General features: G+C 47.0%; 49 protein-coding genes, 4 pseudogenes and 1 riboswitch. Of the genes and pseudogenes, 42 read left to right on the top strand and 11 right to left on the bottom strand.

Annotation, left to right across the window (positions count from 1 at the left end):
* Positions 1-493 precede the first annotated feature (493 nt).
* Positions 494-1,798 (top strand): alpha/beta hydrolase family protein, encoded by a 1,305-nt coding sequence (locus AC0YNV_RS39100; protein WP_475772854.1) that lies wholly within the window; start codon positions 494-496, stop codon positions 1,796-1,798.
* Between the two features lie 203 nt (positions 1,799-2,001).
* Here AC0YNV_RS39100 and AC0YNV_RS39095 read toward each other — a convergent pair.
* A pseudogene (locus tag AC0YNV_RS39095) lies at positions 2,002-2,136 on the bottom strand (IS110 family transposase); the annotation flags it as partial.
* A 406-nt stretch (positions 2,137-2,542) separates the two neighbouring features.
* Positions 2,543-2,620, top strand: a riboswitch (ZMP/ZTP riboswitch).
* 50 nt (positions 2,621-2,670) lie between these two features.
* On the opposite strand from AC0YNV_RS39095, the gene AC0YNV_RS39090 reads away from it, so the two are divergent.
* The 9 genes from AC0YNV_RS39090 (at position 2,671) to AC0YNV_RS39050 (ending at position 9,861) form a co-directional block, all read left to right on the top strand.
* Positions 2,671-3,390: an IMP cyclohydrolase gene (locus AC0YNV_RS39090; RefSeq protein WP_475772853.1), complete on the top strand. Its 720-nt coding sequence runs from the start codon at positions 2,671-2,673 to the stop codon at positions 3,388-3,390.
* 175 nt (positions 3,391-3,565) lie between these two features.
* A complete protein-coding gene (locus tag AC0YNV_RS39085) occupies positions 3,566-3,787 on the top strand; it encodes a helix-hairpin-helix domain-containing protein (RefSeq protein WP_475772852.1) in 222 nt (73 codons plus the stop codon).
* A 330-nt stretch (positions 3,788-4,117) separates the two neighbouring features.
* Positions 4,118-4,495 carry a BlaI/MecI/CopY family transcriptional regulator gene (locus AC0YNV_RS39080; protein WP_475772851.1) on the top strand — a complete coding sequence of 126 codons (378 nt, stop codon included), beginning with the start codon at positions 4,118-4,120 and terminating at the stop codon, positions 4,493-4,495.
* Positions 4,492-6,762, top strand: a complete 2,271-nt coding sequence (locus AC0YNV_RS39075; protein WP_475772850.1) for a M56 family metallopeptidase — start codon at positions 4,492-4,494, stop codon at positions 6,760-6,762. The genes AC0YNV_RS39080 and AC0YNV_RS39075 overlap by 4 nt, the downstream gene beginning before the upstream one ends.
* A gap of 545 nt (positions 6,763-7,307) precedes the next feature.
* Positions 7,308-7,616: a PadR family transcriptional regulator gene (locus AC0YNV_RS39070; protein ID WP_475772857.1), complete on the top strand. Its 309-nt coding sequence runs from the start codon at positions 7,308-7,310 to the stop codon at positions 7,614-7,616.
* Complete coding sequence (locus AC0YNV_RS39065; protein ID WP_475772849.1) at positions 7,613-7,960, top strand: DUF1048 domain-containing protein; 348 nt, start codon at positions 7,613-7,615, stop codon at positions 7,958-7,960. Before AC0YNV_RS39070 ends, AC0YNV_RS39065 begins: the two co-directional genes overlap by 4 nt.
* Before the next feature lie 12 nt (positions 7,961-7,972).
* Entirely contained in the window at positions 7,973-8,323 is a 351-nt protein-coding gene (locus AC0YNV_RS39060) for a DUF1048 domain-containing protein (protein ID WP_475772856.1), read from the top strand.
* 15 nt (positions 8,324-8,338) lie between these two features.
* Positions 8,339-9,097, top strand: a complete 759-nt coding sequence (locus tag AC0YNV_RS39055) for an ABC transporter ATP-binding protein (protein ID WP_475772848.1) — start codon at positions 8,339-8,341, stop codon at positions 9,095-9,097.
* 2 nt (positions 9,098-9,099) lie between these two features.
* Positions 9,100-9,861 carry an ABC transporter permease gene (locus AC0YNV_RS39050; protein ID WP_475772847.1) on the top strand — a complete coding sequence of 254 codons (762 nt, stop codon included), beginning with the start codon at positions 9,100-9,102 and terminating at the stop codon, positions 9,859-9,861.
* Positions 9,862-9,871: 10 nt separating this feature from the next.
* Here AC0YNV_RS39050 and AC0YNV_RS39045 read toward each other — a convergent pair.
* Positions 9,872-10,245 (bottom strand): annotated as a pseudogene (locus AC0YNV_RS39045) (class I SAM-dependent methyltransferase); the annotation flags it as partial.
* Positions 10,246-10,425: 180 nt separating this feature from the next.
* Here AC0YNV_RS39045 and AC0YNV_RS39040 point away from each other — a divergent pair.
* From AC0YNV_RS39040 to AC0YNV_RS39015, 6 genes and pseudogenes are all read left to right on the top strand, one after another.
* Positions 10,426-10,557, top strand: a complete 132-nt coding sequence (locus tag AC0YNV_RS39040; protein ID WP_475772846.1) for a hypothetical protein — start codon at positions 10,426-10,428, stop codon at positions 10,555-10,557.
* Positions 10,558-10,616: 59 nt separating this feature from the next.
* Complete coding sequence (locus AC0YNV_RS39035; RefSeq protein WP_475772845.1) at positions 10,617-10,775, top strand: YciI family protein; 159 nt, start codon at positions 10,617-10,619, stop codon at positions 10,773-10,775.
* Positions 10,772-12,004, top strand: coding sequence for an RNA polymerase sigma factor (locus AC0YNV_RS39030; RefSeq protein ID WP_475772844.1), 1,233 nt, complete (start codon positions 10,772-10,774; stop codon positions 12,002-12,004). The genes AC0YNV_RS39035 and AC0YNV_RS39030 overlap by 4 nt, the downstream gene beginning before the upstream one ends.
* 119 nt (positions 12,005-12,123) lie before the next feature.
* Positions 12,124-12,560, top strand: a pseudogene (locus AC0YNV_RS39025) (NUDIX hydrolase).
* Positions 12,561-12,668: 108 nt separating this feature from the next.
* Positions 12,669-12,989, top strand: a complete 321-nt coding sequence (locus AC0YNV_RS39020) for a helix-turn-helix domain-containing protein (protein WP_475772843.1) — start codon at positions 12,669-12,671, stop codon at positions 12,987-12,989.
* Between the two features lie 150 nt (positions 12,990-13,139).
* The gene (locus tag AC0YNV_RS39015; RefSeq protein ID WP_475772842.1) at positions 13,140-13,655 is read left to right on the top strand and encodes a DinB family protein; all 516 of its coding nucleotides are present in this window, start codon (positions 13,140-13,142) and stop codon (positions 13,653-13,655) included.
* Between the two features lie 79 nt (positions 13,656-13,734).
* Here AC0YNV_RS39015 and AC0YNV_RS39010 read toward each other — a convergent pair whose 3' ends face one another.
* The 7 genes from AC0YNV_RS39010 to AC0YNV_RS38980 all read right to left on the bottom strand — a co-directional run bounded on the left by AC0YNV_RS39010 (position 13,735) and on the right by AC0YNV_RS38980 (position 19,809).
* A complete protein-coding gene (locus AC0YNV_RS39010) occupies positions 13,735-14,796 on the bottom strand; it encodes a sensor histidine kinase (RefSeq protein WP_475772841.1) in 1,062 nt (353 codons plus the stop codon).
* Positions 14,793-15,494, bottom strand: a complete 702-nt coding sequence (locus AC0YNV_RS39005) for a response regulator transcription factor (RefSeq protein ID WP_475772840.1) — start codon at positions 15,492-15,494, stop codon at positions 14,793-14,795. Before AC0YNV_RS39005 ends, AC0YNV_RS39010 begins: the two co-directional genes overlap by 4 nt.
* A gap of 25 nt (positions 15,495-15,519) precedes the next feature.
* Positions 15,520-16,290, bottom strand: coding sequence for an ABC transporter permease (locus AC0YNV_RS39000; RefSeq protein ID WP_475772839.1), 771 nt, complete (start codon positions 16,288-16,290; stop codon positions 15,520-15,522).
* Positions 16,291-16,323: 33 nt separating this feature from the next.
* Complete coding sequence (locus AC0YNV_RS38995; RefSeq protein WP_475772838.1) at positions 16,324-17,094, bottom strand: ABC transporter permease; 771 nt, start codon at positions 17,092-17,094, stop codon at positions 16,324-16,326.
* A 13-nt stretch (positions 17,095-17,107) separates the two neighbouring features.
* Complete coding sequence (locus tag AC0YNV_RS38990; protein WP_475772837.1) at positions 17,108-17,833, bottom strand: ABC transporter ATP-binding protein; 726 nt, start codon at positions 17,831-17,833, stop codon at positions 17,108-17,110.
* A gap of 172 nt (positions 17,834-18,005) precedes the next feature.
* Entirely contained in the window at positions 18,006-18,509 is a 504-nt protein-coding gene (locus AC0YNV_RS38985; RefSeq protein ID WP_475772836.1) for a CBO0543 family protein, read from the bottom strand.
* 403 nt (positions 18,510-18,912) lie between these two features.
* Positions 18,913-19,809, bottom strand: coding sequence for a LysR family transcriptional regulator (locus AC0YNV_RS38980; protein ID WP_475772835.1), 897 nt, complete (start codon positions 19,807-19,809; stop codon positions 18,913-18,915).
* Between the two features lie 222 nt (positions 19,810-20,031).
* Between AC0YNV_RS38980 and AC0YNV_RS38975 the strand changes: the two genes are divergently transcribed.
* Positions 20,032-20,736: an SDR family NAD(P)-dependent oxidoreductase gene (locus AC0YNV_RS38975; protein ID WP_475772834.1), complete on the top strand. Its 705-nt coding sequence runs from the start codon at positions 20,032-20,034 to the stop codon at positions 20,734-20,736.
* Positions 20,737-21,461: 725 nt separating this feature from the next.
* On the opposite strand, the gene AC0YNV_RS38970 is transcribed toward AC0YNV_RS38975, so the two are convergent.
* Positions 21,462-22,001 carry a hypothetical protein gene (locus tag AC0YNV_RS38970; protein ID WP_475772833.1) on the bottom strand — a complete coding sequence of 180 codons (540 nt, stop codon included), beginning with the start codon at positions 21,999-22,001 and terminating at the stop codon, positions 21,462-21,464.
* A gap of 242 nt (positions 22,002-22,243) precedes the next feature.
* On the opposite strand from AC0YNV_RS38970, the gene AC0YNV_RS38965 reads away from it, so the two are divergent.
* The 3 genes from AC0YNV_RS38965 (at position 22,244) to AC0YNV_RS38955 (ending at position 23,057) form a co-directional block, all read left to right on the top strand.
* Positions 22,244-22,573 carry an amidohydrolase family protein gene (locus AC0YNV_RS38965; protein ID WP_475772832.1) on the top strand — a complete coding sequence of 110 codons (330 nt, stop codon included), beginning with the start codon at positions 22,244-22,246 and terminating at the stop codon, positions 22,571-22,573.
* 111 nt (positions 22,574-22,684) lie between these two features.
* Positions 22,685-22,822 carry a hypothetical protein gene (locus AC0YNV_RS38960; protein ID WP_475772831.1) on the top strand — a complete coding sequence of 46 codons (138 nt, stop codon included), beginning with the start codon at positions 22,685-22,687 and terminating at the stop codon, positions 22,820-22,822.
* The gene (locus AC0YNV_RS38955) at positions 22,812-23,057 is read left to right on the top strand and encodes a hypothetical protein (protein ID WP_475772830.1); all 246 of its coding nucleotides are present in this window, start codon (positions 22,812-22,814) and stop codon (positions 23,055-23,057) included. Before AC0YNV_RS38960 ends, AC0YNV_RS38955 begins: the two co-directional genes overlap by 11 nt.
* Positions 23,058-23,284: 227 nt before the next feature.
* On the opposite strand, the gene AC0YNV_RS38950 is transcribed toward AC0YNV_RS38955, so the two are convergent.
* Positions 23,285-24,322, bottom strand: coding sequence for a LacI family DNA-binding transcriptional regulator (locus AC0YNV_RS38950; protein WP_475772829.1), 1,038 nt, complete (start codon positions 24,320-24,322; stop codon positions 23,285-23,287).
* Positions 24,323-24,737: 415 nt separating this feature from the next.
* On the opposite strand from AC0YNV_RS38950, the gene AC0YNV_RS38945 reads away from it, so the two are divergent.
* The 22 genes and pseudogenes from AC0YNV_RS38945 (at position 24,738) to AC0YNV_RS38840 (ending at position 44,204) form a co-directional block, all read left to right on the top strand.
* Positions 24,738-25,736, top strand: a complete 999-nt coding sequence (locus AC0YNV_RS38945) for a Gfo/Idh/MocA family protein (RefSeq protein ID WP_475772828.1) — start codon at positions 24,738-24,740, stop codon at positions 25,734-25,736.
* A gap of 82 nt (positions 25,737-25,818) precedes the next feature.
* Positions 25,819-26,646 (top strand): sugar phosphate isomerase/epimerase family protein, encoded by an 828-nt coding sequence (locus AC0YNV_RS38940; RefSeq protein WP_475772827.1) that lies wholly within the window; start codon positions 25,819-25,821, stop codon positions 26,644-26,646.
* A gap of 75 nt (positions 26,647-26,721) precedes the next feature.
* A complete protein-coding gene (locus tag AC0YNV_RS38935; protein WP_475772826.1) occupies positions 26,722-28,332 on the top strand; it encodes a type 2 periplasmic-binding domain-containing protein in 1,611 nt (536 codons plus the stop codon).
* Between the two features lie 90 nt (positions 28,333-28,422).
* On the top strand, positions 28,423-29,379 hold the full coding sequence (locus AC0YNV_RS38930; protein ID WP_475772825.1) for an ABC transporter permease: 957 nt from the start codon (positions 28,423-28,425) through the stop codon (positions 29,377-29,379).
* Positions 29,380-29,390: 11 nt separating this feature from the next.
* Positions 29,391-30,269, top strand: a complete 879-nt coding sequence (locus AC0YNV_RS38925) for a carbohydrate ABC transporter permease (protein WP_379114360.1) — start codon at positions 29,391-29,393, stop codon at positions 30,267-30,269.
* A gap of 330 nt (positions 30,270-30,599) precedes the next feature.
* Positions 30,600-31,757, top strand: coding sequence for a glucose 1-dehydrogenase (locus tag AC0YNV_RS38920; RefSeq protein ID WP_475772855.1), 1,158 nt, complete (start codon positions 30,600-30,602; stop codon positions 31,755-31,757).
* 2 nt (positions 31,758-31,759) lie between these two features.
* A complete protein-coding gene (locus AC0YNV_RS38915) occupies positions 31,760-32,929 on the top strand; it encodes a Gfo/Idh/MocA family protein (protein ID WP_475772824.1) in 1,170 nt (389 codons plus the stop codon).
* Entirely contained in the window at positions 32,916-33,065 is a 150-nt protein-coding gene (locus AC0YNV_RS38910) for a hypothetical protein (RefSeq protein WP_475772823.1), read from the top strand. Before AC0YNV_RS38915 ends, AC0YNV_RS38910 begins: the two co-directional genes overlap by 14 nt.
* A 55-nt stretch (positions 33,066-33,120) precedes the next feature.
* Positions 33,121-33,891 (top strand): SDR family NAD(P)-dependent oxidoreductase, encoded by a 771-nt coding sequence (locus AC0YNV_RS38905; RefSeq protein WP_475772822.1) that lies wholly within the window; start codon positions 33,121-33,123, stop codon positions 33,889-33,891.
* Positions 33,888-34,730 carry an MBL fold metallo-hydrolase gene (locus tag AC0YNV_RS38900; protein WP_475772821.1) on the top strand — a complete coding sequence of 281 codons (843 nt, stop codon included), beginning with the start codon at positions 33,888-33,890 and terminating at the stop codon, positions 34,728-34,730. Before AC0YNV_RS38905 ends, AC0YNV_RS38900 begins: the two co-directional genes overlap by 4 nt.
* A gap of 235 nt (positions 34,731-34,965) precedes the next feature.
* Complete coding sequence (locus AC0YNV_RS38895; protein ID WP_475772820.1) at positions 34,966-35,727, top strand: SDR family NAD(P)-dependent oxidoreductase; 762 nt, start codon at positions 34,966-34,968, stop codon at positions 35,725-35,727.
* A gap of 25 nt (positions 35,728-35,752) precedes the next feature.
* Entirely contained in the window at positions 35,753-36,727 is a 975-nt protein-coding gene (locus tag AC0YNV_RS38890) for a sugar phosphate isomerase/epimerase family protein (protein WP_475772819.1), read from the top strand.
* 33 nt (positions 36,728-36,760) lie between these two features.
* Positions 36,761-37,546 (top strand): SDR family NAD(P)-dependent oxidoreductase, encoded by a 786-nt coding sequence (locus tag AC0YNV_RS38885; RefSeq protein ID WP_475772818.1) that lies wholly within the window; start codon positions 36,761-36,763, stop codon positions 37,544-37,546.
* Positions 37,547-38,063: 517 nt separating this feature from the next.
* Positions 38,064-38,228, top strand: a complete 165-nt coding sequence (locus AC0YNV_RS38880) for a hypothetical protein (RefSeq protein ID WP_475772858.1) — start codon at positions 38,064-38,066, stop codon at positions 38,226-38,228.
* Positions 38,185-38,424, top strand: coding sequence for an aldo-keto reductase family protein (locus AC0YNV_RS38875; RefSeq protein ID WP_379219603.1), 240 nt, complete (start codon positions 38,185-38,187; stop codon positions 38,422-38,424). Before AC0YNV_RS38880 ends, AC0YNV_RS38875 begins: the two co-directional genes overlap by 44 nt.
* A 223-nt stretch (positions 38,425-38,647) precedes the next feature.
* A complete protein-coding gene (locus AC0YNV_RS38870; RefSeq protein WP_475772817.1) occupies positions 38,648-38,857 on the top strand; it encodes an FAD-dependent oxidoreductase in 210 nt (69 codons plus the stop codon).
* A gap of 92 nt (positions 38,858-38,949) precedes the next feature.
* Positions 38,950-39,183, top strand: coding sequence for a DUF2691 family protein (locus AC0YNV_RS38865; RefSeq protein ID WP_475772816.1), 234 nt, complete (start codon positions 38,950-38,952; stop codon positions 39,181-39,183).
* A gap of 1,300 nt (positions 39,184-40,483) precedes the next feature.
* Positions 40,484-40,700 (top strand): annotated as a pseudogene (locus AC0YNV_RS38860) (transposase); the annotation flags it as partial.
* Between the two features lie 162 nt (positions 40,701-40,862).
* Positions 40,863-41,561 carry a response regulator transcription factor gene (locus AC0YNV_RS38855; protein ID WP_475772815.1) on the top strand — a complete coding sequence of 233 codons (699 nt, stop codon included), beginning with the start codon at positions 40,863-40,865 and terminating at the stop codon, positions 41,559-41,561.
* A 1-nt stretch (position 41,562) separates the two neighbouring features.
* Positions 41,563-42,522, top strand: a complete 960-nt coding sequence (locus AC0YNV_RS38850; RefSeq protein ID WP_475772814.1) for a sensor histidine kinase — start codon at positions 41,563-41,565, stop codon at positions 42,520-42,522.
* Positions 42,523-42,604: 82 nt separating this feature from the next.
* Positions 42,605-43,540 (top strand): ABC transporter ATP-binding protein, encoded by a 936-nt coding sequence (locus AC0YNV_RS38845; protein ID WP_475772813.1) that lies wholly within the window; start codon positions 42,605-42,607, stop codon positions 43,538-43,540.
* Positions 43,524-44,204: an ABC transporter permease gene (locus AC0YNV_RS38840; RefSeq protein ID WP_475772812.1), complete on the top strand. Its 681-nt coding sequence runs from the start codon at positions 43,524-43,526 to the stop codon at positions 44,202-44,204. Before AC0YNV_RS38845 ends, AC0YNV_RS38840 begins: the two co-directional genes overlap by 17 nt.
* Positions 44,205-44,754: the final 550 nt, after the last annotated feature.

The following is a 44,754-nucleotide window of genomic DNA, read 5'->3' as shown; positions in this document are numbered from 1 at the left end:
TTGTCCAGGTCTATGAAGTGGTCACCCGAGCGTCCTTCATACATGTCTAACAAGGGAGAAATCCTGCGAATAAGCGAGCATTCGTGAGAAAACTTAATCGTACCGAGGGAGCTCAATAAGGGGGGACCATTATGGTCCTCCCTATTTTCCATTCCAACCCGGAAAAGCATCTACTAGACTGGTATAAGGAGAACTAAAAAAGTCCCCTAGACAGGAGGGCGACTTTTTCAATACAAGCGCCGGACTACAAAGAACCTATATCAATTTCCGTAGCTGAGAAGACTTCTCAATGAGTGCCGGTAGCTACAGAAGTTCTCTGTTCATTTTGGTTATGGAATGAACATCAATGCGGGAACCTGTCCCGCGACCATCATCGTTACAAAAACGTAAGTTTGGGGAACCGCATTGTAAGTCAGAATTAGTATAGCCTCGTGTAGAATGAGAAAAGAGGACATTGAGTCATCCTCAATAGGCGAATGGAGGTTCCAAAAGCATGAAAACCAAATGGAAAATCATTCTAATCAGTGCGGCGATGGGCCGGAAGCTTCTGCTCCATCTAAGCATAGGCGCACTCCTGATTGGCGGAATGACCGAAGCCGTTCCGACCTTGCATGCTGAATCGTCAGTTTCCGTCCCGATTCAAGACACGAACGCATCGGTCACGTTCAGCTTGCCTGCGCCAACCGGGCCTTACTCGATCGGCACGACGGAGCTGCATCTGATTGACCGGGGCCGGCCTGATCCGTGGGTGGAAGACAAAAAGCGCGAACTCATGATCAGCATCTGGTATCCAGCCAAGCAGAAGCCCGGACGGCTCGCCCCATACATGCAGCCCGGAGCGGCCGCCCACTACGAGCAGACGACTCTTGCCTCCGTCGGCATAAAGCCCGGGACAATCAATTGGTCGCGAATTACGACGCACGGTCGGATAGCTGCCCCGGTCGCGAATGCCCGTGGCGGCTATCCCGTCGTACTGTACTCGCCAGGAAGCGGCGTACCGCGGACGGCCGGCACGATTGCAGCAGAGGAATTGGCCAGCCATGGTTATGTCGTAGTTACTATTGATCATACGTACGATGCGTCCGAAGTTGAATTTCCTGACGGGAGGGTCGAAATCCAGGCATTGCCAAAGCTGAGCAAGGAATCAGTGATAGGGTCGCTTGCCGTACGCGAGCTGGACATTCGATTCGTCCTTGACCAGCTTGCTGTACTCTCTACCGGTGGAAATCCCGACGCCGATCAGCGCCGGCTACCTTATGGGCTTGGCGAAGCGATGGATCTTGCGCATATCGGCATATTCGGTCATTCGGCCGGAGGTGCCGCCGCCTTGCAAACGATGCACGATGACAGTCGCATCGATGCCGGCATACTCATGGACGGCACGTTAGGCTATTTGCCGGATTCTCTGCTTCCGGTCGCGACGGAAGGTCTGGATCGGCCCTTCATGTTGTTGGGCTCAGGGTATTACAAGGAGGAAGGACCCGATTCCCACTTGACGAGGCCGGACTGGAAGTCGTTGTGGGAGCATTCAGCCGGCTGGAAGCTTGATCTGAACGCGCCTCAAGGCATGCATTTTACGTTTACTGATTACCCGGCGATTTTGCCACAATTGAAAGAAAAGCTGGGCTTACCCGATACGGTGATCCAAGAGTCGATCGGTACCATCGATCCGGCGCAGGCAATTGCAGTCCAACGCGATTATGTCATAGCTTTCTTCGACCGACACTTGCGATACATGTCCGGCGATTTACTCCAAGGTCCTTCACCGGAGCACCCGGAAATTGAATTTATTCGTTAATCAATCTAACAGGCCAATGTGGACAACCGTTTCAGAGGTACGGAAACGCCCAAACCGGAGACGATAGCTAGCTGCAGTGAACCAGTCCTTTAAGGGGGCTGGTTTTTTCGATACATAAGATATAAGGTATGTGTTGAAACTGTCGTTACGAACGGGCAGGATACCCTAATTACTACGCAGAATTACTTTATATCGTAAAACCCATAACGAAGGAAGGAGGCTAATCCCTCCAGATTGTGCTCAAATCGAAAGGTCTTTCCGTAAGGCGTTCCTCGATCTGAAAAAGCATGTGCATGACTTTCTCCTTTTGATACGTCCAATCCAATGACAGGGTTCATTCCACCACTCCTTAACTTATTTTCACCGGCAACCCTAACCTTCTTGTCGTCCACAGTATCGCTTGTTATTCGGGATCTTTGTCCCAACCAGCCTAATCATGGTTTAACAAGTAGGGGGATGAACGGAATAGCTCTCGGGATCCAAGTCCCACGGGTACGAACGTTCGATCACCGGCTACCGCTATCTTACGACCACATAAAAATGAGGTCCACCAGAAAGATCTGGTGACCTCATAATACGAACGGGTACGAGAGCTTAATAACAACACAGTAGGCTGTCGACTTTTTTATAGGCTGTAGCTATTACTACGCTAACGGACAGTAGAGCGTAGTTCCGTTGGTGCTAGTTAAGCCATTGTCATAATTGATTTTACTAGCAGTAATTTCTATTATTGGAAGTAATTTAGAACTTATATGTGACTGGCGAAGCATGGGGATCCATGAGGAAGCATATAGGTTATGGCCGTACGCCTGGGCAGAGGTAAGGGGAATTTCCCCTTACCTCTTTATGTTTACTCGAGAGGAGCAAGAGCAATGAAAACAGTTCAACACGATTTGTTTGAAAACCCATATCCCGGAAGAACGCTTATCGTAGGAATGACTCCTTCTAGGTCGCATTATGTACAGGTTTATTGGATTATGGGGAGAAGCGTGAATAGCCGCAACCGCGTCTTTGAACTGGACGGATGGGGCGTAAAGAACAAAGTATTTGATCCTGCCAAAATGGAAGATCCATCACTTATTATTTATTATCCTATCCGACATAGGGTGAACATGCACATTGTCTCGAATGGTGATCAAACTGATACTATCTATGATGGGTTGCAGCATAACCGGTCCTTTGAACAATCGTTAATGCTTCGAGAGTTTGAACCAGATGCTCCGCACTTTACACCGAGAATTTCAGCCGTGATAAACACAGAACTTAAACAGTATAGTTTGTCGATTTTAAAAACACACGACAACGACCCTTCAGTTTGCTTACGCAATAGTTATCAATACAGTAAATTTAAGAGTGGCATTGGTCACTGCATTCACACGTACAACTCAGAGCAGAATGCTGTACTAAAACCATTTGAAGGCGACCCTTTCGAAGTACCACTATTCGATTCAATTAATGATATAGCAGACTTTTACTGGGAACGCATCAATGCTGAAAACAAAATCGCATTGTTGGTAAAGTTTATTCATGTTTCAAATCAAGATATTCAATTCCAAATTCGAAATAAGCATTCAGCTAACGAAGCACGATAGATAGCTTTACGAAGGAGCTGCCACGGCAGCTCAAAAAACCTTCCCAAACGCGTTATTTCAAAAAGGAGCAGTCGATAAGAACTCATGACATATATTACCTGCTATGATAGAGAGAAACTTACAATCATCAATTCAAGATCGGAAATCACTACTTAAGGAGAAGGGAGAAATAGCGTTGACAAATATCAATGAACCAAAACCTGAAAACGACCTTCCGACCGGGATAGGCAAACCAGCACAACGAGCACTCGCCGGAGCTGGATACTTTCGGCTTGAACAGTTCACGATGATCAGCGAAGCCGAGGTTCTGAAGTTGCATGGTATGGGACCAAAAGCGTTAGATATTATCCGTCAAGAACTCGCCGCTAAGGGACTTTCGTTCGCTGACAGATCTTAAGCTACGGAATTATGCACATTCATTTTTCCGTTAAGGGTACGATAGTGGAGGAGCTTGCTTTCTGGCAGATAGAAGGATGATCAGCAGCTGGTTACATCGATCAGCTGCTTTTTCATTGCAGTAACGGTTAGTTAAAGATCATTTGCGGGGAACCCGGCTGTCCTTTATTGGGAATATGCAAGGTAATGTACCCGAAATAGAATATGTCTTTTGCTACAATTTCGGGTTATCCATATCTCTCCGGTTGACAATATTCTTTTATATGTGTAAATTTTAAATATCGTTTACAGGTGTAAACGAAAAGCTTGGGATTGAAAAGAGGTTAAGACTATGAATAATCCCCCTCACATTACCGATGCCGAACTTGAAGTCATGAAGCTTCTTTGGCAGAAAGAGCCTTTATCCGCTAATGAGATCATTCTCAAGCTGACGGAGCAGATGCAATGGTCGGATCAGACAATCAAAACCTTTCTGAACCGCTTGCACAAGAAGGATGCGATCCGTTTCGAAAAGTCCGGCAGGAATTATCTCTATTATCCGTTGGTTTCATATGAAGATTACTTAAAAACCGAGAACCGATCCTTTCTGGACAGAGTTTATAACGGTGCCGTAGGCATGCTTTTTGCGAAATTTCTTGAGGAAGAGACTCTTTCGGAGAAAGATATCGAAGAGCTTCAACAGCTGCTGGAAGAGAAGAAGAAATCATGATCGTCATGAAAACGATGTTCTCCGTTATCTTGCACGCATCGTTGGCATCGTCGGTAATCGTCTTGCTGCTGCTCGGCATTCGGAAGCTGTTCCTTGTGCGGCTGAAACCCAGATTCATTTACATCTTATGGTTCCTTGTATTAATTAGGCTTCTTATTCCTGTCGGTCCGTCGAGTTCCATCAGTTTGTTTAATCTGGTGCCGCAAGCTACAGCCGACAAATGGACAACCGTTCAAAGCCATCCGGCCGACCATTCCGAATCCGTAAATCAGAGCGGGAATGACGGGTCTTCCTCTCCTGCTGCTTTGGCATCCGGTAACGAAACGAAGGCGTCTTTGCCGCAACGAACAGAAGAAAACCTGCCTTCCAATTTATCGACAAAGCAGCCTGAAGAACCTGTTTCAGCAGGGGCAACTTCTCTTCCTTCTACCGTTGAGAAAAAACAGTTGTGGTCCAATATACTTAAAGTCGGTTTATGGATATGGCTTGGAGGTTTGACCGTACTTGGGATGTATTATTTGATTGTGACGCTCAGATTCAGAAAACAACTCAAGCACTCCCGTCCGATCGACGACGAAGAGGTGCTTTCCGTTCTTAAAGCGTGCAGTGAACAACTCGGAATCAAACAAATCATTCCGGTGTATGAGATAAGCGGTTTTCACAGCCCTTGCATCTACGGAGTGAGAAAGCCGAGAATTTATTTGCCGGAGGATTTTGCTGTAATCGCCGATTCCCGGCAGCTGGCGCATGTTCTTTTACACGAACTGGCCCATTATAAACGCAAGGATTTAGGGTTCAATTCCTTGTGGACGTTAGCGGTATGGCTGCATTGGTTTAATCCTTTCGTGTGGCTGGCCCGGGGCAAAATGGCCTCCGATCGGGAAATAGCCTGCGATGCGGCTGTGCTTGAGTTGCTGGGCGAGCGGGGATCTTCTTCCTACGGCATGACACTTCTTATGCTGTCGCATTTATTTTCCCGAAGCTCTTCGCCGCGGGTTCATCTTTCCTATTATTTCAACAACAAGAATGAAACGAAACGGAGAGTTGCCATGATCACGAAGTTCAAACAAGGTTCATACAAGCTGTCTGCCATGGCTGTTGTGTTGATCCTCCTCTTGGGCGCAGTTTTGCTCACCAACGCTAAAGTCGAATCAAACGCCTCCTCCCGGGCAGAGAGTCCGGAGGAAGAGAATCCGGTTGCCCAATTTGAGGTAAACAGACTGATTCCCTCGTACAAATGGTTTAATAACCTGAACCGGGCCATCACTTTTTCAAAGTTTGAATTTAAAGTACCTGATTATATGCCTGAACGGTATCAATTGGAAAATATAAATTTGGGCGAGAGTTTCGCGAAAGCACATAAAGCGGACTTGATTAATTCAGTCTCCATCACTTTCGTATCCAACTTTGGCCAGAAAGACGAACACTATTTCGAGATGGATGCTGCCAAAGGAAACGGCACGCTGCTGGAGCATAATTTGTTGTGGGGTGCCCCGTATGCCCAAGCGCTGGACCGCGCGCCTTCCGACAGGCAAGAAGACATGACAATCGGCAATATCAATGGTGTTATGTACACCACTACCAAGATCTGGTCCAAGCAAAAACCTGAAACGGCCAAAAGCTTTGTATGGCAGGATAACGGTGTCATGTATGCGATCAATTTCTATAGCAATGATCTTTCCCAGGATGAACTGGCGAAAGTCGTGCAATCCTTTGTTTCGCCGGGCCAAGTTCAGCATGTCAACTATAAAGGTGAGGGCAATTCATTCGCTTTATATGACGAGACGGACCTGCAGGAAGCGAAGCGTATTCTTGGCTTTCCAGTGAAGATTCCGGTTGATGTCTCAGACTATGGTCTTAAACTTTCCGATTCATCTCTGATGCAGGCTGACGATCAGAACACCAAGTTCCCTTTTAGACCGGACACGGATGTTTTGTGGAATTCATATCGAGTTCCTTTCAATTCTCCCCTGTATGAACTAAATGACAGTATTGAGTTTTATCAAAGCAAGGCACCTGTTGTGGACGTGAAAAGGCTGTCGTTCCTGCGCAAGTTGGAGATGAACGGGATCGGAATTACCGCCTATGCGGATAACGATAATATCTATACGAAGCCTGTCCATTCCGATAGCAATCAATTGAAGTTCAAAACTCAAACGTTTTACGTGTGGCAGCAAAACGGTGTTTATTATACGGCTCATTTCTATGGGGTGGACAAACATCAGGAAGAAAACCTTAACGCCCTAGTACCCGCTCCCGTTGAATGACCAGGAAAATAACAAAATGCTTGCTTGTTGGTCCTGATATATCCCTTCGTCATTCCTTGGCGTTTCTTGTTTGCAAACTATGTGAAGAAGCGCGGAGATCGGTTGGTTTGAGTCGTTCAGATCATCGTTCGATGTGAAAGCAAGGCTACCGAGAGGGAGCCTCCCAAATTCCCCTTTTAGAAGATACGGTGAACCGAATCATAAAAAAATCAAAGATCATTGCGCTAACGGATTACGTTAGTGAGGAGCTTGCCGCGCGGCAGCTCCTTTTTCGTTTATTGAAGTAACTGGCAGATTAACGCAACAACTTCTCCTCGCATTCGTCTAATATTGTGCTTGAATGGTCTCCAACTATTTGCTGAGAAAGGAAACACGAGAGGGCATGGGTGGCTAACGGGCAGATTAATGAAAATGTAAAATCCGTATCAGAGCAAACACTATTGACAAATAAACTACTGCGTGTTACTTTATAGCAGTAGTGAGTATCACTTCATACCAGTGGTACAGAATAGCAAGGGGTGATTGTGCTGGAAAATCTAACGGAAATGCTCAAAGGGGCGCTTGAGGGCTGTGTCCTTGAAATTATAAGCCGCAAAGAAACCTACGGCTACGAAATTACGCGGCGGCTGAACGCCCTCGGCTTTACAGATGTTGTGGAGGGAACGGTGTACACCATCCTGATCCGGCTTGAAAAAAACAAGCTGGTGGAGATCACCAAGAAGCCCTCCGACATGGGACCGCCGCGAAAGTTCTTCGCGATCAACGATGCAGGGCGCGAGGAGCTGCAGAGGTTCTGGGAAAAATGGGAGTTCGTATCATCAAAAATTAACGAGTTAAAGGAGAAAAAATCATGAATTTTTGGGAAAAGATCACTGGCAGCGACATGACTAAAGAATTGAAATCTTTTGAATCGCGAGTCAAAAAGCTGCCGGCTGATTATCAAGCGGCATGGGGAGAAGTTTGGGCCAACATTTGGCACTACTCCGATTTCTCCGGTCGCAACCTCATGCCAATTCTTGACGGTGTGCTTGGTCTGCTCGAAGAAACGGCGGCGGACGGTCAGAGTGTCCAAGAGGTTTTGGGTGACGATATCAAAGGCTTCTGTTCAGCGCTGGCCGGCGAAGAAGGGGCAAAGTCTTTTCGCGACAAGTGGCGCGAGCAACTCAACAATAATATCGCTAAAAAATTAGGTAAATAGGAGGGTAAAATGATGAGAATACAAGATATCATCGAAGGCAAAAAAGAGTGGCGAGCGCACATGGCGCGTGTCAAGGCGCTCCCGCAAGATTATCAAATTGTTTATAAAGAGATTCAGAAATATCTCTTTAAGGTCGGCCCTGTTGAGCTAACCGACGGGACGGGTTTGCTCTCGGGGATTATCGATCTTTTTGAAGAGGGCGCGGCCTTGGGGAAAGGCGTGCTCGAAGTGACGGGCAGTGACGTAGCGGCTTTCTGCGACGATTTAATCAAAGATTCAAAAACTTACGCTGACATCTATCAAGCATCTGTTGACCAAGAAGGTAACAAGGCCATGAAAAAGGTGATGGATAAAAAAAAGTAAAAGGGGGATATCGGGATGGAAAAAGCAATTGAAGTGAAAGGACTGCGAAAGTCTTTCAAGGACACAGAAGTCCTAAAGGGCGTGGATTTTGAAGTGAAGCGAGGTGAGATTTTCGCCCTGCTTGGCTCCAACGGCGCGGGCAAGACGACGATTGTCAGAATCCTCACCACGCTGCTCAAACCAGACAGAGGCACCGCCACCGTAAACGGATTTGACGTCGCGTCAAAACCCGACCATGTGCGGCATGCGATCAGTCTGACCGGGCAATTTGCCGCCGTGGACGAGATATTGACCGGGCGGGAAAATCTTATCATGATCGCCAAACTGCGACACCTTAAAAATCCGCGTCACGTCGCGGATGATTTACTGAATCGCTTCGGTTTGAACGACGCCGCCGACCGCAAGGTGTCCACCTATTCGGGCGGTATGCGCCGCAGGCTCGACATTGCCATGAGCCTGATCGGAAAACCGCAGCTCATTTTCCTCGACGAGCCGACCACAGGCCTTGACCCCGAGGCACGCATTGAGGCTTGGAAGATTGTCAAGGAGCTTGCCAACGGTGGCACAACGGTATTCCTGACCACTCAGTATTTGGATGAGGCTGAACAACTTGCCGATCGAATTTCCATTTTGCATGAGGGTAGGATTATTGCCAATGGAACGCTTGAGGAACTGAAAAAGCTGTTCCCGCCCGCAAAAGTGGAGTATGTGGAAAAACAACCTTCATTGGAGGAGATCTTCCTCGCAATCATCGGTAAAGAGGAGGGTAAGTAACCATGAATAAATACTTTTTCAGCGACATGAGCGTGATGCTTGGACGTTCCATGCGTCATATTTTCCGCAGCATGGACACCATCATCACGGTCTGCATCACGCCGATAGCGATGATGCTGCTGTTCGTCTATGTGTTTGGCGGCGCCATTCAAACCGGTACGGATAACTATGTGAACTACCTGTTGCCCGGTATCCTGCTGATTGCGATTGCAAGCGGTATATCCTATACGGCTTACCGCCTGTTTATGGATAAGCAGCGGGGCATCATTGAGCGGTTCCACTCTATGCCGATTGCGCGTTCCGCCGTGCTGTGGGGGCACGTGCTGACCTCGCTGGTATCCAACGTTATTTCTCTTGTCGTCATCATCCTCGTAGCGCTCATTATGGGCTTTCGCTCGTCGGCAGGAGTCCTGCCATGGCTCGCCGTAACCGGTATACTCGTGCTGTTTACGCTGGCTTTGACTTGGGTCGCGGCGATTGCCGGATTGTCCGGCAAATCGGTGGAGGGTGCAAGCGCCTTTTCCTATCCGCTTATCTTCCTGCCGTTTATAAGCTCGGCGTTTGTGCCGACCGATTCGATGCCGAAGGTCGTCCGCGCTTTTGCCGATAACCAGCCGGTGACCTCTATCGTAGAAACCATCCGTGCACTATTGTCAAGTCAACCGGTAGGCAATGATATCTGGGTCGCTTTAGCGTGGTGCTTAGGGATAATGATCGTCGCATATCTATTTGCGGTGCGCGCATATAAACAGAATGCAGCTTGATGTTGATATACGGAAGCATCTTTGCTTTTTTTGCAAAATCGCTGTTATCGTCCCGCAATTGCATGATTTCATCATCAGATTGCTCAATCATTTGCTCGATTACAAATCCCGCTTTTGCCAACGCATTCACATAGGTTGATAGTTTACGGTCCGATAATGTTAGCGCACATTCATCAAGAGATACCGAATACCAAGATTCATCGAAATAACATTTTTTAAAAGCAAGCCTATTATTTTCTGCAACAAGTGTATAGGGTGAGACTAACTGAAAATAAATACACCGTCTTTTTTAAGGTAAGAAGCGATCCGGCAAAAAGTACCCTCAAGGTCGGTGGTCCAGCCTATGGCATAAAGCGAATAAACAAAGTCAAAATAATCTACTGGTCAAGTTGCCGGCGGCTGCTATTACCTGGATAGTATGGGTTTTGAGATGGCTATGAGTTGCTTTACCCGTCGTCAAAAAATAATATTTTCACATGATGTAGAAATCCATACATCTGACTCGTCATTATTGTGAAGACGTCGTGAAACAACCCGCTATGAACGTTGAGAGGAGCAATAACCATGAATTACACATTGTTAATGTATGAAACGACAGAGGATTTCGCCAAACGAACCGATCCGGTTCACAAGGAGGCGTATGCCGCAAGCTGGGCTCATTATGTCACAGCGTTGTCGATTCCGGCATTGTTGTAAGCGGTGCAGGTCTCCATCCCCCTGAGACCGCGACCACGCTTAGCCTCAGGGGTGGTGAATTGCTGGTTCAGGATGGCCCGATCACCGAAACCAAGGAGCAAATCGGCGGTTTGATGATCATCGACGTGCCAGATTTGGACACCGCATTGGAATGGGCGGCACGTTGTCCCGGCAGCTCGGTTGAAGTCCGCCCCAACTTGCATCCGATTTCGAAATGAGCGCCATGCAAACTCACCAAATAATCGAACAGACGGCCCGTGAATCCTACGGCCGTCTGGTTGCATTTCTGGCTGTTCGTTGGCGCGACCTGGCCGCGGCGGAGGATGCGCTTGCCGACGCCTTTCTGGCCGCGCTGGAAAAATGGCCTGCGACCGGAGTGCCGGACAAACCAGAGGCATGGCTGCTCACCGCTGCCCGGCGTCGGCTGATCGACGGCACCCGGCATGCCCGCGTGCAAACCGGTGCGGAGCAAGCTTTGATCACAATGGCAGAAGACGCACAGCAATGGGCCGGAACCGAGACATCTTTCCCGGATGAACGGATCAAGATGCTGTTTATTTGCGCTCATCCCGGAATCGATCCTGCTGTGCGCACGCCGCTTATGCTCCAGTCCGTGCTTGGCCTTGACGCGGCCCGCATTGCTTCGGCTTTTGTTGTTAAACCTGCTACGATGGGGCAGCGCCTTACCCGGGCTAAAGCTAAGCTGAAGAGCGATGGTATTAGATTCGACTTGCCCGGTAAGGATGAATGGCCGGAGCGCCTTGATGCCGTGCTTGAAGCCATCTATGCAGCCTATGGAAGCGGCTGGGATGATATAGCCGGCATAGATCCGCGCCGGAAGGGACTGGCCGAAGAAGCGATTTTCATGGGGAGGCTGATTGTGAGATTCATGCCGGGGGAACCGGAAGCGCTCGGATTGCTGGCTCTTATGCTGCACTGCGAAGCGCGCCGCCATGTGCGGCGCGAGGAGGCAGGCGGCTATGTGCCAATATCCGAACAGGATCATTCACGTTGGTCGATCGGGATGATCGAGGAAGCGGAGCATTGCCTTCGCACTGCCGCTCAAGGGAAGCGCATCGGGCGGTTCCAGCTTGAAGCGGCGATTCAATCCGTACATGCCCAGCGTGCCTGGACTAACCGTACGGAATGGGAAGAGATTGCTCTTCTGTATGAGGGGCTGGTGGGCATCGCTCCAACGATCGGCGCAATTGTCGGCCGCGCGGCAGCTGTTGCCGAAGCGCGCGGCACCGAATCCGGGATGGCGCTGTTGAATGAAATACCGGCAGAAGCGGTTAAGAGCTATCAGCCTTATTGGGCGCTGCGCGCCCATTTGTTCAAAAAGATGAAGAGATTCGAGGAGGCTCGCGCTGCATACAGCCGGGCCATCGGACTGTGCACGGATACATCCATTCGAGCGTTTCTGGAGAAGCAATCCGTCGAATGTTAACTGTTTCGTTTGAATGTCAGGCAGACTTCACGCTTGCCGCTTCTTCAATTTGGAAGGATAATAAAGTCATTAGACGAATATTTATATGGAAATTAATACGTCAAAGGGGTCAGGATTATATGAAAAGAGTAGATGTTGCATATGTACTTCTCTACGATGAGGTTGGCGAGAATATATTGATGGTAAAAAATAAAGGAGATAAAGCTTCATACTACACACTCCCTGGAGGAGCGGTGGAACAGGGCGAAACATTACAACAGGCTGCTATTCGGGAAGTTAAAGAAGAAACAGGATTAGACGTTGAATTAGATAAATCTTAACAGTGAGTGAAGCGTTTTTTGAGGAAAGTGGACATCACGTTATTTTCTTTACTTTTAGAGGAAGGATAGTGGATGGGGAAATAAAAATTTTATTTCCAGAGGAGATTGAGGAAGTTACTTGGCTGAAACCCCAAATAGCAGAAACGCACATGCATATACCTAGTGAATTAAAGGGAGAGATTAAAGAATGGTCAGCCCCCTATATCTTTAGGGGAACTGTTGTTCATAAATCTTAATATTTGTTTCTCGCATCTTGGAGCAGTTTGCCAGCCGCAGCTGCTCCTTTTTCGTCGAACTGCTGCGGGTTCCATCAGCCGGGCCGACGGAAGCGCCGCATTTAGGGAATGCTGGAAGAACTACGCCAATGGATCGAGCAGCATTACGGCAGTGACTGCTCAAACGCCGCCGCACTGGCGACTCGTGCCAATTGGATCGAAGATTATCTGGCGAAGCTATTCAAAGCAGCATTTGGACTTACGCCGAATAAATACGTGCAGTCGATCCGTCTAAGGGAGGCTAAACGGCTGCTGCGGGAATCCGCTCTTTCAATCGAGGAAATCGCCGGTTTGACGGGCTATGCCGATCTTCATTACTTCAGCCGACTGTTGCGCCAAAGAGAAGGGCTGTCGCCCAGGGAATACCGCAGAATGGCATCCGTCTATTAATCGCAGCGAGTCCCCTAGTCTTTACTGAAGCTATATTGTTTGTTTCTTGCTATCATATATGAAGATGAAAGCTGCGCGGTGTTCGATTATGGCAATACAAGCATCAATCTGGAGATTGCGCAGCTGCTGAAATGACGGGAGGGGATCTGGATGTTGAACGATTCTTCGGTTATTATCGAGCAGTACATGCGGAATCTGGACAGATATTCGATAGAGCAGTTGCGATTTAAATGCAATGAAGACGTATGGTCGGTCGGGCAAATGTATATCCACGTGATCGATGTGGCAAAAGAGTACATCGGGCATATTGAAACATGCACCAAGGCAACACACGAAGAGCCTGAAGGCAAAACGGAAGACGGGAGGAAGGCGCTTGCCGAAAAAGAGTGGCCGAATATCCCTGTGAAACTTGAGGAACCGCCCAACGCGACAAGCAACCCCGAGAGCAAGGATGAAATCATAGCTGGCCTGGAACAGGTGCTAGAGAAGTTGGCCTACTGGGCGGGTTGCGTAGATGAGGCGAATCCGGCTTGCAAGGTTCGCCATGGCTGGTTTGGCTGGCTTAACGCGCGTGATTGGTTTGAGATGGTTGGTATGCACAGCAGGCACCATTTGCGCCAGAAGGCGAAACTGGATGAGAAACTGGCGGAGGCAGGCATAAGATAGCCCGATTTTCAAGGCGCAGCTTTAACGGTTATATAAAAGCTGCGTCTTGTCCAGTCAGGGATTGAATCAGGATGCTTCTTCAGGTGTAACGCTGCAGGGCAAGTGGAATTGTAAAACAAAACGTTGTTCTAACATCGGGCATACTTTCAGCCCATATCTTACCGCCTTGATTTTCGACTACTTTTTTACAAATGGCTAGACCAAGCCCTGCGCCGCCATAATTTCTTGAGCGAGATTTTTCAGAACGGTAAAAATGTTCAAATACATGTGACAAATCCTCTTGAGATATGCCTGCACCATTATCTGTTACGGAAATCTTTAAGTAATCACCGTCAACATTTGCCTCAATGGTTATCGTTCCATTTTTATCTACATACCTTTTTGCATTGCTGATTAAGTTATCAAGAACCTGTGCAATACCATTTTCATTGGCAAAAAGTTGTACCGAAGGAAATGGCTTTATAACATTTAGATATACCGACTGATCGGCAAATTCAATTTCAATGGGATTTATCACGGTTTCAAGCAACACTTTGGAATCGCGGACACAGAACTCCTCTTTTTGGTCATTTATGTCCAGTTGAGAATATTGGAAAAGGCTTTCTATCAAATTATCAAGGCTTTCTGTTTTGTTCTTTATGACAGTGATATACCTGTTGAATTTCTCCTTGTCATGTATGATACCATCCTGTAAACCTTCCACATAACCTTTAATGGAGGACATGGGAGTACGCAAGTCATGTGAAATACTGGCAATCAGTTCTTTGCGAGAATATTCAAGAACTGCCTGTTTTTCCAGCGACATTTTTAATTGTTTTCTCATCAAATCAAAAGCAACACATAAATCGCCCATTTCATCTTTTTTTTTATAATTAAATACAAACTCAAAATTTCCATCCATTATTTTTTTTGTCGCTAAATTTAATTCTTGTAGCGGTTTTAAAATGCTTGAAGATATAATCCAGCCTAAAATAAGAGCGCAAATGCAAAATGGAATTAATAGAGCCAATATGATTTGGACAACAGTCAAAACGGCAGGAGTGTTTTGCGTATTAAATCCAGTAACCAGTACTGCAGACATAGGGAGAATCAACAAGGAGAAGAAGGATATAATCAGCTTTTTCCAAATTCCAATTCTCATTTTCCGCTGCCTCCAAATTTATAGCCAACCCCCCAAACGGTTTTAATAAATTGAGGCGATGAAATATCATCTTCTATTTTTTCCCTGATTTTCTTAATATGGATTGTTACCGTGTTTAAATCTCCATACTCGTTGATGCCCCAAACATTTTCATAGATTTGCTGGCGGGTTAAAACTTGGTTAGCATGTAACGCCAAGAACCGTAAGACTTCAAATTCCTTCGTGGTAAAATCCACATATTTATCGTTCAATTCTACAGAATAGGCTTTCAAGTTTAATTTTAAATTTTGAAATGACATGACATCGCTCTTGTCGGCAGGTACAGAAAGTTGATTATATCTTCTTAATTGAGCTTTCACCCTTGCTACAACCTCTCCCGGACTGAAAGGCTTAACCACATAATCATCGGCACCCAAACCCAAACCTAAAATTTTGTCAACCTCTGTTTTCTTTGCACTAAGCATGATAATAGGGATGGATGATTCAGCCCGTATGGTTCTGCATACTTCCATGCCATCTAAACCCGGAAGCATAATATCCAGAACAATAAGTTGTGGCTGGTACTCTCTAAAAAGCTTTATGCACTCTTTTCCATCGGTGCTGATGATTACATCATATTGTTCCTCTTCAAGGTAATCTTTTATAAGCTCGGCGATTTCCAACTCGTCATCTACGACTATAATTTTTGTATTCTGCATAATACTTCCTCCTTATATTTAAATATTATAGCAACACATCCTTTCTTTTCATAAGAATGGCGCTGCCAACGTAAAACAATACGATGTATATTGCGATTATTCCGGTCTTAGCAGATATTTGAACCAATGTAGCGCTATTTATAAACGTTTCATGAAAGGTATTCATTAAATAGATGATGGAATATTTGCTTATGTTTCCATACCCCTCAAGTAGAGGCGAGATAAAAAATAATGACAACGCTGAACCAATGGTTATACCTATATTTTCGGTTATCAAAGCAATAAATATGACCACCATGCCAAATCCGGCACTTGGCAGTATGGAAGCAATCGCCGATATTATCGTTATAGCAATACTATTCCTGGCAATCGGAACACCCTGAAACAGAAGATGATGACCCCAGTCAAATGTGATTGCCCCAATCATATACGAGGTTATTACTGTAAAGCAGACAATAGCCATTATGGATGCCAGCAGTGCCACAGCTTTAGCACCGATAAACTGAATACGATTGACCGGACGTAAAAGCACCAATTTGAAAGTACCATTTCTATATTCATCCGCAATCATGTCCGCCGCAAGTACAGCGATAAACATAACCATTATAATTGAATTATTTGCAATCATATCTAGAGGAAATGATTGGCCGTTGAGCGAAAAGGCAATTTTCCCTTGTGGCATTAATTTATAGTGAAAAATTTCTACTGCTTGAAGTGCTAAAATAACTCCCATGAAAAGGTAGAATTTTTTTAGGCGAAAAACTTTATATATTTCATTCTTTACCAAGCTTAACATTCAGCCGCCTCCTAAAAATTTTTTTTTGCAATATTAATACAAGATCTCTTTTGTCTTAAATTTATAGAATGTAAATAAAGAGAATGCTGTCAGATAGATTGCGATAATTCCGGTGCTTTGAAGTGCGAGCTTCCAATTCAAAGTTTGGACGAAATTTTCATGGAAGTACGCAATGTGATACGCAAGGGAATAGGGAGCGATTTCTTCAAAGACGTTTAAATTTAGCCCAATAGTCATAACTGCCAGGGAACTGATAACGGTTAAACTCATGCTGCTGGATAATATGGCAATAGAAGTCACAAACAGACCGTATGCCATAAAGGGAAAAATTAATAGAGCATTGGCGCCTAATGTGAGCAATACACCCTCTATAGGCGTGTACAATTGTCCGGCATATTCTGTTCCACTGCCCCATCCCAAAAAATAGATTCCTATTGCATAAGAGGCGATGATAAAGAAAAGCACCATAATAGTTATAAATACAAGCAGCGAAGCGATTTTTGCTCTCAAGAGTTGATTTCTGGTGATAGGTCGCAGCAAAGATAACTTTAATGCCCCTTGCCTATATTCTTTCGTAATACTATCACCAATGAATATAGGAATGAAAATAATCATAAATTGAGAAAGTATATTGATTAAGATCAATGGGGCAGATTGTCCATAAGTAAATGTCCAGATTGTCATTGCTGATCCGGGCTGGTAGTTATGCAAATTCAGAATAAGAACAACTAAAATGATTGCCGCAAAAATATACAGTTTTTTTGTTCTAAAGAGCTTGTAAAGCTCATTTTTTAATAGCTTCATTATTATTAACACCTCACACTCTTGTAGCTTCAAAATAGAGCTTTTCCAACGAGTTTTCTGTTGAATTGCCGACCAATTCATTTACATTGCCTTCAACAAGAAGATTCCCGTCATTGATAATGCCTATACGATTGCAAAGCTGCTGCATTTCATGGAGCAAATGACTGGATATGAAAAAGGTGATGTTCTCTTCAGATGAAAGTTGAACAATCATTTCTTTAATCTCTTTCATACCTTGTGGATCAAGCCCGTTGGTTGGTTCATCAAGGATGATTAGTTGGGGATGATTCAAAAGCGCATTGGCTATCCCCAAACGCTGCTTCATACCCAAAGAATACGTTTTGACCTTATCTTTCGCGCGGCTTCTTAATCTGACGATTTCCAGCACTTCATCAATTCTGCTTTTGTTAAGGCCGCGTACAAGGTTTGCCATTAATGAGAGATTTTCATATCCCGAAAGATAGTCATAAAAAGTTGGAGATTCCACGATAGCGCCAATTTGTGAAATGGCAGGTTTGAAGTCCGTTTTTAAGTTGTACCCATTAATCATCACATCTCCCGAATCAGGGATAATTAGGCCAGTCATCATGCGTATTGTGGTTGTCTTTCCCTGTCCATTTCGTCCAAGAAAGCCGTACACATCGCCTTTCATAACTTTTAGATTTAGATTGTTAACGATTTTTCTGCCACGAAACGATTTTGTGAGATTTCGTGTTTCCAATAACGTATTTGAAATCATAAGATATTTTCCTTTCTTTTCATATAATCAGTTTGTTGTCTTATTTATTATCCAGCTAAAAAATAAAATAAAGCATTTGAAAAAATAAACTCGTGATAGGAATTTTATTAAAAATTCATAAACTTTCAACCAAAATAAATAGGCGAAGGATTTTTGTACAGATGTCCTATGCTTACTTCATTGTAGAGACAGGTACTTTAAAAATAATTAAAAATCCGACCGTTATAATAATTGATAATCCATATGTCAATAATGGTTTTTTGTAGTGAAGGCGAAGCATTACGTAGATTGCAACATCAAAAAATACTGACCACAAGAAATTCCAACCATTATGGTAGGTGATTACTCCTAATTGTAAAGCTATCCACTCTAAAAGGGACTCCAAAAATATCCAAAATGTAATCCAAAGAAACTGATTCATCTTTTTTTTTGGATAACGCCCTAAATAAATGAATATTAAGCTTGGATAACCAATGATCATTAATGTCAAATTCGTTAAGGTGTGATTTGGAAATATTACGGTAGGTTGGTATTCCCACAAAGAGTAGTTATATGTTAGCAAGTTGTAAGTTAAATCAGTTGTAAAAAAAGTTGACTGATATTTTGACCAGTTACGCCAGTCTCCCCAACGCCAAGCTATAAAAACATGACCAAGTATCGTCAGAAGCATATACATTCGAAATCAACTCACTTATACAATTTTATTGAAGCTGATTTTAATTAAAGGAATATTGGTCTAGTCTTATATTTGATTCTAGAAAATTTGGTTGCAAATAGTATGCGTATTTTTTTCTTTAAGTAACCTCCCTCTATGGAGAAAAGTTTGGGTCTGTCAATAATTTTGGGTAAATTCATTTTACAAGCAATCCGCGACCCAAGTTAGGGCCAGCTAGGTAAGGATTTCTTGTACGTTTAACAGCCCCACATAGTTCTTCATTTTCAATTCGGTTCCATTAAAAAATTATCTGTTATACATGCATTACAATCAAATTCAAAGAATACGCGAGCATTTAAGAGCAAAGTGATTTTCCATAGAGGGAGGTTACCTTAATGAAAAAACCGGCACCATTATGTGCCGGTTAACTGTACTTAGATTGCATTTTTTGTATGATTTCTAAAAACTGATTGAAATCCTCGGATGGATGTAAGGGATATAGCAAACCATAAGGCATTGTGAAATCCAAATCGCTGGGGATGGTCACTAAGGACGGATGAACATCTACCCATGCATCCAATGTTAGCAGGACAGTATCACTTTGCTCGCAACGATTGAATACATCAATATCATAAAGGCGCGGAACATGTTTAATTTTGATTTTAGGATGGTTGATTATCAAAAAATCACGAATTCCATCAATTACTGCATTTTTTCCACCTTTCACTACAGCCAACTTCTCTCCATACAAATCTTTGACAGACAGTGTTTTTTTAGAAGCCAGCCGATGGTTGCGAGATACAGCAAAGCAAAAGCGGTACCTCCCCAGCTCAAGTAAACGGAGATAATCCTCCCAGTCTTCTGTAAGGTATGGCCCTACGATGACATCGAAGTGTTTGCCAATGGTACGATAAGTGGCTGGGAGAGTATAAGCATCATCCTCAAAATGGACGATTTTTATTTTAAACTGCGGATATTGGTCGCTGATTTCATTCCACAAATCCAGCAAAACCTTGCAGGGATTAAGTATAGAGGTGCCCACACGAATAACATGCTGACTTCCCTTTGTACCTTGGCGTATACGCAGTACGGCTTCTTGAAAACTCTGCAAAAATAATGCCGCATCCTTGTTAAATGATTTCCCTGCCTCGGTGAGCTCAACACCTTGGTTAGTACGAATCAAAAGAGGCACTCCTATATGCTTTTCCAACATATTAATTTGCTTCATCACAGCGGTTGGAGACACAAATAGTTTTTCAGCTGCCTTGGAGAAGCTGCCCGTCTCTGCCACCTGAATAAACGTATTCAATTGTTCATTCATTCATAGAACCCCTTCGTTGTATAAACTTTTAGTTAATGCCATGCTAACTTATTTGAACTTCCGTTTCAAGTGCAAAACAGTTAAATTTGAGAGGCGCTAAAAGAATGGAAATGCCGATCTATTTTGCTCACTTCATGATCCGTTTATTCTTTCAGGAACCTGCTTGACCGATTCCTCCCATAAACGGTTTGGCCAATCTTCTCAAAGAAAGGAACATTAATTATGGAAATTCGTGACAAGGTCGTTCTTATTACTGGAGCATCCGCTGGTATCGGCTTAGCCACAGCACGCCGTTTTGCCACTGCTGGTGCTAAATTAGCACTGGTAGCTCGATCTGCCGATGCACTTAATCATCTCGCCGAGGAATTGCAGAGCCAGGGAAGTGAAGCCTACGCTCTGCCTGCTGACGTGAGCGATCCGAAGCAAGTTCAAAGAGTCATTGAGGAGACGGTGAGCCACTTTGGTCGCTTGGACGTGGTCATCAATAACGTAGGACAAGCTGCCGTTGGCACGATCGCTGACCTCAATCCTGATGACTTCCGCAAGACCCTGGACCTCAATGTGTTTGGACCATTGGCAGCTATGCAAGCTGTGATCCCTATCATGCGAGAGCAAGGGGGAGGGCTGATCATCAATATAAGCTCGGTGGTCTCCAAGATGCGTATTGCCGGAATGGCAGCCTATGCAGCTACCAAAGCCGCTTTGAACATGCTTTCCGATACGGCACGAGGTGAATTAGCCTCAGAGAATATCCGGGTGATTACTGTCTATCCGCGCTCAACCGCAACGGATTTTGGCAAAAACGCTCTGGGTGTTCGGCAGCAGCAGCGGCAAGGTTCTTCCACTCCTGCTGATACCCCTGAATTCGTCGCAGAGAAAATCCTGGCTTCAGCTTTACACGAGCCAGATGAGCAGTATATGGATTAATGAGCTTTTACTGTTCTTGCACATGAGGTGCGCGGAGCATATTTGCCTGCTGGACGCGCTTACCCTTTCGGGATGTGCCGGTAAGTCAAGAATCATTTCAAACGCTTGACCGCAGAGAGCAGACTGCTTGTCTTACGATCGATGGCAATAGGCCGCACTCAGAAGAAGGATGCACAAGAGACTTGGCTTGTGCATCCTTCTTTAGCTTTCTTTTAAAACCCATTGCAGCTGCACTCCAAGAGCTGTTTGGAATAAGCCTTAGTAACCAGATCCGACCTAGTTCAAAGAGAATAGGCTAATCTGTTAAACTTTCTTTGAGCAGGAGTTAATTTGCTGTTTTCTCCTGTGCCTGTGTGCATATAACTGACCGCGCATCCGTAACGGACGTCGCTTGTTACTCGAATTCTTCGGTAAGGCTATCCACGAGGACGCTGCGCTCTTGCTCCAGCTGCCCTATGGGAAAAATTCTGGACTTTTTCTATTTTTGACGGATTGTCAAGCTAAGTGTGACACCTCACCCACGAACGATTGGTGAGAAGATATCCAAACCCAAGCATTTTCTTGGGCGGTGGTTGATGAGGTGAAGGGCATGGGCCACTGCCGCCTAACCCGGTCCTCCAAAATAAGCGAATGATGGAGTATTGCGAGAAAACCGCAACATTCGAGCTTGATGATAGCCGTTTGATATGTGATGACTGCGCGCAAGCTCACAATGAATTTGCTCCTTAAATGCTATTCCATATCTGAATGAACTGTGCAGCTTCTCCATCTAGGGCGAGCAGGATGTCCAGATCATCCTGATCTTCTGAAACAAGATATAATTTATTTTTATTGACATCGAGAATGGAGTGCATGGCATCGGTATTTGTATCCGATTTGGTGGATGCTACCATAAGCGCCAAGGCTGTTTTGGATCTCCTTTTATCAATCGGATCCTGCTTGAAATAAAGCTTAACCAGATGAGGTTGTTCGTTTATGACCAGACCTAATTCAGCGTGGGATTTAACCGACAGATTCTCGAACGTCCAAAACGATTTACCTGGATCGAACCATTGAAGCTCTTTTTTGCCAAGAAACTTTTTATATGCGTTTACTGCATCGGTATAACGACTTTTTCTCTTGTCGTTTGCACTGGTAGCTATGCTCTCTAAATAATCAAATGTTAATCCCTGCTCATGGAATTTTGGAATAGCATCACGAAGTCCCTTCCAGTAATCAGCCGCCACAGAGTATTCGTTGTACTTTATTTTACGGATCGAGGACACCTTCCCAGGTCCACTCGGCTTTAACGAGAAGTCAAGAAACTGAGTTAGGCTGATCGATATTTTTTCGATAGTGTTCATCTCCTTTATTTATAAATGACAGTTTCCAACAAATTTCCTGCACCGAAAGATGGCTGAGATTACTCTCAACCGCATGGTTAACAGCAGAGGCAGATTGCACCTCTTAATGGGATATGCCGATTTGAAGGCGCTCATGCCCTTCTTCCTTAAAAATCCTCTGGTTCATGGCCCGGACGATGTACGATTGGAGCGGTGCTCCAGCGGCGTACAGGGTGACGGTGGAGGAAGCCGTGGAACGGACCCGTTCTCTTGCCGTCAAATTCCAGGGGGAGGACCCGATGGTTACGGTCTATCCGGCGCCACACAGTCCGCACGGGGCTTCGCTGGAAAGGGATTACGGCCTTAGGCCGATTCATTATTTAGACTCGTTAGGTGTATTGGATAATTCTGAGGTCGGGTGGATTGGCAGCCGCGGCGGCTCGCTGGCTTATTGTTCCTCCAGCAATATGTTTCTCGCAGAGGTGTCACCCGAATCCCTGACCTCTCCGGCATAAAAGTTTCCGTGGGAACGGATGGAGGGTACAGCAACAACCGGATCAGCGTTTTAGAGAAATGCGGATGTGCGCTTTGCTGCAAAAGGTTGAATGGGACCAGCATTACCGCAAATGACGTGTTCCAGATGGGAGCCGCGAGCGGAGCCGAATGTTGTCTATGCCATGCAGCCGAATGCGATTGCCCATGTCGTCATCGACGGCAAGTGTTTGTCTCTGAATTGTATGGGGGATTGGCAGTATGCTGCTTGAACAGTCTGGCAAAATAGCTCGTATCCAGGAAGCCCAGCTGTATGGCGATTCCAGAAATGCGTTCACTGCCTTCGGCATGCCCGACATGCAGCATGAGCAACGTGATGTGATTCGCTCAATTGAACAAGCTCCGCTAAGCCGGATACAATGGCATCCGGGACGAATGCTGCATCAAATAACCGATGGAATAGTTGGGCTTACAGGCACAATCAGGTCAACGCAGCAATCGATCTAAGCCAGGTGGTTTAACTAGAAGAGTAACTTCCGAAGAAGAGATAGGTGAAGGATTTGCTCTAGAGTGTCGCGAAAGGAATGCTGGGATTATCAACATATTTTCCTTTTCAAGAAATTAAAATGCCGACACTCAATGAGTATCAGCACGAGCTTACTATTTCCGATAGATAAGCGTCCTTTTATACTTTCATTATTGCCGCTGGTTGGATTTTGAGTGTTTGATTCACGTCAGGCGCGTGTCGTACGCGTGCTTTCCCCGAAGCTTACCTTTGTAGATAAGCGAATGACCTCGAAAGGTCTGTTTGGGCGCTGCATCCGGTACAGCAACTCCTCTGCTGCCCGCATCCCCAGTTGAAACTCATCATTCGTAACCGTTGTAAGCGAAATATCCAGAAGCTTCGTTTCTTTCATCTGGTCAAAACCCGATATGGCGATATCCTCCGGAACCCGCATTCCATTTTCCTTTACGAACCGGATGGCGTGAAGCGCCATAAGGTCGTTACCGCATATCAATGCGGTAGGAAGCTGATCGAGCGCTCCAAGTGTATCGGCCATCCCTTCAAAGGATTGATAACTGGTAGAATGCGTGTTCGTTATGCAGTAATTTGGATTTTGTGGAATATTCGATTCATGAAGGGCTCTGCTATATCCCATCCAACGCTCGAACAAGCTGCGGGAATTAATATCTCCTATAAAGCCGATCTCCCGGTGCCCCGACTCAATCAGATGGCGGGTAATCTGGTATACGCTTTCTTCGCTCTCCATTAAAACCAGATCGGTTTTGAGGTCGGTCAGCGGCAGTTCGGCATTCAAATCGATAAAAACCTTCGGAAGGGAGTGCTCCAGTAATTTCTCGGTGTAGGCTTTGTTCACCATTCCCACTACGATAAATCCGTCAATTGTACTGTTCAGCATGGGAGGCACCATGAGGGATATAATATCTTCATCTTTGATAAAGGACATCTTCATGTCGTAACCGCTTCCTCTGAGCACATCTTCGACGCCGCTCATCAGGTTCATCCAATATCCGCTTGCACTCACGTCGATTCGGGTTAAGAAGGCAATGCACTTCGTACTTCGGGAAATAGCGGGTCGTTCGCTGGAGCCGGGGATTATTTTGTTGTAACCCATAGCAATAGCCTGTTCTATGACTTTTTTCCTGGTCTCTTCCGAAATGCTCGCGTGATTATTTAGTGCCTTTGATACCGTGTTTCTAGAGATACCCAATTCATTGGAGATGTCGTAAGTTGTCACTTTTTTGTTCACAAGTTTCCAATCCCTCTTTTGTACGATTCATAGTTTAATTTTAATAGTTGAAGAATATTTGTCAACTATTGTGCAAATTTTGCAGTATTGTTTACTTTACGAATTGATGAATCGTTTAGATTGTAACATTATTTTCAGTTTAAAAATATTGTCGAAAACAACAAATAAGACTGTTAACACCTGCATAAAAATGATATTTACACCAAAATGCTATGGTGTTATAATCTACGCAAACAGATTGATGTGCAGAATGATGATAATGTAACGTTCGTAACAGTGCGTGTTTATCTACTTTGGTACAACAATCTTTTTTTGAAGATGGTATGTAAGCGCTTTATTTAAACCGTTTTCTGTTTGAAACGGGATCGGCCTGGATTTTCGCAATGAATAAAATTTCTTTATGGGAGGCATTACGATGGCAAAAGTTCGTTTTCTTATGATTGGTGTAGGCGGTATGGGAAGGCAGCACATCCGCAGACTTTTGAATGTGCCTGAGGCTGAAATCGTCGCTTTGGCGGATCCGTCCGATACGGCAATCGGGCTAGTGAAGGAAACTTATCCTGAGCTCGCAAACATAGCCGTCTATGCGGACTACCGGGAGGCGATCTCCCAGTCCGGCGCGGACGCCGCTGTAATTGTTTCGCCTCACAGCATGCATTTTGAACAGGGGATGGCATGCCTTGACGGCGGCCTCCACGTGCTCATGGAGAAGCCGTTCGTAAGCGGCTCCGATCATGCGGAGCGCATTATTGCACATGCCGGGAAGCTGAACCGGCATTTGGCTGTCGCCTACCAGCGTCACCTGATGAGCCCTTATATCTATATCCACGACTTGATAGAGAAGGGGGAATTGGGGAAGATCAACTACATCTGCGCTTATCAAGCGCAAAGATGGCTGATCGGCGCAACCGGGTCATGGAGGCAAAACCTTGCTTTATCGTGCGGCGGGCAGTTAAACGATTCGGGCAGCCATCTGCTGGATGTCGTGCTTTGGGTAACTGGCCTCGAGCCGGAAAGCGTATCTGCAGTCATTGAGAACCACGGCAGGGAAGTCGATATCGATTCCGCCGTGACCGTCCGTTTCAAGGGGGGCGCAATCGCGACCTTTAATGTGGTTGGCAGTGCCAGCATCAGCTGGCATGAGGATGTTTCGATCCACGGTGATAAAGGATCGGTCTTATACCGGAACAATAAGATATTGGTCGCGAGGGAAGGAGAAAAGTCCCTTACTGAGGTGTCGGTAGAGGAGCTTCCAGCTTCGAGCGATCCGGACATCGACTTCGTTGACCTCGTACTTGGAAGGGTGAGTGAAGCAGCTGCACCGTCCAGCTGCGGTTTAAGAATCGCCCGACTAACGGAAGCGGCATGGAAGAGCGCCGCTAATGGCAGCAAGGTTATCTCATTATCAGAATAATTGCGGTTGAGGCTTGACTGGCGGTCTGATTCCCCCAGCTGAGTAAATGGATGGATACAGGAAGCGATAAGGAGGCAAGTACATGATTAGAGGATTGACCCGAGCCGGATTGGGATCATCTTGGAGCAATGAGGAATTTATCCGTAAAGCGGCAGAATACGGCTTCGAATCGGTGGACATTGATGCGAAAAGTTTGATAGGTACTTTGGGCTCGGAGGGCGCGGCAAGCTTGCTTGCCGAAACCGGCATTGTGATCGGCGCGATCGGTCTCCCGGTTGATTGGCGCAGCACAGACGCAGAATTCAGGCAAACGCTGCCTGCTCTCGCCGAGTCAGCAGCGGCAGCGGCTGCGCTCAACTGTACTCGCTGTGTCACATACATTCTGCCTTCCACAGATAATCCGTCCGCCCGCTTTATGGCGCAGGCCATCTATCGGCTTCGTGTCTGTGCAGAAATTCTAGGTGCATATGGGCTGCGGTTTGGTCTGGAATTTGTTGGGGCCCACCATGCACGCACGTCCAGGAAGAATCCATTTATTTGGACAGTGGAGGAAACGCTCGATATGGTCGCCGCAATTGGCCTCCCCAATGTCGGACTGCTGGTTGATTCTTATCACTGCCATACGACCGGATTTAAACCGTCCCAACTGGAGCAGTTGAAGGCAGATCAAATTGTACATGTTCACATCAACGATGCCAAAGATTTGCCGGTTGAGGAGCTGAGAGACAACGACCGCCTATACACAGGTGAAGGCGTAATAGACTTGAAAGGCTTCCTCACCGCACTGAAGAAGACCGGTTATGACGGGTCGGTAGCACAAGAGGTGCTGACTCCAGAGCTGCCCGCAGGTGATCCTGAGGAGCTTCTGAAGCGGACCAAAGCAGGCTTTGACCATATATTTCCGGACTAATCGGTTTCACTTATCGGACATTTTGGAGGCGATTACAAATTTGGTCAACAGTTGAATATTGAGGAGGGATTGAAGTTGAAGAAACAAATCAAAACGAAATGGCTGGGGCTTACGCTGGCCGGCATGATGCTGCTTGGCGCCGCTTGCTCGAACGGCGCAAACAGCGGCAACAATGCGCCAGCGAACAACGGGACAGCCAATACCGCCGCGCCGAAGCCGCTAGATCTGAGCATTACGCTGAATGGCGGCCCGAAGACACCGGATTCGTGGGCTGAGAAGACTTTAGAGGAGCAGCTGACAGATAAACTCGGCAGACAGGTGACGATCGATCCGATCTTCCTGCCGGCTTCAGAGGTAGATACGAAGATCAACTTACTGATGAGCGCCAAGAACACCCGACCGAATATACTATGGACCGGCGATACGAAGGAATATACGAAGTGGGTCCAGGCGGGCATCGTTCAGGACCTTACTCCATCGCTGCAGAAATACGGCAAGGAAATTATTGATTACTATACCAAGGATACGTTGTTTTATCATTGGGATTCCAGCGGTAAATTGTATCAAATCCCCGGAGATGTCGCAGAAGCCGGCACCATGACCACAATCATTCGCAAGGATTGGTTGGATAAATTAGGGCTTGAGGTGCCGAAAACGCTTGATGAATTCGTTAACACCCTCCGTGCCTTTACGAACGATGACCCGGACGGCAACGGCAAAAAGGACACGTACGGCTTGTCTGGTGATTACTTTTTCCGCAGTCTCGCTCCGTTCTTCTACGCATACGGGGTGGATCCCGATGCTTTCATCAAGCAGGATGACGGATCGATCAAATACGGCGCCACTATGCCGCAGGTCAAAACGGCTCTGCAGCAGATTGCCCAACTGTATGGAGAAGGCGTTATTGACCCCCGAATGGCCAGTGCCGCGAACATTACAAACGAAAAAGTCGATGAAATTTATGCTTCTGGCAAGGTCGGGGCGTTCTACCGTTGGGTCGCCAACTTCAATCCGTCAAGCAATGCAACCATCAATTTTAAACAAAGCAACCCGGGCGGCGAATATATGGCAATCGATCCGGTGGCGGGACCGGACGGATTCAAGTCCGACATTCCGTCTGCCCCAAGAGGCTGGTGCTACCTGGTCGTGACCGACACGGGCTCCGCCGACGACGCGGTGCAGGTGCTCAATGTCATTGCTTCGCCGGAGGTCAACTCCTTGCTACGGTTCGGCAAGGAAGGCGAGCATTATACAATGGACAACGGCATGTATAACAGAACAGTTACGCCAGACGAAGCCAACAAGCTTGGACTCGACAATTTCTCCTGGGTAATCACGCGCAAGGACGCGTCCAACCTTTCCAATCTGCCCGAAGTAACCGAAATGTTCGAATACAAAATTAAAACGTCCCAGCCGATGCGCGACAAGATCGCTGTATTCAAAGCAACGAACCGTCCGCAATGGGACAAATACTCCACCGATATCGAAAAAGTCCGCGACGAGACGTTCTGGGGCATCATTACAGGCAAGCTCGGCATCGATGAATTCGACAAATTCGTAGCCCAATATCAGCAGCTTGGCGGTAAAGCAGTGGATGAAGAAGCGAACACGCTTTATAGTGCCCAGGAAGAAGAATACGCCAAGTATGACAAATGGTACGAGGAAAACATCACACCTTATAAGTAAGTCGCTGCATAAAGTTTAATGGCAAAAAGGTGAAGAGTAAGCTCCGGGCCGGAGCTTCTCTTCCATTTCAAGAAGAGATGAGGTGTCCAAATGAAAACCTCTGCAAAAACCTTGGCCCGGACAAATATGGGTTCTTCCAGTCAACGGAAATTGTGGAAGGACATTTTGCGCGACAGGTACTTGTATCTGCTGTTATTGCCCGGCATGCTTCTGATTTTTGTCTTTCGCTACGCCCCGATGTACGGCATCGTCATCGCCTTTCAGGATTACAATATTTATAACGGAATAAAGGGCAGTGAATGGGTCGGTTTCGGGCAATTCAACAAGTTATTCCATTCGCCTGATTTCTACGAGATATTGCGCAATACGCTGGTGATCAGTGTGTATAAGCTGGCGGCGGGCTTTTCCGTTCCCATCATCCTTTCCCTGCTGCTCAATGAATTAAAGAACATGGTCTTTAAACGGATAACGCAATCGATTATTTATTTGCCCCATTTTGTGTCGTGGGTCATTTTCTCCGGCATCCTCATTACCTTCCTCAACCCAGTCGATGGCCTGGTCAATTATATAATCAAAGGCGCCGGCGGAAAGCCGATCGATTTTCTCATCAATGTGGATTACTTCCGTTCCATTCTCGTGGTGAGCGATCTGTACAAGGAAGTAGGATGGGGAACGATCATTTATCTGGCGGCCATGTCGGGAGTAAACCCGGAGCTGTACGAGGCCTCACGAATGGACGGGGCGAATAAAGCGAAGCAGATGTGGCATGTGACGCTTCCGGCGATTCGGCCTGTTATTATCATTCTCGTTATCCTCAGTTTGGCCAACATTCTGGAAGCTGGATTTCAGCAAATCTTCCTGCTGTACAGCCCGCTCGTATACGATGTCGGCGACATTATCGATACTTACGTCTACAGGGTGGGGATTGCCGACGCCAATTACAGCTATGCAACCGCGGCTGGCGTATTTAAGTCTTTGATTGCGATGATCTTAATCGTATCGGCCAATAAAATCGTGAAGAAATTCGGACAAGACGGGCTCTGGTAGGAGGTGGGGACTTGATTGGATTATCGAAGGGTGAACGGTTGTTCCATGTGCTGAATTATATGTTTTTTATTTTGCTGATGGTTGCGATGATCTACCCGTTTTGGTATATCGTCATGGGCTCGTTAAGCGAACCGGAAAAGACAATGGGCGGCGGACTTTTTCTGAAGCCTGAAGGCTTCTCGTTATACGCTTACAAGGCGGTATTGCAAAATATTTCGCTGCTGACCGGCTTTCAGGTGACGGTTATCTCGACCTTGGGCGGCGTGCTGATCGGGACGTTATTCACCGCGACGACGGCCTATGCCCTCTCCAGAAAGCGGCTGCGCGGGCAGAAGACCTTTGCGCTGCTCATTCTGTTCACGATGCTGTTCAGTGGCGGGCTGATCCCTACGTATCTTCTGGTCAAAGGGTTGGGCATGATCGATTCCTACTGGGCGCTGATTCTGCCAAATGCAATGGGGGCATGGAACATTTTTGTCATGCTGAGCTTCTTCCGCGGCATACCGGATGAGCTGGAGGAGGCGGCCAAGATCGATGGGGCGGGCGATTTGACTGTATTTTTCCGTATCGTGCTCCCGCTGTCCAATGCCGTTATTGCGACGATCTCCTTGTTTATCGCCGTCGGATACTGGAATGATTTCTTCAGCTCCCTCCTTTATATGACGGAAAAGAATATGTGGCAACTGCAGTTGGTGCTCAATGATTTAATCAGCAACACGAGCGCTGCAGCCGGGCAGTCGGGACTTTCCATCGGCTTTCAAAACCAGGTGAATGTATTTACGATTCGCATGGCTGCAATTATGGTATCCACAATTCCAATTTTGATCGTCTATCCGTTTTTGCAAAAGCATTTTGTGAAAGGAGCCTTGATCGGTTCCGTCAAAGGATGAGATTGTCCAACGAATGATATACAATGAGAGCTGAATTTGGATCGCTTTGTTATTTTCAGACTCGTTTTGAATAACAGTAATGAAACATTAAATACATTTCTTTACAATGAGCTATCCCAATAATATGATGAAGGTGCTGTTACAATTTAAATAGAACCTAAAGCAACGGGAGGAGGATAATGTCTTTAAGCGGTTTTGTGAGCGCTTCCTTTTTAAGGCCCAAATAAAACAAACGCTCCATGTCATTCAGGCTGCCAGACGGCAGTCTTTTTGGCAACATTACAGAGATTTGCAGACGGATAAAGGGATGGCATTCGGATTAAGGGAGTGATGATTTTGAAAGCGATTACGATCAGCGGCGGAGAGAGTCAGGCGACAGTGTCGTTGGCGGATATCCCGAAGCCGGATTTGACTGGTCCGCAGGACGTTTTGATTCGGGTGCTTTGCGTCGGACTCGACGGAACGGACCGGGAGATCATCGTAGACAACTTTGCCAGATACCCCGAAGGCAGATCGGAAATGGTAATCGGTCACGAGCTGTTGGGCGTTATCGAGGAAGCCGGATCCGAGTCCGGACTATCCCGCGGTGATCTGGTTACGGCCCTTGTAAGGAGACCTTGCGGTGAGGAAGCGTGCGTCAATTGCCGCAGCGCTCAGCAAGACTTTTGCCAAACCGGCCGTTACACGGAACGGGGGATAACAGGTGCGGACGGCTATCTGTGCGAGTATGTAGCGGAGCATTCAAAATATGTTGTTAAAGTTCCTGATGAGTGCCTGCCGTACGGGGTTTTTGTCGAACCGCAAAGCATCGTGGAAAAAGTATATACGCAAACCTTAAAGATTCAGCAGCGCATGATATGGCAGCCCCGGACGGTGCTTATTTTAGGTTCCGGGCCTTTGGGCATTTTGGCGGCGTTGACATGCAGAGTGCTCGGCCTTGACACGTACGTTTGGTCCAAATCTGACTCTGCAAGCATGAACGCGGACATCATTTGCCGCATCGGAGCACATTACCGGGAAGCTGAACCCTCCGCCGAAGACGCATTCTTGTCCGGTTTAACCGCATACTCGAAACAATTGGGCATAAGCTTTGATATGGTTTGGGAATGCACCGGGCATGCGCCTCTCGGTTACGAGGCGATCCCACTGGTGAACAATAACGGAATCCTCGCGCTTCTCGGCATTACTCCCGGCAGCGGCCGACTGGATTTGCCGAGCGATTTGACGTATCAGGAAATGGTCATCAAAAATAAGTGTATCATTGGCTCCGTCAATGCGTCGTATCGCGATTTTACGGCTGCCATCCATCGTCTTCGCGACATCGAGAGCCATTATCCAGGCATGCTGGGCATGCTCCAGACGAACCGGTTGTCCTTCGAGGATGTACCGGCTATCGATTTTGGCAAGATGACAATAAAAGCGGTTGTTGATGTGGTTCCCCAAGCTCAGTGGGCTTCTGTGAAGAAGAAATTCAAGGAGGACATATGACGATGAGCAAAAAACAAATCCGGATTGGCATGATTGGCTATAAATTCATGGGCAAGGCCCATTCCCACGCATACAGGGACGTGCCATTCTTTTTTGACAGCGACGGCATTCCGGTGATGCAGGCGATTTGCGGACGCAACGAGGGAGCTGTGAAGGCGGCTGCCCAGAAGCTGGGTTGGGCATCGTACGAAACCGATTGGCGCAAGCTGATCGAACGAGACGATATTGATTTGATCGATATCGGTGCCCCGAATAACGCTCATGCGGAAATTGCCATTGCCGCTGCTCAAGCAGGCAAACATATCCTCTGCGAGAAGCCGCTTGCGATGAGCGTGGAGCAAGCCCAAAAAATGCTGGAGGCGGTCAACAAAGCCGGGGTTATTCACATGATTTGCCATAACTATCGCTTTGTACCCGCCGTTCAATATGCGAAGAAGCTGATCGACGAAGGAAAACTCGGCAGCATCTATCATATTAGAGCGAATTACTTGCAAGACTGGATTATAGACCCGAACTTCCCGTTGGTATGGCGTTTGAAAAAAGAAGTTTGCGGTACCGGCGCGCTTGGGGATCTTGCCGCTCATTCGCTTGATCTTGCCCGTTTTCTGGTAGGCGAGTTTAAGGAAGTGAACGGAATGATGGAAACCTTTATCAAGGAACGTCCGATCGGAGAAATGAGCGGCGGCTTAAGCGCCAGTGTGAAGAGCGGAGCTCTCGGGAAAGTCGACGTAGACGATGCGTCTATATTTATGGCCCGCTTCGAAAACGGAGCTGTCGGGGTTTTTGAAGCTACGCGCTTTGCCGGCGGCAACCGCAACGGAAACCGCTTCGAAATCAACGGCACGAAGGGTTCGATCCGTTGGGATATGGAGCAGATGAACACCCTGCAATTTTATTCCGCAGATGATGAGACCGGAACGCAGGGCTTCCGCTCCATTAATTGCCAGGAGGAAGTCCATCCTTTTGCAGGAGCGTATTGGCCGCCAGCCCATATTATCGGCTATGAGCATACGTTTATAAATCTGATCTCGGAACTGATGAACGGCATTGCCAACGGCAAAAATCCGACGCCTAATTTCGAGGACGGCCTTAACAACCAAATGGTGCTGGAAGCCGTGGAGAAATCGGCTCAGACAGGGCGGTGGGTATCCATATCGGATGTTAGATTCTAAGTTATTGTACGAAAGCGGGTATAGAGGATATTTGTCGCTGGAACTGTTTATTGAAGACTTCGAGGCCAAGAGCGCTTTGGAGTTGGCGAAGTTCGAATTGGATTCGATTGTGAATACGTATCTCATCGAGGCATGACAAGCGGATAAAACAGCGAATAAATGGAGCGAATGCACTGGAAGGCGGGATCGGCATGGGAAGCCGGCTTAACGGCAAGGTGGTCGTCATAACAGGTGGAACGAAGGGTATCGGGAAGGGAATCGCTTTGATGTGCGCCAAAGAGGGTGCGTCGGTTGTGGTGGGGGGAAGGAATGAAAAAGACGGTGCCAAAGTTGTACAGGAGATAAAGGATGTCGATAACGCAGAGGCGTTGTTTGTCAAAGGGGACATCAGCAAAGAAGCGGCGTGCAAGCAGCTGATCGATGAAACGATTAACAGGTTTGGCAGAATCGACGGTCTTGTAAACAACGCCGGCATTTTCCCGCGGGGCTCGATGGTGGATACATCCGAGGAAATGTTTGATTCGATTTTTGCCGTTAATATGAAAGGCGCTTTCTTCTGTTCAATGTACGCGATTCAGTCGATGCTGAAAACCGGCGGTGGTTCCATCGTCCATATAGGCTCGACGAACGGCTATAAAGGCGGAAAAGAATTGGCCGCTTACTCTTGTTCCAAAGGAGCAGTGCTTACGTTAAACCGCCACATCGCAGCCCATTATGGAAGCAAGCATATACGTTCGAACTGGGTTACCGTCGGCTGGGTTGCCTCCGAGGGGGAAATTGAACTTCATCAGAACATGGGCATAAGCCCGGACGATTTGCAGAAGAAGGCGTCGTCGCATATTCCTTCTGGCCGCATGCAAACACCTGAAGATATGGGGTATGGAACCGTCTTCTTATTGTCTGATGAATCAAGCCAAGTAACAGGCACAGAGCTGCACATCAACGGGGGGATCGGCTTATGACGGACAAACCACACAAACGTATAGGGGAAGCGCTAATCCGAGAGATCGACGATACCCGTGTACCGTTCGGTATGCTCGCTATTTGGTTTCTCGGCCAGTGCAGCGTCGCGGTCAAGGGGGGAGATACGGTCATTTACATCGATCCGTATTTGACTCCATCGGTGTATCGGGCATTTGAGCCACCGCTTGAGCCGGGGCAAATGACGAACGCGAATTATGTTTTAGTTACCCATGACCATATGGATCATATGGATCCGGACACCATTTCCGCTTTAGCGGAGGCCCACGAAGACCCGGTTTATATGGCGCCGGGATATTGCCGGGAATCGATGCTGCAATTCGGGGTTCGACCGGAGAAGCTGATCTTGGCGCGAACGAATGAGTGGTGGAATGGGCCGGGATTCCGCGTCAAACCGCTGCCCTCAGCCCATGAAGAGTTGGAATACGACGATGAGCTGGATCACCGATTCGTAGGCTATGTTGTGGAACTCAACGGCGTTACGATGTATCACGCTGGCGACACTACTGTATATCCCGGATTGATCGAAGCGTTGCAAGCTGAATCGATAGACCTCGGTATGGTACCGATCAACGGGCGCGACCCGTTCCGCAATGCAAAGAATATCGTAGGCAACATGAATTATCGGGAAGCGGCAGAGCTCTCGGTCGCAGCCGGCTTCGATACCGTCATTCCGCTTCATTATGATATGTTCGCAGGAAATTCGGAACACCCCGGTTATTTTATCGACTATCTATACGATCGGCACCCGACGCAGAAGAGCCATGTATTAGCACGGTTCGAGCGATTTGTGTACGTTCCCGCCACAGCATTGTGTTGATAAAAAGAGGGGTTGAGAATGAACCAATCGTATCGTGTGGCCTTTATCGGCTGCGGCAAATGCGCCCGTTTGCACGCTCTTGGTGTTAAAGCCGACGGCAGATTGCTTTCGAGATGGTATTGGTCAGTTATCTGAACGAGAAAGAGCCTGGACTGGTGTAATCACAAATTCCGAACGGTAGAATCGGTTACCCCGCGATGAAATTCAATCATGAATAATGGAGGATATACCAACGATGACTAATTTCAAGCTGGACGGCAAGGTTGCACTTATTACAGGCGGAAGCCAGGGGTTGGGGCTGGAATTCGCCCGGGCGTTGGCGAATGCCGGAGCGAGTGTCGCCGTCACTAGCCGTGACAAGCGGAAGGCGCAGGAAAGTGCGGAACTGATCCGTAAGGAAACGGGACGAGACACGCTGGGGGTTGCTGTCGATGTGATCGATTATGAGCAAATTCAGGCGATGGTGGACCAAGTGATCGGCACTTTCGGACGATTGGATATCCTGATCAACAATGCCGGCGTCAACGTTCGCAAGCCGATTCTCGATTACGACGAATCTAGCTGGGATTTGGTGCAAACGACTAATCTAAAGGCGCCATTCCTGTGCGCCAAGGCTGTCGTACCGCATATGATCAAACAAAAGTTCGGCCGCATTATTAACATCGCCTCAATGCTCGGCCAAGTTGCACTCGCGGAACGGTCTGCTTACTGCTCCAGCAAGGGCGGATTGATCCAGCTGACGAAGGTAATGGCGCTTGAGTGGGCCGAGCATAACATTACTGCAAACGCCATCTGTCCGGGACCATTTGCGACGGAGATGAACCAGGTCGTCATCAACAATCCGGAAGCGAACCAATTTTTCCTGAATCACTTGCCGCTCAAGCGCTGGGGGAAGCCGGGGGAGCTAAACGGTCTCATCGTTTATTTGGCGTCAGAGCTATCCAGCTTTATGACCGGGTCGTCACTCGTCATTGACGGGGGTTGGACTTCAGAATAAGGAATCATTAGGGGAGGTGTATTGAATGAGGTTCGGACTAACGGCAAATGGAACAGTCTATGCGATGGGCATTGCCCCAGCGGCTGGCCGGCCGCGCATTACGGCCAAGGAGCTGCTTCAATCGGTGGAAGCATACGGGCTGCAGGGCGGAGAAATTCCCCTTGATGTGTTGAAGCATAGCGATGCCGACGAGGCAGCCGACTATGCGCGCGAGCGGGGGCTATTTATCAATGTAGGTGCAGGCGGCTTCGAACCCGCGGCACTGAAGGAAGCGCTGCAGCTGGCCGACAGAATCGGAGCACTGACGGTACGAACGGTCGTCGGCGGAGCCAAGTTCGGCGGCGACCGCAGACATATGGCTGGTGACTGGAAGCGGTTCCTCCAATCGATTTTACATTCGTTCCAGGAAGTCATGGAATCGGCTAACCCGGCCGGCGCGAATTTGGCTGTTGAGAACCACCAGGACCTCGCGTCCGAGGAGCTGCTCTGGCTGTGCGAAACGATCGGTTCGGAGAAGTTTGGGATCACGCTGGACACAGGCAATCCACTGGCTACAGCTGAAGAGCCGACTGACTTTTTCCGACGAGTAGCCCCGTGCGTGAAAAATGTGCATCTCAAAGAATATGCTATATACACGTCTGAGGAAGGGTACCGGCTCGTACGGAAGCCGCTTGGACAAGGGGTGATTGATTTCCCCGAACTGCTTCGGATCTTTCAAGCAGCGAATCCGCAGGTTACGATGTCGATCGAACACGGCGCCCTGGAAGCACGGCATGTCCGCGTGCTGATGGAAGACTTCTGGACGGAATACCCGCAACGGTCGGCGCTGCAATTAACTCGCCTGCTCAGGTTCGTCGAGGATCATGCGAGAATGAAAGGCGATTGGCGCACGCCGTTCGAGAAGGGCGCATCGGCGGAGGAGATCGCCGCTTACGAGCTTGAAGAGCTTGATGCGGGCCTAGCGTACTTATCGAACTTACGAAAGCGCTATTCTGAATAGGCTGCAATTTAAATTATCCATGAGGTGATTCCGATGGCGACAATGGACTTACGTGGTAAAAATGCTCTTGTAACCGGTTCCAGCAGAGGCCTTGGTAAGCAATACGCGATTGACTTAGCTCGGGCAGGCGCTAACGTCATTATTCATGATGTAAATGAGGATGCCGCCGCTCGCTTTAACGAGGCGGTATCGGGCAGCGCCGTGGCGGCGGAGATTGCTGCGCAATATGGCGTTAAGAGCCGTTTCCTCGCGGCGGAGCTGTCCGATTCGGAGCAGGTGAAGGCGTTGATCAAGCAATCGATTGAGGTGCTCGGATCGCTCGATATTTTAATCAATAACGCCGGCGGCGATATCGGCCGGCATACGCCGCGCCCGGACCCGAACGACGCGCTCGATATCTCTGTGGAAGACATCCGCTCGGTCGTAGAACGCAATCTGCTGTCAACGATGTATGCATGTAAGTTCGCTGGCCTGCATATGCGCGAGCGCCGTTCCGGTAAAATCGTCAATGTGGGTTCGGTAGCCGGGCACATTCCGGTGCGGGAAGGCATTATTTACGCCTCGGCGAAGATGGGCATTTCCCAATACACCCGCAGCTTAGCAGAGCAGCTTCGCCCGTTCGACGTCAACGTCAATTGTATTTCCCCGGCGCCGACATATACGGCCCGATTCCTCGCTACCCGTACCGTTTCTGGCCAAGAGGACCGCTCGCGTTTACAGCAGATCGCCCAGCCGGAGGATATGTCCAATATCGTCATGTTCTTGTGTGGTCCGCAGTCGGATGCGTTATCCGGCGAGACCATCGTTTGCTGGAAATAACGTGACGCGTAAGGTGGGATAAGCGCTGAGTGACGCATTAACGTATATCATGAAGCAAGAAGTTCCGGCAAGCTGCAACCTGCAAAACCAAGCGGCGGGTCCGGAGGGCTCGCTTCCGCTGACGAGACATGCCGAGCGGTGATTTGTTCGGATTGAGCCAGAATGTCGGAATAGGCTGGAGGTAGGGACCGAGCACCCTGGGCAAAGCCAATGCAATGCATTAAGGCACAGACGCGTTTTCCGGCGTGTAAGAAGAGGGCCGATGGAATCCCACCGGCCCTTCTTTTCGTCCATTTCGCTTGAAGCGGACTGGCTAATGATGCTAAAATAAGTAGATTACGAAGAACACAAATTTTCACAGCCGTTTTATTTTCGGTACGTGAAGGAGCGTCCGGAAACGGACAACAATCAAATTTGGGCACATAACTGCCACGGAGAATGGATTAAACTTACGACAAGTATGTTTTTTTCTATTTTCCGTGGCTTTTTTGCATGCAAATACAGGGAGGAAGTTGGGATGACTACCACTACTAAAGAGAAGAACACGGCGACGACGACGGAGAAAGGCGAGAAACTTGGATCGATTGCAACGGGTGCTGGCCAGGAAGGTCAGGGCGCTCGATTGCAGCAATTATCGGATTTCCCGGGTACAAGAGGTCATAAGGATCAGCCGTTCCCATAACTGGGCAGCATATTCCTGCATCCAACAACGTCATACGTATCTTCATCCTGATCCGGAAGCGGACTTTGGTATACAGGTCAGTGCGAATGAAGAGCTGTTAAGCTATTGTAAGAACCATGAGGATTTTTCGATCCTGGCTTACTCGCCTTTGCTTAATGGCGCATACACGCGGCGGGATGTGGCTCTTCCGAAGTAGTACGAAGGACCGGAATATTGGGATAAAAACATTATGAACGTTAAACTCCCTCGGTGCGATTTACTTTTCTCACGAATGCTTGCTTATTCGCAGGATTTCACCCTTGCCAGAAATACAGAAAGATAGTAAGAGAACCCACGGGTAGACCCGGACAACATGAGGGCGTGAGGAAATAGAGGGGAGGTTACAATCCCAAGATCGGGAAGACGCAACCGTTATTACCGTGAAAGAGGAGAATGGCGGAAACGGTCGTATCGAGGTTGACGCCACGCTGGTCGCGGCCGGCAGGAAGCCGAATATGGAGTCGCTCGTGCTGGAGAAAGCTGGCGTAGCCGTTACGGAAAAAGGATTCATCTCGGTGGATAACACACTCCCGACGAGTGTGCCGCATATTTGGGCGATGATGTCAACGGGGGTCCGCAATTTACGTTGATTTCGTTATTTCCAGCAGATTGTACTATAGATGGAGAAACACTGCTTAAATGTATCAAAACAGATTCATCTCAGTAAATCATCCATGCGGATTTGAAAGCTTTCCCTACTGGAAAACAAGTTATCAATCAGGAAACATTCGAAGATTTTCTTCACAGTGAATGCCAACTCGTTTTACTCATCGTGGACTGCGTTTACATGACTGTTTACTGTAAAGTTCCAGATATCTTAGAAAGTTTATATTTGAATGCTAAGGAATTATATTTAGTTTACTTAACTTACATTACATCAGATAAAGATTTTCGAATAAGATTAAGTGTTTGGTAAAGCGGAATAAACACCTCCTGACAAGTCATTATTTATTGAGCTAACTGGGCAACGGCAATCTAGGACCTTTTTTCGTCCATGTCTGCCGCTGCTTTTTTTTCATGCATGACTTGTTGTTTTTAGACCAGGGGGATGCGGTGGTAGGGACGATTATCCGTATTTTGGTTAGCACGTCGCGTCTGAATGGCGGTCAGCGCTTCTGGGGAACCATCGTGAAGTTCATGATGCTCATTTAAGCAGTGGCTTCTCGCCCCTGTATGATTTCATCTTTGTCTCCTCCGGCATCGGCAGTACCTCTCGCGAAAGTGCTTTTTATGCAGCCGTTTGGTTCTGTATATGTTACAATTGCAAGTAGTTCATTGTAAATTTGGAAATATATAGGTTTCTTGGCTTATAAAGAAGTACCCAATTATATCATTTTCGTGATTTTTGTCCTATTGGCTTCAATTTATATTTTCTTGGAACCCTTACGACCCCAGAGGTTCCTCGATGTTAATGGGCTTATTTTGAATAGGGAGAATATTATAAATATGGAATAAGGAGCTGGAATATGTGATCAATCATCCATACAAGGTATTGGGGGCAATATTTATGATTTCAAGTGGATTAATCTATACTATTGAAAGATGTATGGCTAATATTTCTAATTCGTTTATTGTGGCTGGTTACGCGTCACATGGTACAAATACTAATTTCAACCAGAATACCCGAGTTTCAATGATAACTTTTTTGTTTTGTTTTTCTTAATCATTGGAATTTTAATATTTGCTTATAGGTTAATTAATAAACACTGAGCTAACTGGCACGATAGTGGAGGAGCAGGTGCCGTGATACACTACCTAAACTATCGTGTTCTTTGAGTTGAAGCTATTTTTATAATTTATCTAACGAAGAAATTCTCCAATTCCCCCCACCTTCATTTAACCCGCCAAACCAATTATCAATACAGTTATAATAAGAAGCGAAACTTCATAAACAACGTTGCCGCGGGACCGATCAGTGGCCTCACTGCTCCTTTATTTCTATTGATGTGACAGGGAGGACACCCGTCCACTAAGCTTGAGCTAACTGGGCACGATAGTTTAATAATGAAACAACACAAAACAAAGGAGCAGCTAAGCAAGATTCGCTGTACGTAGCCGTGAAGTTGCCGGACCGGACCGCCCACCCGATGGAGATTGCTTTTGGCGTGGTCGCCATTCAATATCCGCCAGCCACGTTTAAGACCGCCACAACGGATCGCGGAAAAGAGTTTGCTTGCTAAGCCTTCCCAGAGAACGTTCATGGCGTCAAGGTCTAATTCGCAGATCCCTATTCTTCTTGGCAACGGGGCTCGAATGAAAACGGGAATGGTCTCCTGCGAGAGTTCTTCCCAAAGGGACATGACTTCGCCGAGGTCATAGATGAAGTACGGGCTGAAGCCATCCGCAGCTTCATCAATCTTTACCTCGTAAATGTCTAGGCTGGAAGTCTGCTCACGAATCTTTATGGACCAGGTGTCGCACTCCGTCAATTGATAAAAACCTTTTAATGGCAACATGAAGGTGCCATATGAAGGAAAATATAATTTTTTTACATGTGAATATAAACTTCTTTTAAGATTAACTTTGCTAGGATTTTTTAGTTTATTTTCGAAGATTGTAGTGTCATTTATAATTTCTAATTTAGGAGGTGTTACGGTGGCAGAGACCTTATTGCTTGTAGAAGACGACCGGTACTTAAGAGAGATTGTATCCAAGCACTTGACAATGGAGGGGTATCAGGTTGTGATAGCTATCGATGGGGAACAAGCCAAACGGTTTTTTTCTCAGGAAATATTTGATTTGATTATTCTCGATCTAATGCTGCCGGGCATAAACGGGATGGATTTATTGCAGCAGATAAGGCTTAAGAGCTGGATTCCCGTCTTGATCGTGTCGGCGAAAGACGGAGATGTGGACAAAGCACTGGGGCTCGGTTTCGGAGCAGACGACTATTTGGCCAAGCCATTCTCTCTGATCGAATTGACGGCGAGAGTGAAAGCGGCCATTCGGCGATCTAAGATATCCTCCGAAACGAATGTCTTGAGCGAGGCTCGTACAATAAAGATTTTCGATCTTATTATCGATCCGGACAATTTCTCTGTGATGAAGAATGGTGAGAAAATCAAATTGACTGCGAAGGAGTTTCAAATTTTGCGGTTGTTTGCGATCCATCCGAGCCGGGTTTACACGAAGGCGCAAATTTACGAGCAAATTTGGAATGAAGAATACTACGGAGACGAGAACGTAATTAACGTGCATATGCGACGGCTAAGGGAGAAGATCGAAGTTGATCCATCCTCCCCTCGGTACATTAAAACATTGTGGGGAATCGGCTATAAGCTGGGGGATCAGTGAAATGACAATCTTCTTGTGCATAATTTTTCTCCTATCGTTGTTTATGAATGTTATGCAATACAAAGCGAAGAAGGAACGAAGCACCAACCTCCGATACATATGCGGTAAGCTTTACGGCATCATTTCCGATCGGACGAATGAACGGCTGCTGCTCGTCACGGCCGATCAGGAGTTAAGGGAATTCCTGATCGGGGTAAACCGGTTGCTTGCGTACAATCATGAGATGATCTCGGACAGTGCCCGGACGAAACTATCGATGAGAAGAATGCTTTCCAATGTTTCACACGACCTGAGGACACCGCTATCAGTCGTTCTCGGCTATATCGAGACGATCCGCTATAGTCGTAATCTATCCACCGAGGAGAGAGACGTTCTATTGTCCAAGGCGCAGCTGAAAACGGTGGAAGTGTCGGGCCTCATAAACAAGTTTTTCGATTTAGCGAAGCTGGAATCCGGTGACTGGCTGATAAACCGGAGAAGAGTTCATCTAAACGAGGTTTGCAGGAAAAATATGCTGAGTTATTACGATATTTTTGAGGGCAAAGGAATTGAAGTGTCTATCGAGATTCCTGAAGCACCGATCTTCATTTACGCTGATGAAGAGGCGCTGAGCCGAATCCTGGACAACTTGTTGTCGAACGCCATCCGGTACGGGTATGAAGGCGGCATTATCGGACTAACGCTGCATCATGATAACACCCATGCTTATATAGGTATATGGGATAAAGGCAAAGGAATACGTGAAACGGAGAGGGACCGGATTTTCGAACGTTTGTATACGCTTGAGGATTCCCGGAATTCATCGACGGAGGGGAGCGGTCTGGGGCTAACCATCGCCAAGCGGCTGACAGAACAGCTGGAAGGCTTCATTGATGTGAACAGCAGTCCCTATGAACGGACGGTGTTTACCTTGCGGTTTGCAAAGCTGAGTGAATTGTTTCGCGATACGTCTCAGAAGTAAGATTTTCGTAAGAATCGATTAATAGAAAAGACAGAGCCCCCGGATAAAATGAGATACATAGCACAGGGGAAGGAAGTGTACCATGAAGTATATACTTCGAACACATCAGTTGACGAAAAACTACCGCGGGATGGAGGTCGTTAAGGGAGTGAGCATGAACATCCGGCAGGGTGAAATTTATGGTTTTCTCGGCCCTAACGGCGCAGGAAAAACGACTGTGATGAAGATGATGACGAATCTTGTGAAGCCAACAAGCGGTGAAATCGAAATCTTGGGGGAGAAATTGACGCCCACTTCGTACGAGGTATTGAAAAGAATGGGCAGCATCATAGAAAATCCCATCTTTTATGAGAAATTTACGGCTCAGGAGAACTTAGAGCTTCATTGCGAGTACATGGGTTATTATAACAAGAATGCCATCCATGATGCGCTGGAATTGGTGAAATTGAAGAATGTCGAGCGTAAGCGGGTTAAAGAGTTTTCCCTTGGCATGAAGCAGCGGCTGGGTATCGCGCGTGCCATATCGACGAAACCCGAGCTGCTCATACTGGATGAACCGATCAACGGACTCGATCCCGTCGGTATCCGTGAGCTGCGGGATTTATTCCTTTTGCTGAGCCGGCAGTATGGCATTACCCTGCTCATCTCAAGTCACATTCTGGGGGAGATGGAGCAGATTGCAGACACGATCGGTGTCATACGTGAAGGGAAGCTGTTGGAAGAGGTATCGATGGACACGATTCGAGGAAGACAGACGGAATATATGGAACTGCATACTCCGGACATCACGAAAGCCACTTTCATACTTGAGAATGGATTAAATGTGACGAATTTCCGGATCATTGAGGGAAGCAGCGTCATCAAAATCTATGACCTGAAAATTCCCCAAAGTGAGATGGCGAAGGCTTTAATCATGAACGGAGTATCCGTAGATTCCTTCAACAAGAAGAGCCACTCGCTCGAGGATTATTTCTTGCAATTAATCAAAGGAGGCGGCCAGCATGATGCATCTCATTAAATTGGAAATGAGAAAAATGAAACTCGGCGGCATCCTCAGAACAGCGATCATTGCCAATTTGGCTATTCTCGGGTTCATCCTGCTCATCAGTTCAGATATCTCCGAAGGACAGCCTGCTTTTAAAGACTATGCAGAGGCGCTCGTTATAATTGAATCGATTGTCAAAGCTACGTTTGTCATTTATGCTTCCGTCCTGCTTTCGAGGATCGTCGTGGACGAATTCAGGAACAACACGATTTCTATCCTGTTTATGTACCCAATCAACCGGAAAAAGCTGCTTTTGTCTAAACTACTTATCGTCTGCACGTTGACTTTTGGATTAGTGGTCATATCCGATTTGCTTGTGTCTATCGGTTTCTACTTTTTCAATGAAAAGCTCCAGTTCGTGAAGGATTCTTTGACGACCGATATCGTGGCGGATCAAGCGCTTCGACTTGTGACCAATGCAGCAGCTACCGCTGGAATGGCGCTAATTCCTTTGTTTTTCGGTATGCGCAAAAAGTCGGTGTCGACCACCATTGTATCATCCATTCTCATCGTCGCTATACTTAATTCTGGCGGTTCAACCCTGAGTTCCATAATCGCGGTACCCATCATGCTCGGGATTGTCGGTTTTTTCATTGCTTACTTATCGATTCGCAAAGTGGAGCATGTGGATTTATAACGAAAATCGAGAAGCTTCAGAGGACTCGATCCCGCCGGTATCCGTGAGCGGGATTTGTTCCTTTTGCTGAGCAGGCAGTATGGCGAAATTGCTATCCAAATTTCTTATGAAGACGGATTAGAAAAAGTGAAGGCTTGACCTAGGCTTTACCCTTTTGAAATATCCAGGCCAATGACGGGATTCATCTTATTCATCCTCTCAGATTGTATAATTGCCAGTAACCCCTATGACATCTGCTTGCAGTTCCACAGCATCGTAAGTGATGCGAGATCTAAAGTCCCAACCAGCCAAAACATGGTTTTTACAAGTAGGGGGTGAACAGTTTTAGCAGCGGGATGTGTTTCCAGAGACACGATCGTTCAACCCCGGCTACCGTTTATTACGCCTATTTCATAAAAAGAGGTCAACCAGTAAAAACTGGCTGACCTCATAATAAGAGGGGCACGATAGCATTCCTGTAGAGCGTTAAATTACCGCTTTGCAAAAAAACGAGCGCCTCGGTACGATGGGAGTACGCAACGGGTCATAGCCCTTTAAATCCCATCATCCA

The organism is Paenibacillus sp. JT31N11 (assembly GCF_056269285.1).
This window is presented reverse-complemented; position numbering and strand designations above follow the sequence as displayed.

What these genes read in the sequence shown, in the direction of transcription:
- AC0YNV_RS39050 (WP_475772847.1), top strand. Translation starts at nt 9,100, where the DNA reads ATGAATAAATACTTTTTCAGCGACATGAGCGTGATGCTTGGACGTTCC.
- AC0YNV_RS38995 (WP_475772838.1), bottom strand. Translation starts at nt 17,094, where the DNA reads ATGAAGCTATTAAAAAATGAGCTTTACAAGCTCTTTAGAACAAAAAAA.
- AC0YNV_RS39000 (WP_475772839.1), bottom strand. Translation starts at nt 16,290, where the DNA reads ATGTTAAGCTTGGTAAAGAATGAAATATATAAAGTTTTTCGCCTAAAA.
- AC0YNV_RS38920 (WP_475772855.1), top strand. Translation starts at nt 30,600, where the DNA reads ATGATTTTGAAAGCGATTACGATCAGCGGCGGAGAGAGTCAGGCGACA.
- AC0YNV_RS38850 (WP_475772814.1), top strand. Translation starts at nt 41,563, where the DNA reads ATGACAATCTTCTTGTGCATAATTTTTCTCCTATCGTTGTTTATGAAT.
- AC0YNV_RS38945 (WP_475772828.1), top strand. Translation starts at nt 24,738, where the DNA reads ATGGCAAAAGTTCGTTTTCTTATGATTGGTGTAGGCGGTATGGGAAGG.
- AC0YNV_RS38890 (WP_475772819.1), top strand. Translation starts at nt 35,753, where the DNA reads ATGAGGTTCGGACTAACGGCAAATGGAACAGTCTATGCGATGGGCATT.
- AC0YNV_RS38845 (WP_475772813.1), top strand. Translation starts at nt 42,605, where the DNA reads ATGAAGTATATACTTCGAACACATCAGTTGACGAAAAACTACCGCGGG.
- AC0YNV_RS39070 (WP_475772857.1), top strand. Translation starts at nt 7,308, where the DNA reads ATGCTCAAAGGGGCGCTTGAGGGCTGTGTCCTTGAAATTATAAGCCGC.
- AC0YNV_RS39075 (WP_475772850.1), top strand. Translation starts at nt 4,492, where the DNA reads ATGATCGTCATGAAAACGATGTTCTCCGTTATCTTGCACGCATCGTTG.
- AC0YNV_RS39040 (WP_475772846.1), top strand. Translation starts at nt 10,426, where the DNA reads ATGAATTACACATTGTTAATGTATGAAACGACAGAGGATTTCGCCAAA.
- AC0YNV_RS38985 (WP_475772836.1), bottom strand. Translation starts at nt 18,509, where the DNA reads ATGTATATGCTTCTGACGATACTTGGTCATGTTTTTATAGCTTGGCGT.
- AC0YNV_RS39055 (WP_475772848.1), top strand. Translation starts at nt 8,339, where the DNA reads ATGGAAAAAGCAATTGAAGTGAAAGGACTGCGAAAGTCTTTCAAGGAC.
- AC0YNV_RS38965 (WP_475772832.1), top strand. Translation starts at nt 22,244, where the DNA reads ATGGCCCGGACGATGTACGATTGGAGCGGTGCTCCAGCGGCGTACAGG.
- AC0YNV_RS39010 (WP_475772841.1), bottom strand. Translation starts at nt 14,796, where the DNA reads ATGAGAATTGGAATTTGGAAAAAGCTGATTATATCCTTCTTCTCCTTG.
- AC0YNV_RS38990 (WP_475772837.1), bottom strand. Translation starts at nt 17,833, where the DNA reads ATGATTTCAAATACGTTATTGGAAACACGAAATCTCACAAAATCGTTT.
- AC0YNV_RS39065 (WP_475772849.1), top strand. Translation starts at nt 7,613, where the DNA reads ATGAATTTTTGGGAAAAGATCACTGGCAGCGACATGACTAAAGAATTG.
- AC0YNV_RS38940 (WP_475772827.1), top strand. Translation starts at nt 25,819, where the DNA reads ATGATTAGAGGATTGACCCGAGCCGGATTGGGATCATCTTGGAGCAAT.
- AC0YNV_RS38980 (WP_475772835.1), bottom strand. Translation starts at nt 19,809, where the DNA reads ATGAATGAACAATTGAATACGTTTATTCAGGTGGCAGAGACGGGCAGC.
- AC0YNV_RS39005 (WP_475772840.1), bottom strand. Translation starts at nt 15,494, where the DNA reads ATGCAGAATACAAAAATTATAGTCGTAGATGACGAGTTGGAAATCGCC.
- AC0YNV_RS38885 (WP_475772818.1), top strand. Translation starts at nt 36,761, where the DNA reads ATGGCGACAATGGACTTACGTGGTAAAAATGCTCTTGTAACCGGTTCC.
- AC0YNV_RS39020 (WP_475772843.1), top strand. Translation starts at nt 12,669, where the DNA reads ATGCTGGAAGAACTACGCCAATGGATCGAGCAGCATTACGGCAGTGAC.
- AC0YNV_RS39015 (WP_475772842.1), top strand. Translation starts at nt 13,140, where the DNA reads ATGTTGAACGATTCTTCGGTTATTATCGAGCAGTACATGCGGAATCTG.
- AC0YNV_RS38910 (WP_475772823.1), top strand. Translation starts at nt 32,916, where the DNA reads ATGTTAGATTCTAAGTTATTGTACGAAAGCGGGTATAGAGGATATTTG.
- AC0YNV_RS38905 (WP_475772822.1), top strand. Translation starts at nt 33,121, where the DNA reads ATGGGAAGCCGGCTTAACGGCAAGGTGGTCGTCATAACAGGTGGAACG.
- AC0YNV_RS39060 (WP_475772856.1), top strand. Translation starts at nt 7,973, where the DNA reads ATGAGAATACAAGATATCATCGAAGGCAAAAAAGAGTGGCGAGCGCAC.
- AC0YNV_RS39090 (WP_475772853.1), top strand. Translation starts at nt 2,671, where the DNA reads ATGAAAACAGTTCAACACGATTTGTTTGAAAACCCATATCCCGGAAGA.
- AC0YNV_RS38880 (WP_475772858.1), top strand. Translation starts at nt 38,064, where the DNA reads ATGACTACCACTACTAAAGAGAAGAACACGGCGACGACGACGGAGAAA.
- AC0YNV_RS38955 (WP_475772830.1), top strand. Translation starts at nt 22,812, where the DNA reads ATGCTGCTTGAACAGTCTGGCAAAATAGCTCGTATCCAGGAAGCCCAG.
- AC0YNV_RS38895 (WP_475772820.1), top strand. Translation starts at nt 34,966, where the DNA reads ATGACTAATTTCAAGCTGGACGGCAAGGTTGCACTTATTACAGGCGGA.
- AC0YNV_RS38915 (WP_475772824.1), top strand. Translation starts at nt 31,760, where the DNA reads ATGAGCAAAAAACAAATCCGGATTGGCATGATTGGCTATAAATTCATG.
- AC0YNV_RS39100 (WP_475772854.1), top strand. Translation starts at nt 494, where the DNA reads ATGAAAACCAAATGGAAAATCATTCTAATCAGTGCGGCGATGGGCCGG.
- AC0YNV_RS38975 (WP_475772834.1), top strand. Translation starts at nt 20,032, where the DNA reads ATGGAAATTCGTGACAAGGTCGTTCTTATTACTGGAGCATCCGCTGGT.
- AC0YNV_RS38900 (WP_475772821.1), top strand. Translation starts at nt 33,888, where the DNA reads ATGACGGACAAACCACACAAACGTATAGGGGAAGCGCTAATCCGAGAG.
- AC0YNV_RS38960 (WP_475772831.1), top strand. Translation starts at nt 22,685, where the DNA reads ATGACGTGTTCCAGATGGGAGCCGCGAGCGGAGCCGAATGTTGTCTAT.
- AC0YNV_RS39030 (WP_475772844.1), top strand. Translation starts at nt 10,772, where the DNA reads ATGAGCGCCATGCAAACTCACCAAATAATCGAACAGACGGCCCGTGAA.
- AC0YNV_RS39080 (WP_475772851.1), top strand. Translation starts at nt 4,118, where the DNA reads ATGAATAATCCCCCTCACATTACCGATGCCGAACTTGAAGTCATGAAG.
- AC0YNV_RS38840 (WP_475772812.1), top strand. Translation starts at nt 43,524, where the DNA reads ATGATGCATCTCATTAAATTGGAAATGAGAAAAATGAAACTCGGCGGC.
- AC0YNV_RS38930 (WP_475772825.1), top strand. Translation starts at nt 28,423, where the DNA reads ATGAAAACCTCTGCAAAAACCTTGGCCCGGACAAATATGGGTTCTTCC.